The sequence below is a fragment of the Streptomyces sp. NPDC006326 genome (genome assembly GCF_040612915.1).
GTDB lineage: Bacteria > Actinomycetota > Actinomycetes > Streptomycetales > Streptomycetaceae > Streptomyces.
In genome coordinates this window covers 1-55,778 of sequence record NZ_JBEXRC010000034.1, presented here as the reverse complement: position 1 = coordinate 55,778, position 55,778 = coordinate 1, and the positions used below count along the sequence as shown (strand labels likewise).

The 55,778-nt window shown below is 73.0% G+C and carries 54 protein-coding genes and 1 riboswitch (1 of these 55 running past the window's edge); of the genes, 37 read left to right on the top strand and 17 right to left on the bottom strand.

The features are described from left to right. The 8 genes from ABZ128_RS24410 to ABZ128_RS24375 all read left to right on the top strand — a co-directional run. Window positions 1-114, top strand: the end of a protein-coding gene (locus ABZ128_RS24410) for a xanthine dehydrogenase family protein molybdopterin-binding subunit (RefSeq protein WP_356850921.1). Its footprint begins 2,292 nt before the window's first position; only the last 114 of its 2,406 coding nucleotides appear in the window; the start codon falls outside the window, past its left edge; its stop codon occupies window positions 112-114. After that, window positions 111-950 carry an FAD binding domain-containing protein gene (locus ABZ128_RS24405; RefSeq protein WP_356850920.1) on the top strand — a complete coding sequence of 280 codons (840 nt, stop codon included), beginning with the start codon at window positions 111-113 and terminating at the stop codon, window positions 948-950. The genes ABZ128_RS24410 and ABZ128_RS24405 overlap by 4 nt, the downstream gene beginning before the upstream one ends. Window positions 951-985: 35 nt before the next feature. After that, window positions 986-2,245, top strand: coding sequence for an MFS transporter (locus tag ABZ128_RS24400; protein ID WP_356850919.1), 1,260 nt, complete (start codon window positions 986-988; stop codon window positions 2,243-2,245). Continuing rightward, a complete protein-coding gene (locus ABZ128_RS24395) occupies window positions 2,242-3,738 on the top strand; it encodes an ATP-binding protein (protein ID WP_356850918.1) in 1,497 nt (498 codons plus the stop codon). The genes ABZ128_RS24400 and ABZ128_RS24395 overlap by 4 nt, the downstream gene beginning before the upstream one ends. Window positions 3,739-3,749: 11 nt before the next feature. Beyond that, window positions 3,750-4,091: a nuclear transport factor 2 family protein gene (locus ABZ128_RS24390; RefSeq protein ID WP_356850917.1), complete on the top strand. Its 342-nt coding sequence runs from the start codon at window positions 3,750-3,752 to the stop codon at window positions 4,089-4,091. Between the two features lie 83 nt (window positions 4,092-4,174). Beyond that, window positions 4,175-4,822: a TMEM175 family protein gene (locus ABZ128_RS24385; RefSeq protein ID WP_356850916.1), complete on the top strand. Its 648-nt coding sequence runs from the start codon at window positions 4,175-4,177 to the stop codon at window positions 4,820-4,822. Between the two features lie 71 nt (window positions 4,823-4,893). After that, window positions 4,894-6,189: a transposase gene (locus tag ABZ128_RS24380; RefSeq protein WP_356850915.1), complete on the top strand. Its 1,296-nt coding sequence runs from the start codon at window positions 4,894-4,896 to the stop codon at window positions 6,187-6,189. A 198-nt stretch (window positions 6,190-6,387) separates the two neighbouring features. Next, window positions 6,388-7,896, top strand: coding sequence for a GuaB1 family IMP dehydrogenase-related protein (locus ABZ128_RS24375; RefSeq protein WP_356850914.1), 1,509 nt, complete (start codon window positions 6,388-6,390; stop codon window positions 7,894-7,896). Window positions 7,897-8,039: 143 nt separating this feature from the next. Here the strand turns inward: ABZ128_RS24375 and ABZ128_RS24370 are convergent, their stop codons facing one another. After that, complete coding sequence (locus ABZ128_RS24370; RefSeq protein WP_356850913.1) at window positions 8,040-9,275, bottom strand: histidine kinase; 1,236 nt, start codon at window positions 9,273-9,275, stop codon at window positions 8,040-8,042. Then, window positions 9,272-11,038, bottom strand: a complete 1,767-nt coding sequence (locus tag ABZ128_RS24365; protein ID WP_356850912.1) for a cation acetate symporter — start codon at window positions 11,036-11,038, stop codon at window positions 9,272-9,274. The genes ABZ128_RS24370 and ABZ128_RS24365 overlap by 4 nt, the downstream gene beginning before the upstream one ends. Window positions 11,039-11,316: 278 nt before the next feature. On the opposite strand from ABZ128_RS24365, the gene ABZ128_RS24360 reads away from it, so the two are divergent. Beyond that, the gene (locus ABZ128_RS24360; protein ID WP_356850911.1) at window positions 11,317-12,039 is read left to right on the top strand and encodes a hypothetical protein; all 723 of its coding nucleotides are present in this window, start codon (window positions 11,317-11,319) and stop codon (window positions 12,037-12,039) included. Window positions 12,040-12,066: 27 nt separating this feature from the next. On the opposite strand, the gene ABZ128_RS24355 is transcribed toward ABZ128_RS24360, so the two are convergent. From ABZ128_RS24355 to ABZ128_RS24340, 4 genes are all read right to left on the bottom strand, one after another. Further along, window positions 12,067-12,342, bottom strand: a complete 276-nt coding sequence (locus ABZ128_RS24355; protein ID WP_356850910.1) for a hypothetical protein — start codon at window positions 12,340-12,342, stop codon at window positions 12,067-12,069. 160 nt (window positions 12,343-12,502) lie between these two features. Then, window positions 12,503-13,318 carry a LytTR family DNA-binding domain-containing protein gene (locus ABZ128_RS24350; protein ID WP_356850909.1) on the bottom strand — a complete coding sequence of 272 codons (816 nt, stop codon included), beginning with the start codon at window positions 13,316-13,318 and terminating at the stop codon, window positions 12,503-12,505. Window positions 13,319-13,452: 134 nt separating this feature from the next. Then, window positions 13,453-14,415, bottom strand: coding sequence for an SCO0930 family lipoprotein (locus tag ABZ128_RS24345; protein ID WP_356850951.1), 963 nt, complete (start codon window positions 14,413-14,415; stop codon window positions 13,453-13,455). 127 nt (window positions 14,416-14,542) lie between these two features. Next, window positions 14,543-15,574, bottom strand: coding sequence for a GDSL-type esterase/lipase family protein (locus ABZ128_RS24340; protein ID WP_356850908.1), 1,032 nt, complete (start codon window positions 15,572-15,574; stop codon window positions 14,543-14,545). 443 nt (window positions 15,575-16,017) lie between these two features. Between ABZ128_RS24340 and ABZ128_RS24335 the strand changes: the two genes are divergently transcribed. Then, complete coding sequence (locus tag ABZ128_RS24335; RefSeq protein ID WP_356850907.1) at window positions 16,018-17,490, top strand: amino acid permease; 1,473 nt, start codon at window positions 16,018-16,020, stop codon at window positions 17,488-17,490. Between the two features lie 10 nt (window positions 17,491-17,500). Continuing rightward, window positions 17,501-17,956, top strand: coding sequence for an Lrp/AsnC family transcriptional regulator (locus tag ABZ128_RS24330; protein WP_007262967.1), 456 nt, complete (start codon window positions 17,501-17,503; stop codon window positions 17,954-17,956). Here the strand turns inward: ABZ128_RS24330 and ABZ128_RS24325 are convergent. From ABZ128_RS24325 to ABZ128_RS24315, 3 genes are all read right to left on the bottom strand, one after another. Further along, window positions 17,953-18,306 carry a WhiB family transcriptional regulator gene (locus ABZ128_RS24325; RefSeq protein ID WP_356850906.1) on the bottom strand — a complete coding sequence of 118 codons (354 nt, stop codon included), beginning with the start codon at window positions 18,304-18,306 and terminating at the stop codon, window positions 17,953-17,955. The genes ABZ128_RS24330 and ABZ128_RS24325 overlap by 4 nt on opposite strands. A gap of 131 nt (window positions 18,307-18,437) precedes the next feature. Further along, window positions 18,438-19,619: an acyltransferase gene (locus ABZ128_RS24320; protein WP_356850905.1), complete on the bottom strand. Its 1,182-nt coding sequence runs from the start codon at window positions 19,617-19,619 to the stop codon at window positions 18,438-18,440. A gap of 208 nt (window positions 19,620-19,827) precedes the next feature. Then, the gene (locus ABZ128_RS24315) at window positions 19,828-20,589 is read right to left on the bottom strand and encodes a GNAT family N-acetyltransferase (RefSeq protein WP_356850904.1); all 762 of its coding nucleotides are present in this window, start codon (window positions 20,587-20,589) and stop codon (window positions 19,828-19,830) included. A 31-nt stretch (window positions 20,590-20,620) separates the two neighbouring features. Between ABZ128_RS24315 and ABZ128_RS24310 the strand changes: the two genes are divergently transcribed. The 4 genes from ABZ128_RS24310 to ABZ128_RS24295 all read left to right on the top strand — a co-directional run bounded on the left by ABZ128_RS24310 (window position 20,621) and on the right by ABZ128_RS24295 (window position 24,103). After that, a complete protein-coding gene (locus ABZ128_RS24310; RefSeq protein ID WP_356850903.1) occupies window positions 20,621-20,869 on the top strand; it encodes a hypothetical protein in 249 nt (82 codons plus the stop codon). 117 nt (window positions 20,870-20,986) lie between these two features. After that, window positions 20,987-21,379: a hypothetical protein gene (locus ABZ128_RS24305; protein WP_356850902.1), complete on the top strand. Its 393-nt coding sequence runs from the start codon at window positions 20,987-20,989 to the stop codon at window positions 21,377-21,379. A gap of 172 nt (window positions 21,380-21,551) precedes the next feature. Then, entirely contained in the window at window positions 21,552-22,352 is an 801-nt protein-coding gene (locus tag ABZ128_RS24300) for a carbon-nitrogen hydrolase family protein (protein WP_356850901.1), read from the top strand. A 53-nt stretch (window positions 22,353-22,405) separates the two neighbouring features. Continuing rightward, the gene (locus ABZ128_RS24295) at window positions 22,406-24,103 is read left to right on the top strand and encodes an NAD(P)/FAD-dependent oxidoreductase (protein ID WP_356850900.1); all 1,698 of its coding nucleotides are present in this window, start codon (window positions 22,406-22,408) and stop codon (window positions 24,101-24,103) included. A gap of 127 nt (window positions 24,104-24,230) precedes the next feature. Here ABZ128_RS24295 and ABZ128_RS24290 read toward each other — a convergent pair whose 3' ends face one another. Both ABZ128_RS24290 and ABZ128_RS24285 read right to left on the bottom strand, forming a co-directional pair. Next, the gene (locus ABZ128_RS24290; RefSeq protein ID WP_356850899.1) at window positions 24,231-24,872 is read right to left on the bottom strand and encodes a DUF5995 family protein; all 642 of its coding nucleotides are present in this window, start codon (window positions 24,870-24,872) and stop codon (window positions 24,231-24,233) included. A 146-nt stretch (window positions 24,873-25,018) separates the two neighbouring features. Further along, entirely contained in the window at window positions 25,019-26,233 is a 1,215-nt protein-coding gene (locus ABZ128_RS24285; RefSeq protein ID WP_356850898.1) for an MFS transporter, read from the bottom strand. A 55-nt stretch (window positions 26,234-26,288) separates the two neighbouring features. Here ABZ128_RS24285 and ABZ128_RS24280 point away from each other — a divergent pair, with 55 nt between their 5' ends. Then, the gene (locus ABZ128_RS24280; protein ID WP_356850897.1) at window positions 26,289-27,467 is read left to right on the top strand and encodes an ROK family transcriptional regulator; all 1,179 of its coding nucleotides are present in this window, start codon (window positions 26,289-26,291) and stop codon (window positions 27,465-27,467) included. A 61-nt stretch (window positions 27,468-27,528) separates the two neighbouring features. Here the strand turns inward: ABZ128_RS24280 and ABZ128_RS24275 are convergent, their stop codons facing one another. The 3 genes from ABZ128_RS24275 to ABZ128_RS24265 form a co-directional block, all read right to left on the bottom strand. Then, window positions 27,529-28,272 carry an NAD(P)H-binding protein gene (locus ABZ128_RS24275; protein ID WP_356850896.1) on the bottom strand — a complete coding sequence of 248 codons (744 nt, stop codon included), beginning with the start codon at window positions 28,270-28,272 and terminating at the stop codon, window positions 27,529-27,531. A 55-nt stretch (window positions 28,273-28,327) separates the two neighbouring features. Next, window positions 28,328-29,212 (bottom strand): RNA polymerase sigma-70 factor, encoded by an 885-nt coding sequence (locus ABZ128_RS24270; protein ID WP_356850895.1) that lies wholly within the window; start codon window positions 29,210-29,212, stop codon window positions 28,328-28,330. Between the two features lie 73 nt (window positions 29,213-29,285). Continuing rightward, window positions 29,286-31,658 carry a chitinase C-terminal domain-containing protein gene (locus ABZ128_RS24265; RefSeq protein ID WP_356850894.1) on the bottom strand — a complete coding sequence of 791 codons (2,373 nt, stop codon included), beginning with the start codon at window positions 31,656-31,658 and terminating at the stop codon, window positions 29,286-29,288. 279 nt (window positions 31,659-31,937) lie between these two features. Further along, window positions 31,938-32,067, top strand: a riboswitch (FMN riboswitch). A gap of 222 nt (window positions 32,068-32,289) precedes the next feature. Here ABZ128_RS24265 and ribD point away from each other — a divergent pair. The 10 genes from ribD (at window position 32,290) to ABZ128_RS24215 (ending at window position 41,051) form a co-directional block, all read left to right on the top strand. Further along, window positions 32,290-33,354, top strand: a complete 1,065-nt coding sequence (gene ribD / locus ABZ128_RS24260) for a bifunctional diaminohydroxyphosphoribosylaminopyrimidine deaminase/5-amino-6-(5-phosphoribosylamino)uracil reductase RibD (RefSeq protein WP_356850950.1) — start codon at window positions 32,290-32,292, stop codon at window positions 33,352-33,354. Beyond that, window positions 33,355-33,978, top strand: coding sequence for a riboflavin synthase (locus ABZ128_RS24255; RefSeq protein WP_356850893.1), 624 nt, complete (start codon window positions 33,355-33,357; stop codon window positions 33,976-33,978). Further along, the gene (locus ABZ128_RS24250) at window positions 33,975-34,628 is read left to right on the top strand and encodes a nicotinamide mononucleotide transporter family protein (RefSeq protein WP_356850892.1); all 654 of its coding nucleotides are present in this window, start codon (window positions 33,975-33,977) and stop codon (window positions 34,626-34,628) included. The genes ABZ128_RS24255 and ABZ128_RS24250 overlap by 4 nt, the downstream gene beginning before the upstream one ends. Beyond that, window positions 34,625-35,929: a bifunctional 3,4-dihydroxy-2-butanone-4-phosphate synthase/GTP cyclohydrolase II gene (locus ABZ128_RS24245; RefSeq protein WP_356850891.1), complete on the top strand. Its 1,305-nt coding sequence runs from the start codon at window positions 34,625-34,627 to the stop codon at window positions 35,927-35,929. The genes ABZ128_RS24250 and ABZ128_RS24245 overlap by 4 nt, the downstream gene beginning before the upstream one ends. 75 nt (window positions 35,930-36,004) lie before the next feature. Further along, window positions 36,005-36,490 carry a 6,7-dimethyl-8-ribityllumazine synthase gene (gene ribH, locus ABZ128_RS24240; protein WP_215031692.1) on the top strand — a complete coding sequence of 162 codons (486 nt, stop codon included), beginning with the start codon at window positions 36,005-36,007 and terminating at the stop codon, window positions 36,488-36,490. Between the two features lie 35 nt (window positions 36,491-36,525). Beyond that, window positions 36,526-36,807, top strand: a complete 282-nt coding sequence (locus tag ABZ128_RS24235) for a phosphoribosyl-ATP diphosphatase (protein WP_356850890.1) — start codon at window positions 36,526-36,528, stop codon at window positions 36,805-36,807. 66 nt (window positions 36,808-36,873) lie between these two features. Then, window positions 36,874-37,722: an ATP phosphoribosyltransferase gene (gene hisG / locus ABZ128_RS24230; protein WP_356850889.1), complete on the top strand. Its 849-nt coding sequence runs from the start codon at window positions 36,874-36,876 to the stop codon at window positions 37,720-37,722. Window positions 37,723-37,813: 91 nt separating this feature from the next. Continuing rightward, window positions 37,814-38,278, top strand: a complete 465-nt coding sequence (locus ABZ128_RS24225; RefSeq protein WP_356850888.1) for a PH domain-containing protein — start codon at window positions 37,814-37,816, stop codon at window positions 38,276-38,278. Window positions 38,279-38,541: 263 nt separating this feature from the next. After that, window positions 38,542-39,975: a hemolysin family protein gene (locus ABZ128_RS24220; protein WP_356850887.1), complete on the top strand. Its 1,434-nt coding sequence runs from the start codon at window positions 38,542-38,544 to the stop codon at window positions 39,973-39,975. Continuing rightward, window positions 39,972-41,051, top strand: coding sequence for a hemolysin family protein (locus ABZ128_RS24215; protein WP_356850886.1), 1,080 nt, complete (start codon window positions 39,972-39,974; stop codon window positions 41,049-41,051). Before ABZ128_RS24220 ends, ABZ128_RS24215 begins: the two co-directional genes overlap by 4 nt. Before the next feature lie 36 nt (window positions 41,052-41,087). On the opposite strand, the gene ABZ128_RS24210 is transcribed toward ABZ128_RS24215, so the two are convergent. Next, entirely contained in the window at window positions 41,088-43,028 is a 1,941-nt protein-coding gene (locus ABZ128_RS24210; RefSeq protein ID WP_356850885.1) for an AAA family ATPase, read from the bottom strand. A gap of 377 nt (window positions 43,029-43,405) precedes the next feature. After that, entirely contained in the window at window positions 43,406-44,023 is a 618-nt protein-coding gene (locus tag ABZ128_RS24205) for a hypothetical protein (protein WP_356850949.1), read from the bottom strand. 169 nt (window positions 44,024-44,192) lie between these two features. Between ABZ128_RS24205 and ABZ128_RS24200 the strand changes: the two genes are divergently transcribed. From ABZ128_RS24200 to ABZ128_RS24170, 7 genes are all read left to right on the top strand, one after another. Continuing rightward, window positions 44,193-45,647, top strand: coding sequence for a peptidase C39 family protein (locus ABZ128_RS24200; protein ID WP_356850884.1), 1,455 nt, complete (start codon window positions 44,193-44,195; stop codon window positions 45,645-45,647). A 90-nt stretch (window positions 45,648-45,737) separates the two neighbouring features. Continuing rightward, window positions 45,738-46,175, top strand: a complete 438-nt coding sequence (locus ABZ128_RS24195; RefSeq protein ID WP_356850883.1) for an SPW repeat protein — start codon at window positions 45,738-45,740, stop codon at window positions 46,173-46,175. Between the two features lie 128 nt (window positions 46,176-46,303). Further along, window positions 46,304-46,456, top strand: a complete 153-nt coding sequence (locus tag ABZ128_RS24190; RefSeq protein WP_356850882.1) for an SCO1431 family membrane protein — start codon at window positions 46,304-46,306, stop codon at window positions 46,454-46,456. Window positions 46,457-46,730: 274 nt separating this feature from the next. Continuing rightward, on the top strand, window positions 46,731-47,903 hold the full coding sequence (locus tag ABZ128_RS24185) for an acyl-CoA dehydrogenase family protein (RefSeq protein ID WP_356850881.1): 1,173 nt from the start codon (window positions 46,731-46,733) through the stop codon (window positions 47,901-47,903). Between the two features lie 11 nt (window positions 47,904-47,914). Continuing rightward, complete coding sequence (locus tag ABZ128_RS24180) at window positions 47,915-48,241, top strand: GNAT family N-acetyltransferase (RefSeq protein ID WP_356850880.1); 327 nt, start codon at window positions 47,915-47,917, stop codon at window positions 48,239-48,241. Between the two features lie 507 nt (window positions 48,242-48,748). Then, on the top strand, window positions 48,749-49,882 hold the full coding sequence (locus tag ABZ128_RS24175; RefSeq protein WP_356850879.1) for a hypothetical protein: 1,134 nt from the start codon (window positions 48,749-48,751) through the stop codon (window positions 49,880-49,882). A 30-nt stretch (window positions 49,883-49,912) separates the two neighbouring features. Continuing rightward, on the top strand, window positions 49,913-51,010 hold the full coding sequence (locus ABZ128_RS24170) for a phosphotransferase family protein (protein WP_356850878.1): 1,098 nt from the start codon (window positions 49,913-49,915) through the stop codon (window positions 51,008-51,010). 21 nt (window positions 51,011-51,031) lie between these two features. Here ABZ128_RS24170 and ABZ128_RS24165 read toward each other — a convergent pair whose 3' ends face one another. Beyond that, window positions 51,032-51,478 carry a hypothetical protein gene (locus ABZ128_RS24165; RefSeq protein WP_356850877.1) on the bottom strand — a complete coding sequence of 149 codons (447 nt, stop codon included), beginning with the start codon at window positions 51,476-51,478 and terminating at the stop codon, window positions 51,032-51,034. 216 nt (window positions 51,479-51,694) lie between these two features. Here ABZ128_RS24165 and ABZ128_RS24160 point away from each other — a divergent pair, with 216 nt between their 5' ends. The 4 genes from ABZ128_RS24160 (at window position 51,695) to fxsA (ending at window position 55,681) form a co-directional block, all read left to right on the top strand. Continuing rightward, complete coding sequence (locus tag ABZ128_RS24160; protein WP_030240692.1) at window positions 51,695-52,135, top strand: Lrp/AsnC family transcriptional regulator; 441 nt, start codon at window positions 51,695-51,697, stop codon at window positions 52,133-52,135. A 135-nt stretch (window positions 52,136-52,270) separates the two neighbouring features. Next, window positions 52,271-53,893, top strand: a complete 1,623-nt coding sequence (locus tag ABZ128_RS24155; protein ID WP_356850876.1) for an amidohydrolase — start codon at window positions 52,271-52,273, stop codon at window positions 53,891-53,893. A gap of 343 nt (window positions 53,894-54,236) precedes the next feature. Next, the gene (locus ABZ128_RS24150; protein ID WP_356850875.1) at window positions 54,237-55,037 is read left to right on the top strand and encodes a polyprenol monophosphomannose synthase; all 801 of its coding nucleotides are present in this window, start codon (window positions 54,237-54,239) and stop codon (window positions 55,035-55,037) included. 59 nt (window positions 55,038-55,096) lie between these two features. Further along, window positions 55,097-55,681: an FxsA family membrane protein gene (gene fxsA, locus ABZ128_RS24145; protein ID WP_356850874.1), complete on the top strand. Its 585-nt coding sequence runs from the start codon at window positions 55,097-55,099 to the stop codon at window positions 55,679-55,681. The last annotated feature ends 97 nt before the right edge of the window (window positions 55,682-55,778 follow it).

Genomic DNA, 55,778 nt, shown 5'->3' with positions numbered 1-55,778 from the left:
GCGGCCGTCGTCAACGCCGTCGTCGACGCCCTCTCCGACCTCGGGGTCCGGCACATCGACATGCCGCTCACCCCCGAGAAGGTCTGGCGCCGCATGCGAGGAGAGGCCCAGTGATCCTCACCGACTTCGACTACGTCCGGCCGGTCGGCCTCGAAGAGGCGCTGACCCTGCTGTCCGGCAGCCGGGGCGCCCGGGTGCTGGCCGGCGGCCAGAGCCTGCTGCCCGGCCTGCGCACCGGGGAGACCGTGTTCGACGGGGAGGACGCGCCGCTGCTGGTCGACGTACGCCACCTGGAGGAGCTGCGGGGGGTCGAGCGGACCCCCGACGGGCTCCGGATCGGCGCCCTCACCACCCTCGCCGAACTGGCCGCCCACCCGCTGGTGCTGGCCGAGGCCCCGGAGCTGGCCGCGGCGGCCCGGGCCAACGGCGACCCCCAGGTCCGCAACCTCGGCACCGCCGGCGGCAACCTGGCCGTCGCGGGCCGCGCCACCGACCTGCCCGTGGCGGCCATCGCCGCCGACGGCCTGGTCGAACTGGCCGGCCCCGGCGGGCGCTCCACCGTCACCGCCGAGGACCTCGCCACCACCGGGGTGCCCGCCAAGGCCGTGATCACCGCCCTGCTGGTGCCGGCCGCGGGGCGGGCCGCCGCCTTCGAGAAGACCGCCGACCGGGCCACCCGCTACCCGGTGTGCGCCGCGGCCGTACGGATCACCCCCGGCGGGCCGCGCATCGCCGTCACCGGGGCCACCGCCCGTGCGCTGCGGCTGCGCGGCGTCGAGGACCGGCTGCGCGGGGGCCCGTACACGACGGAGGCCGTGCTCGCGGCCTTCCGAGCCGAGCCGCGGGAGCTGTTCGTCCCGGGGCGCGGCACCTCGGCCGAGTACCTCGGCCATCTCGCGGGGGTGCTGACCGCCCGCGCGCTGCAGAGGGCAGACCAGGCCCTCGCCTGACCGCCCACGAGGGGGAGTTGACGTCAGTGGCCGACATGTCCAGGACGACCACGGGGGTACCGCCGCACCCGGCCGCCCGGCCGGCCGCCACCCCCAGAGGCTCCGGCTTCTGGGTGGTGGGGGCGGTCCTCGTCCTGCTGATGCTCTCCTCCTCCGTACCGTCCGCCCTCTACGTGCTCTACCAGCAGAGATGGGGTCTGTCCTCCGGTACCGTCACGGTGGTCTTCGCCCTGTACGCCGTCACCGTGCTCCTCGGGCTGCTGCTGTTCGGCTCCCTGTCGGACACCCTGGGCCGGCGCCCCGTCCTCGGCACCGGCCTCATCCTGGCCATCGTCTCCATGGGGCTGTTCGCCGGGGCCGGGGGGCTCGGCCTGCTGCTCGCCGCCCGGGCCGTGCAGGGCCTCGCGGTGGGCCTCGCCACCGGGGCGATGGGGGCCGCGCTGCTCGAACTGTCACCCCGCTCCCGGCCCGCGCTGGGCGCCCAGGTCAACAGCGCGGGACCCACCGTGGGGATCGGGCTCGGCGGGATCGGAGCCGGGCTGCTCGTCCAGTACGCCCCCGCCCCGACCGTACTCAGCTACCTGCTGCTGGTCGCGGCCTTCGCGGTCGCACTGGTGGGGGTGGTCCGGATGCCGGAGAGCGCTCCCGTCGGCGCCCCCGACGGCCGCCGGCGGATGCGGATCGCCGTCCACCGGATCAGCGTGCCGGCCGCCGTCCGCGGCCGGTTCGCCGTCCTCGTCCTGACCATCGTGGCCGTCTGGTCCGTCGGCGGCTTCTACCTCTCGCTCGGACCGCACCTGGCCCTGTCCCTGCTCCGGAGCACCAACTACCTGGTCGGCGGGGCCACCGTCGCCCTGCTCGCGGGCGCCGCCACCGCCGCCCAGCTGCTGCTGGGCCGTACCGCGCCGCTGCGCACCGCCGTACTCGGGCTGTGCGGGCTGCTGGCCGGCCTCGGGCTGGTGCTGCTCGCCCTGGGCCTGGGGTCGGCCGCCGTGTTCCTGGCGGGCACCGCCGTCCTCGGCGGCGGCTGGGGCGCGGCCTTCCTGGGCTCCTTCCGGGCGCTGAGCGCGCTCGCCGAACCGGCGCACCGCGGGGAACTGACCGCCGCCGTCTACGTGTTCGCGTACCTCGCCATGAGCGTGCCGGCGGTGCTCGCCGGAATGCTCACCAACATCCACGGGCTGCACCGCACCTCGGTCGGCTTCATGGCCGCCGTCGCCGCCGTCTGCGCGCTGGCCCTGCTGGTCACGCTGCGGCTGGCCGCCCGCACCCGGTCCGAAGGGAGTACGGCATGAACGCTGGGGATGCGGGCCTCGACCTGCGGTCGGCGCTGCGCGGTCTGGAGATCTTCGCCGGGCTCACCGAGGACCAGCTCGACTGGCTGGTCTCGGTCTCCGAGCCCCGGGTGCTTGCCGACGGGGAGGTCCTCTTCCGCGACGGGGAGGAGGCCACCGGCTTCCACGTCCTGCTCTCGGGCGGGCTGGTCGTCACCAAGGTCGTCGACGGCCGGGAGGAGGTGCTCACCCGGCACTCCACCGAGGAGGAGAGCGCGGCCGCCGAGGACCACGACGGCAAGCCCTCCGCCGCCCACCGGTTCACCGGCGAGCTGCCCCTGCTGACGGACGGGTCCTACGTGGCCACCGCCGCGGCCAGCGGCCCCGCGACCACCGTCGTGGCCTACCCGAAGCCGGTGTTCTTCGAGATGCTGACCCGCTGCCACGGGGTGGCGGCCGTGCTGATCCCGGTGCTGGCCTGGCGGATCAAGTCCTCGGAGGTCCAGGCTCGCAAGCGGGCCACCGTCGAGGCGCTCGGCACCCTGGCGGCGGGCCTGGCCCACGAGCTGAACAACCCGGCGGCGGCCGTCGCCCGGGCGGCCCAGGAACTGGCGCCCGCCCTGGACCGGCTGACCCGGACCGCCCACGCCTGGGGCGCCGCCGCGACGGGCGCGGAGCGCTCCGTACTCGACCGGCTGGGCGAGGAACTGGACAAGCTGCCGCCGCCGGCGACCACGGACCCGCTGGCCCAGGCCGACGCCGAGGAGGAGATCACCGACTGGGCCGAGGAGGCGGGCACCGAACGGCCCGGACTGCTCGGCTCGGGGATCTCGGACCTCGGGCTGGAGCTGGGCTGGCTGCAGGAGCGGCTGGAAGGGATCGGCGAGGCGGCCCTGCCCGCCGCCCTGGACCACCTGGCGGCCCTGCTGGAGGTCCGCTCGCTGGCGGCGGAGCTGCGCGCGGCCGGGCCCAGGATCTCCCAACTGGTCGCCGCCACCCGGGATTACGCCAATCTCGACCGCGCGCCCGAACAGCGCTTCCCGGTGACCGACGGACTGGAGAACACGCTGGTCGTGCTGCGTGCCAAGCTCTCCGGCATCACCATCGTCCGTGCGTACGAGCCCGGCCTGCCCGAACTGACGGGCTACCCGAGCGAGTTGAACCAGGTGTGGACCAACCTGGTCGACAACGCCGCCGAGGCCATGGAAGGCGCCGGCACGCTCACCCTGCGCGTCCGCGCCGAGGGGGCCTGCCTGGTCGTGGAGATCACCGACACCGGGCGGGGCATCCCCGAGGAGTCCCTGCCGCGGATCTTCGAACCGTTCTACACCACCAAGGACGTCGGGAAGGGCACGGGTCTCGGGCTGCACCTCAGCTACCGCATCGTGACCCAGCGCCACCACGGGTCGATCACGGCCCGCTCGCGTCCCGGGGAGACCCGGATGGTGGTCCGGCTGCCGCTCTCCGCGGCCGCCGCCTGCGCCGAACCACCCGCCGAACCCACCACCCGTTGAGAGGGAGTCAGATGGCCACGTACGACATCTCCACGCTGCACCCGGTCTTCGTCCGCCAGATGGAGGCGCTGGCCGCCCTGGACATCGAGGCGGTCATGAAGAACTACACCGACGACGCCGTGCTCCTGCGCTTCGAGGGGGCCTCGGTCGGGATCGACGCCGTCCGCGAGACCTTCACCGGCTACCTGACGCTGAAGCCGGCCCTGGTGGAGCTCCAGGAGTACATCGAGACCGAGGACACGATCTTCTACCGGGCGATCATGAATCTGAACGGTGAACCGGAGCACGCGTTCGGGACACTCGTGGTCCGCGATGGCCGGATCTGGCGCCAGACCGCCGGGTTCGGCAGCTGATCAAGAATATCTGGGTAGCGTGTGCGGGGAGGGCGGAGTCAGCGCCCTCCCTGCTCGTGCAAGTGGAATCCGAAGGGGAGGTCATGGAACGGGAAACCGGGCGGATCGAAGCATTCAGTGACGGTGTATTCGCCATCGTCATCACGATTCTCGTCCTGGAACTGAAGGTTCCGGAGGAAACGGGATCGGACTTCTGGCACGGGGTCCGGGAACAGTGGCCGCACTACGCGGCGTACGTGGTCAGTTTCCTCATCATCGGTGTGATGTGGGTGAACCACCACACCATCTTCAGTCACCTCAAGCGGGTGGACCGCCCGCTGTTGTTCCTGAATCTCCTGGTGCTGATGGTGGTTTCCGTGATTCCGTACACCACCACCGTGCTCGCGGAGCACCTCGTGGAGGAGGGCGGCTCCGCCAACGCCGCGGCGGTCCTCTACAGTTCCATCACCGTCCTCTACGCCTTGGCGTTCCTGGCCTTCTGGTGGTACGTCACCCGGGTCGGCCACCTGTTCCACGAACGGGTGGACCGGGAGGGCGCCCGCGCCACCCGGGTACGCTTCGGCCTGGGCGCCGTCGCCTACCCGCTGACGGTCGTCCTGTCCTTCTTCTCAGCGCCCCTCACGCTCGCCGCGCACTTCCTCATCGCGCTCTACTATGCGGCGAACCAGATCCCGATCCCCCTCGTGGTAGAGGAAGAGCGGCTCGAAACTGCGAGCGACCTCAGGAAGTAGCTGCGGGGCCCTACGGCCGTTTCGCGCGGTCAAGTAGGGTATTGGATCTAGTGGTCGCGGGGGAGGCCCGGATGGTGCGCGTAGTTCTGCCGGAGGAATCCACCAAGGAAATCTCCGAATTGATCGACATGCTGATCTCTCTCTTCTTCGAGTCCTTACCCAGGCGGGACCAGCGAAACTGGGCCCGCGTATATCTCAACGGCCTGGTGAGGACCAACGGGAAGAAAACAATCCGTAACATCGCCGGAACAGGCGCCAGCTCGGTCGAACAGAGTCTGCAGCAGTTCATCAGCAAGTCCCCGTGGGACTGGACGCCCGTACGCCGCTCGCTCGCCCAGTACCTCGAACGCACCGCCCAGCGCCCGCTGGCCTGGGTCGTCCAGCCCATGGTCATCGAGAAGGCGGGAGACCGCTCCGTCGGCGTCGGCCGCCAGTTCGTCCCCCAGCTCGGCCGGACCGCCAACTGCCAGCAGTCCAGCGGGATCTGGCTCGCCTCCAGCGAAGCCAGCTTCCCCGTCGAATGGACCCTCACCCTGCCCGGGCCGTGGACCAGTGAACTGCTGCGCCGCCGGCGGGCCGGCATCCCGGACACCGCCCGCTCGCTGACCCCCGTCCAGGACGCCGTGCACGCCGTCCAGCGCATGGCGGCCTCCTGGCAGCTCCAGCGCCGGCCGGTGGTCATGGAGGTCGCCAACACCGACATCGCCCAGAGCATCGAGTCCTTCGCCTTCCAGGACATCCCCTTCGTCTTCAAGGTCGACGGCTCGCTGCCCGTCGCCTTCGGCGGAGCAGGCCGGCAACGTCCCGGACCGCACATCGCACCCGCCCGCGAGCTGATCGACTCCCTGCGCTCGCAGCGCCGGGTCGTCGAATGGACCCGGCACGGCCGAGCCGAGGGAGCAGTGACCCTGCTGACCTCGGCCGCCATCCTCGCCACCCCCACCGAGGACCGGCCCGCCCCCGTTCCGCCGACCCCGCTGCTGCTCATGGGTGCCTGGACCGAAGCGGCCCTGCTGCCCTCCGAGTTCTGGATCACCAACATCGGCGACCGGCCCCTGGCCCAGCTGTTCCTGCTCGCCAAACTCACCGACCGGGTGTCCCTCGACTTCACCGAGACCTGCGAACCCGTAGGCATCCGTGATTTCGAGGGCCGCTCCTTCCGTGGCTGGCACCACCACGCCACGCTCGCGAGCGTCGCCCACGCGTCGATGCTGCTGACCGCCCGCGGCCGGGCCCCCGAGGGCTACCCCGGTCCCGCCCGCCCCACCACCGCGGCAGCGCCCATGACCCGGCCCGCCACCCCGCCGCGGCTGCCGCCGCGCCCGCTGATCCCCGGGCAGAGCCCGAGACGCGAGTACATCCGCTGACCAGCCGGCGGAACGGACGGGCCTCGCCGCGCCGGGGAGCAGACGGCCCCGGTGCCGGCACGGGTGCCGGCGCGGCGCCTCCACCGCCGGTCTGCTCCTCCCGTCCTCCCGCTCCCGGCCATCCGTAGGAACAGACCACCGGGCCCGGTATGTCCTGGACGATCAGCCGGGGCGGCATTGATGCCGGGCCGTGGGAGAATGAAGTACGTGCGTTTCCTCGGCTGCCCTGTCCGAGGCACTCCGATCGACTGGGAAGTTCTGCACGTGCGTTTCCTCAATGACCAGAAGCCGCCGTACGACCTGACGTACGACGATGTGTTCATGGTGCCGAGCCGCTCCGCGGTGGGTTCCCGCCAGGGCGTCGACCTCTCCTCGCCCGACGGCACCGGCACCACCATTCCGCTCGTCGTGGCGAACATGACCGCCATCGCGGGACGCCGGATGGCCGAGACCGTCGCCCGCCGCGGCGGCATCGTGGTCATCCCGCAGGACATCCCGATCGATGTCGTCACCGACGTCATCTCCTGGGTGAAGACCCGCCACCTCGTGCTCGACACCCCGATCACGCTGGCGCCCACCCAGACCGTCGCCGACGCCCTGTCCCTGCTGCCCAAGCGGGCCCACGGCGCCGGTGTCGTCGTCGACGGCGACGGCCGCCCGGTCGGCGTCGTCACCGACCACGACCTGACCGGCGTGGACCGCTTCACCCAGCTCTCCGAGGTCATGTCGAAGGAGCTCCTGCTCATCGACGCCGACATCGACCCCCGCGAGGCCTTCAACAAGCTCGACGCCGGCCACCGCAAGCTGGCCCCGGCCGTCGACAAGGACGGCAAGCTCGTCGGCATCCTGACCCGCAAGGGCGCCCTGCGCGCGACCCTCTACACCCCGGCCACCGATGCGGGGGGCAAGCTGCGCATCGCCGCCGCCGTCGGCATCAACGGCGACTTCGTGGGCAAGGCCAAGCAGCTGCTGGACGCCGGCGTGGACACGCTCGTCATCGACACGGCCCACGGCCACCAGGAGTCGATGATCAACGCGATCAAGGCCGTCCGCGCGCTGGACCCGCAGGTCCCGATCGTCGCCGGCAACATCGTCGCCGCCGAGGGCGTCAAGGACCTGATCGACGCCGGCGCCGACATCATCAAGGTCGGTGTGGGCCCGGGCGCCATGTGCACCACCCGCATGATGACCGGCGTGGGCCGCCCGCAGTTCTCCGCGGTGCTGGAGTGCGCCGCCGAGGCGAAGAAGTACGGCAAGCACGTGTGGGCCGACGGCGGTGTCCGCCACCCGCGCGACGTGGCGATGGCGCTGGCCGCCGGCGCGTCGAACGTGATGATCGGCTCCTGGTTCGCCGGGACCTACGAGTCCCCGGGCGACCTCCAGCAGTCCGCCGACGGCCGGTTCTACAAGGAGTCCTTCGGCATGGCGTCCGCGCGCGCCGTGCAGAACCGCACGTCGGAGGAGTCCGCGTACGACCGGGCCCGCAAGGGGCTCTTCGAGGAGGGCATCTCCACCTCGCGGATGTTCCTGGACCCGGCCCGTCCCGGCGTCGAGGACCTGATCGACTCGATCATCGCCGGTGTCCGCTCCTCCTGCACCTACGCGGGTGCCGGCTCCCTCGCGGAGTTCGAGGAGAAGGCCGTGGTCGGCGTCCAGTCGGCAGCCGGCTACGCCGAGGGCAAGCCGCTGCACGCCAGCTGGAGCTAGTCCCCGTCCGAAGCCCTTCCCGTGGCCCCCGGCCGTCCCCCGCGGACGGCCGGGGGCCACGGGCGTACCGGGGGCCACGGGCGTACCGGGGCCACGGGCCGCACCCGGACTGCCCGTGTCCGGCCCCTCACGCTCGGTTCGGCTCAGTGCGGGGGCACTCCTTCACCCGGCGGTGCGCTGTGGACACCCGCACGGTACTTGGGGATCCGCAGGGTGACCTTCATGCCCGCGCCGACCCCCGTCTCGATCACCGGGCCGTACGCGTCCCCGTACACCTGCCGGATCCGCTCGTCGACGTTCGTCAGCCCTATCCCGGAGGACGAACCGGCGCGTTCCCCCGCCAGGATCCGGCGCAGCAGGCCCGGGTCCATCCCGACCCCGTTGTCCTCGACGGTGATCACCGCCTCCGCGCCCGCGTCCCGGGCGGCGATGGTGACCCGGCACTCCTCCGTGGAGTCCTCCAGTCCGTGCTTGACGGCGTTCTCGACCAGCGGCTGCAGGCACAGGAACGGCAGCGCCACCGGCAGCACCTCGGGAGCCACCTGCAAGGTCACCTTCAGCCGGTCCCCGAACCGCGCCCCGGCCAGGGCGAGGTACTGCTCGACGGAGCGCAGCTCCTCGGCGAGGGTGGTGAAGTCGCCGTGCCGCCGGAAGGAGTAGCGGGTGAAATCGGCGAACTCCAGCAGCAGATCGCGCGCCCGCTCCGGATCGGTGCGCACGAACGAGGCGATCGCGGCCAGCGAGTTGAAGATGAAGTGCGGGGAGATCTGCGCCCGCAACGCCTTGATCTCCGCCTCCATCAGCCGGGTCCGCGAGCGGTCCAGCTCGGACAGCTCCAACTGGACGGAGACCCAGCGGGCCACCTCCGTGGCGGCCCGCACCAGCACGGCCGACTCCCGCGAGCCGTAGGCGACCAGGGCGCCCAGCACCCCGTCCTCGCCGGTGAGCGGGGCCACCACCGCCCACTTCAGCGGGCAGTCGGGCCGGTGGCACTCGGTCCGGACGCTCTGGCTGCGTCCCGAGTCCAGCATCACGGCGACCCGGGCCATCGCCCGGCGCTGGTGGTGATCGGCGCCGGGCCCGTCCCAGGCCAGCACCGACTGCCGGTCGGTGAGGCACAGGGCCTCGGTGCCCAGCAGGGAGCGCAGCCGCCGGGCGGCCTTGCGGGCGGCGTCCTCGGTGAGCCCGGCGCGCAGCGGGGGAGCGGCCAGCGAGGCGGTGTGCAGGGTGTGGAAGGTGGCGCGCTCCACCGGGGTCCCCAGGTCCATGCCGGTCGCCCGTTCGCCGCTGCGGGCCTGCCACCGGCCGCCCGCCCAGCCCAGGCCCAGCAACAGGACCGCACCCGCCACCGCAAGGACCGCGAGCACCGCTCCGGTCATGGAGCACCGCCCGCGCCCCGGGCTGCGGCCCCGGTCTCCCGCAGCCGCAGGGCCTCCGGCAGATGCAGCCGGGCCAGCGTCGCCGCCGTCCCCGCCGGGATCCGCGACCGGGTGGCCAGCGACACCAGCACCATGGTCAGGAACCCCAGCGGCACCGACCAGGCCGCGGGCCAGGCCAGCAGCGTGTGCGCCCACCCCGCCGGGGCCAGCCCGGCCCGGGTCGCCAGCACCGCTCCCAGCGCCGCCCCGCCGCCCGTCACCAGCCCGGCCACCGCGCCCGGCGGGGTCAGCCCGCGCCACCAGATGCCCAGCACCAGCAGCGGGCAGAACGACGAGGCCGACACGGCGAAGGCCAGCCCCACCGCGTCCGCCACCGGCACGTCCGTCAGCGCCACGCTCCCGGCCAGCGGCACCAGCATCGCCACCAGCACCGCGAAGCGGAACGTCCGCAGCCCGCGGGTCCGCGGCCCGCGCCTCGGCAGCACGTCCTGGTGCAGCACGCCCGCCACCGCCATGGTCAGCCCCGAGGCCGTCGACAGGAACGCGGCGAACGCGCCCCCCGCCAGCAGCGCCCCCAGCAGCTCGCCGAGCACCCCGCCCAGCATCCGCTCCGGCAGCACCAGCACCGCCGCGTCCGCGTCCCCGGTCAGGGCGAGCTCCGGCGCGTACGTCCGCCCGAGCACCCCGTACACCGGCGGCAGCAGGTAGAAGAAGCCGAGCAGGCCGAGCACCACCAGCGTGGTGCGCCGCGCGGCCGGACCGTTCGGGCTCGTGTAGAAGCGCACCGCGACATGGGGCAGGCCCATCGTGCCGAGGAAGGTGGCCAGAACCAGCCCGTACGTCGCGTACAGCCCGAGCGCCGGGCGGTTCCCGTCCAGCGGCTCGGACCAGCTGGACACCCCCGGCGCGGTCGCCGGCCGGGTCTCGGGGACCCGGGTGGCGGGGGCGAACTCCAGCCGCGCACGCGCCCGTACGAGGTGCTGGCCGGACTCCAGCCTCACCGGGGCCCCCGCATACGTCCGCCCGTCCACCTGGCCCGTCACGGTCATGGTCAGCGGTGCGTCCAGCGAGAGCCGTACGTCCTCGGCGAGCGTGACGGCGGTGTGCTCGCGGAACACCGCGGGGGCGTCGAAGGAGGCGCGCGGCGCGCCGTCCCCGGCCCAGGCCGCCAGCAGGAAGAAGGCCGGCACCAGCAGGGCGGTGAGCTTGAGCCAGTACTGGAAGGCCTGCACGAAGGTGATGCTCCGCATGCCGCCGGCCGCCACGGCCGCGGTCACCACGAAGGCGACGACCACCCCGCCGGCCCAGTGCGGGGCCCCGGTCAGGATCTCCAGCGTCAGCCCCGCGCCCTGCAACTGCGGGAGCAGGTACAGCCAGCCGACGCCGACCACGAACAGCACCGCGATCCGCCGCACCGCCTGCGACTCCAGGCGGGCCTCGGCGAAATCGGGCAGCGTGTACGCCCCCGAGCGCCGCAGCGGGGCGGCGACCAGGGCCAGCAGCACCAGGTATCCGGCGGTGTACCCGACGGGGTACCAGAGCATCCCGGGCCCCTGGAGCAGCACCAGTCCGGCCACCCCCAGGAAGGAGGCGGCGGACAGGTACTCCCCGCTGATCGCCGCCGCGTTGAGCCGCGGGCCGACGGTGCGGGAGGCGACGTAGAAGTCGGAGGTGGTCCGCGATATCCGCAGTCCCAGCGCCCCCACCAGCACCGTGACCAGGACGACGACGGTGACCGCGGTCAGCGCGTACGTCTGGTTCACCGGAGGGTCCTTCGGCAGGGGAGAGGAGGTACCGGAGTCTAAGCGCGCCCGCGGGCCGGCAACAGGCGTGATCCGGCGTGATCCGGCGAGGCGCGGGGCGGGATACGGCGTGCTCCGGCGGGATGCGGGACGCTCCGGCGGGATGGGGCGTGCTCCGGCGAATGCGGCGGGATGCGGGCGGGGATGCGGCGGAACCCCTGCGTCACCCCGCGGGCCCGCGGCAGACTCGTGAGGATCCGTCAGGCCGTGTCCGCGCCACCCCACCCCTGGAGCAGCCGGTGTCCTCGCAGGAGATCCCCATCACGCTCACCCCCCAGCAGGCCGCCTCCGGTGTGGTCATCACCCTGCCCCTGTCCACCGGCCCCGCCCACCTGCGCATACCGCCGGCCCGGGACGGCGACCTCGTCCGCGCCCGCATCGGCGACACGGAGGTCCTGCTGCGGGTCACGGTGTCCGCGGGCGCGGGCGCGGGCGCGGCGCGGCCCGCCGGGCCGGGGGCCTCCGGTGCCAAGGGGTGCCTGTTGGTGCTCGGCATCGCCGCGGCCGTCATCGTCGGGCTGGTCCTCTTCAACAGCGGGGACGACGACAAGAGCACCGCCACCCCGAAGCCCAGTCCCTCGGCCCGCTCCTGGTCGCCCGCCCCGGCCCCGGCCGGCACGGCGGCGCACACCCCGGCCGACACGGCGACCGGCCCGGGCACCGAGCCCGCTGCCGGTCCGTCCGAAGCCGCCCCCAGCCCCTTCGACCGGGGCACCTGCCTCAACGGACAGCTGCCCGACTCGACGACCGCGCAGCGCGTCACGGGAGTGCGCGAGGTCTCCTGCTCGGCGGACGACGCGCACTACCGGGTGATCGAGAGCATCCCGCTGACCTCCGACCTCAACCGCTGCGAGGACAACCCCAAGACGCAGTACGCCTTCTCGTACCGCTACACCCGGGGCGGGATCACGCTCAACGAGTACGTCTACTGCCTGGTCGGCCTCGGCTCCTACGCCCGCTGAGGACCGCCCGCCCGTCCGGCCGGAGCCTCACCGGGCCGGGTCGCGGTGCTCCGCGCAGTCCCTGAGGGCGATCTCCAGCTCCACGTACGAGTCCTCCGCCCGCCGGAACGCCAGCGTCAGCGCCGCCTCCGCCCGGGGCGGCAGCTGCCGCCGGGCGCCCTCGTTCGCCTCGTACAGGACCTCCGCCCAGCGTGCGGCCGCACTGCGCAGCCGGGCGAGCAGCGCCTCGGCCTCGGCGGGACCGGCCGGCCGGCTCCGTGGCAGTGCGGCCAGCGCGTCGAGCAGCGCCTGGATCTCGGCCATCTCGTGCTCCTCCCGCCCCTGCCGCTCCACGATAGGCGCGGCCCGCGGCCTCCGCGGGCCCTGCGGGAGCCCCTGCGACCGGCGGCGCCGGGAGATCGCCGTACGCCCCGTGCTGTGCGACGAACGGTGTCTGCGCACGCCGGACGGTCGGCGGATCCGGTCAGCCGGTGGCCTGGCGCATCAGCAGCTCCCGCAGCTGCCGTGCGTGGCGTCGGCTGACCTGGAGCTCCGCCGGACCCACCCGGACGCTCGTGGTGCCGGCGTCGAGGCGGAGCTCGTCGATCCGGCCGAGCGCCACCAGGTGGCGGCGGTGGATCCGGACGAAGCCGCGCGCCGCCCAGCGTTCCTCCAGCGTGGACAGAGGGATGCGGACCAGGTGGCTGCCCCCGTCGGTGTGCAGCCGGGCGTAGTCCCCCTGGGCCTCGACGTACGCGATGTCGGCGATCGCCACGAAGCGGGTCACCCCGCCCAGCTCCACGGCGATCTGGTCCGGCGCCCGCTCGGCGGCGGCCGGCTCGGGGGCGGCGGGCCGCCGCTGCACCGGCACGGCGGGGCCGGCGGGCTCCGGGGCCCGCTCCGCGGCCCGCCCGAGCTGGGCGCACGCCCGCCGGACGGCCTCCGCCAGCCGCTCGGGGCGGACCGGCTTGAGCACGTAGTCCACGGCCTTCAGGTCGAAGGCCTGCACGGCGAAGCCCTCGTGGGCGGTGACGAACACGATCAGCGGCGGCAGCGCGAACCCCGCCAGCAGCCGGGCGATGTCCAGGCCGGTCAGTCCGGCCATGTGGATGTCGAGGAAGACCACGTCGATGCCGTCGGGGCCGTCCGGGCCGCTCTCCAGGGCCCGGGTGATGCGGCGCAGGGCCTCGGTCGCGTCCGAGGCGCCCTCCGCGCTGAGCACCCGGGGGTCGGAGCGCAGCAGGTAGAGGAGTTCCTCAAGGAGCGGCTTCTCGTCGTCGACGGCCAGTACGCGCAGCATGCGAGGGAGTCTAGGGAGGACAGGCGCCCGGGGGAACGGTGCGCGGCCCCTGCCCGGGGGGAGGGGGAGGCAGGGGCCGCGCGGTTCGGAAGCGGGGGGAGGACGGGCGGGGGAGGCGGACGGGGGAGGGCGGATCAGGAGGTGGTGATCAGCTTGCCGTCGGGGGAGACGGCGTACCAGGTGCCGCCGACGCCCTGCCCGTTGATGTCGCCGGCCTTCTTGTCACCGGTGAAGGTGTAGACGGGCCAGCAGTCGATCGCCTGCTGCTTCTTGCCGTCGGGGCGGTCCAGGACGGAGAAGCCCTTCTCCACGATGCCCTTGGCGTCGGCCTTGTCCACCGGGGGCACCACCGGCCACTTGGCCACGCAGTCGCCGGTGCAGTTGGAGGCCATCGGCCAGGCGGTGTCCTTCTTGAACCGGTAGACGGTCATCCCGTTGCCGTCGACGATGTGATCGCCGAGCTTGGGGTCCTTGGCCACGGTCAGGGCGCCCGTGGCCTGGCCCGCACCGGCGGGCGCGGCCGCCGCCTTCGCCGCCTTCTTCCCGTCGGCCCCGAAGGCGAACCAGGTGCCGCCCACGCCCTGCCCGTTCACATCGCCCGCCTTGGTGTCCTTGGCGAAGCGGTACACCGGCCAGCCCGCCACGGTCAGCTGCTTGCTGCCGTCGCCGCGGACCACCTCGCCCAGCAGCGCCGGGTCCATCCCCGCGGCGGCGGTCGCGTCACCTGCGGCCACCACCGGCCAGGCGGTGGCGCAGTCCCCTTCGCAGTTCGACTTCGGCGGCTTGGCGGTGTCCTTGTCGAAGCGGTAGAGGGTGAGGCCGGCGCTGTCGGTGAGCACCGGGCCGACCGTGTCGTTCTGGGCGACGGCCAGCTGTCCGGCGGGCTTCGCACCGGAGCCTGCGGGGTTCGCACCGGAGCCCGAGGCGGAGCCCGCGCCGTAGTCGGACCCGTAGCCGGAGCCGGAGGCGGGAGCCGGGGCGGCGGCGCCGGCCGGCTTGGCGGCGCCGGCCCCGGTGTCGTCCCCGCCGCAGGCCGTCGCGGTCAGTGCGACGGCAACGGCCACGGCTGCCAGGGTGGTTCCGCGCTTGATGCCCATCTTGATCTCTCCCACGTGTGGTGTCCTTCGTCTCCGCCGCCCCGCCGGAGCGGTGCGCCGGCAGCTTGCGAAGGACACGGTGTGTGTGGGGCGTTGTGTTCACGAAGGGCGGTGTGGGCTGTTTCACTCACCCCGCGGCGAACCCGGCCCGCCGCAGAGCCGTGGCCACAGCGAGGCCGAGGACCTGGTGTCCGCTGTCGTTGGGGTGCAGGCCGTCCGCCAGGTGCTCGGGGCCCAGCAGGTCGTGGCCGGGCAGCAGGACCAGCCGGCCGTCCCCGGCGGCGATCCGGTCCCGGGCCGCCCGCTCCATGGCGTCGCGCAGGGCGCCCAGGGTGGCGCCCAGCCGGTTCGGGGTGCGCTCGGCGTCCGGCCGCAGGACGGGGGAGAGGAGCAGCAGCGGGGTGCGCGGGTGGCCGTGGCGGACCAGGTCGAGGAAGGCGCGGGTGGTCTCGTACATCAGCGGCGCCGAAAACGGCACGCGCGACCAGCAGTTGGTGCCGAAGGCGAGGGTGAGGACGTCGGCGGGCAGGGCCGCGAGCTGCTCGGCGGTGGCGAGTTCGCCGCGCGCGGCGCCGGCGTAGCCGAGGTTGACCGTGTCCCAGCCGAGCGCCCGGCCGGTGACCGCGGGCCAGCCGTGGGCCGGCCGGGTGGACCACCAGCCCTCGGTGATCGAGTCGCCGTGCACCACCCAGCGCGGGGCGGGCGGGGCGGGGACGAGGGCGCCGCCGACCGCGCGCAGGCCGAGGATCAGCGGGGACTGGGCCTCGGGCGGGTGGAGGGTGAAGGGTCCGGGGCCCCCGGGGAGCTCGATGCGTACGACAGCCTCCTCGGCCGGCTCGGTCCACACCTCCCGGACCACCCCGTGGCGGTCCCACAGCGCGAAGCCGTGCGCCAGGTCACGCAGGGCGTCGGTGGGCCCGGGAACGGTCGCCCGGTAGCGGACCTCCACCGCGTGCGCCCCCTCGGCCCTGAACTCCAGCCGGACCCCGATGGGCAGCGTGGCCCGCTCGCCGGTGTCCCAGGGCAGCCGCATGGTGTCCGCCGGGTCGGCCCGTACCGGGCGTCCCCGGTCCAGCCAGGCGACCCCGCGCAGGAACGGCGCCGGGTCCAGCCAGGGCGTGGTGTACGGCGCGTGCCGGGCGGTGTCCTCGGTGGTCACTGCTCGCCTCCGATCGTGGGATGGGGGGAACCTGACGCCTACCCCGCCGTCCGGCGACGGAGCACGGCCCGGGGCCACCGCGTTCACCCGTACCTCGCGCGGACGGGGAGCACGTCCGGATCCATGGCGGCACGCTGCGGCAGAACTGACGAGGTGTCAAGAAAGGGGGTGAGAGGCTCCTGCGCACTGATCGAACATCGGCGCGCAACAAACGGCCATCCCGGACAGATCCGTGCAACGATCGTGCGCCAATGTGCAAGGATGGTGCATTACGGGCAGTATCACTCAGCTCGTAGGCTCACCCCCTGTACGTGGAGTGGCGCAGACCGCCTGCTCGGCGGTCCCCCATGCCCAGACGGGCTCACCCCCGTCTGCCAACTGCTCCGGACCGCTGCGGTCGACGCCCGAACCGTCCCCATCCGCAGTGTCAAAGGAGTCCCCTCGTGCTCGATCAGGGCCAGGCACCCCCGCTCTCCCCGGAGACGCGCAAGCCCGTGAACCCGCTGCTGCGCCGCAAGCCCGTCGAGCGGCTCGTCGCCGAGGGCGGCCAGGGCGAGGGCGGCACCCTGCGCCGCTCGCTCACCATGTGGCAGCTGACGATGATCAGCATCGGTGCCACCCTGGGCACCGGCATCTTCGTCGTCCTCGGCACCGCCGCTCCCAAGGCCGGCCCGGCCGTGACGATCTCCTTCGTGATCGCGGGCCTGACCGCCCTGTTCTCGGCCCTCTCCTACGCCGAGCTGGCCGGCTCCGTCCCGGTCTCGGGCTCCTCGTACTCGTACGCGTACGCCACCATGGGCGAGCTCATCGCCTGGGTCTGCGGCTGGTGCCTGGTCCTGGAGTACGCCGTCTCCGTCGCGGCCGTCGCCGTCGGCTGGGGCCAGTACCTCAACGAGTTCCTCGACGGGACCATCGGCGTCACCGTCCCCGAGTCGGTCTCCGCGCCGCTGGGTGAGGGCGGGTTCATCAACCTGCCGGCCCTGATCGTGGTCCTGCTCTCGATGGTCTTCCTGATGCGCGGCGCCAAGGAGAGCGCCACCGTCAACTCGATCATGGTCGGCGTGAAGATCGTCACCCTGCTGCTCTTCATCGGCATCGGCGTCATGGGCATCAAGGCCGGCAACTACACCCCGCTGGCCCCGCTCGGCGTCACCGGCATCAGCGCCGCCGCCTCCACCCTCTTCTTCTCGTACATCGGCTTCGACGCCGCCTCCACCGCCGGTGAGGAGGCCAAGGACCCGAAGAAGGACCTGCCGCGCGCGATCATGCTGTCGCTGGCCATCGTCACCGTCCTCTACGTGCTCGTCGCCTTCGTCGCCGTCGGCGCCATGCCCTGGCAGGACTTCGAGGGCACCGAGGCCGCGCTCGCCCAGATCATGACCGACGTCACCGGCACCAGCGTCTGGGGCGTCGTCCTCGCCGCCGGCGCCATCGTCGCGATCTTCTCCGTCGTCTTCGCCGTCCTCTACGGCCAGACCCGCATCCTCTTCGCGATGTCCCGCGACGGCCTCGTCCCCAAGGTCTTCGCCAAGGTCGACGAGAAGACCGGCGCCCCCCGCGCCAACGTGGTGATCGTCTCCCTCTTCTGCGGCGTCCTCGCCGCCTTCATCCCGCTGGGCAAGCTCGCCGACGCCACCAGCATCGGCACCCTCTTCGCCTTCGGCCTGGTCAACGTCGCCGTCGTCATCCTGCGCCGCACCAAGCCCGACATGCCGCGCACCTTCAAGGTGGCGCTCTTCCCGGTCACCCCGATCCTGGGCGCCCTCGCCTGCGGCTACATGATGTTCGAGCTCGATACCGCCACGTGGATGGTCTTCGGTGGCTGGATGATCGTGGGCCTCGTGTTCTACTTCCTGTACGGCATCCGCCGCTCCCGTCTGGCCACGGAAGAAGAAGTGGCCACAGCAGAGAAGTGATCCACCCGCAGTGCGACTGAACGATCTCGACGAACGCATCGTGCACGCCCTCGCCGAGGACGCCCGCCGCTCCTATGCGGACATCGGCTCCGAGGTCGGCCTCTCGGCGCCCGCCGTGAAGCGGCGCGTGGACCGGCTGCGGGCGGAGGGAGCCATCACCGGCTTCACCGTCCGGGTCGACCCTGCCGCCATGGGCTGGGAGACCGAGGGCTTCATCGAGATCTACTGCCGCCACAACACCTCGCCCGACGACATCCGGCGAGGTCTGGAGCGCTACCCCGAGGTGGTGTCCGCGTCGACCGTCACCGGCGACGCGGACGCCCTCGTCCAGGTCTTCGCCTCCGACATGCGGCACTTCGAGCGGGTACTGGAACGCATCGCGGGCGAGCCGTTCGTGGAGCGCACCAAATCGGTGCTCGTCCTCTCCCCCCTCCTCCGCCGCTTCACCTCGGGCGCCCCGGCCTAGCCCCGCGCCCCCGCAGTGACGTGCGCGGCCTCGGCGGAGGCGCGGCTTATCAGGGTGCGGCGCTCCTGCTCGGTGCAGGTGCGGCTGAGCAGCGTACGGCGCTCCTCCTCCGTCAGCCCGCCCCACACCCCGAAGGGCTCCCGGGTCCGCAGGGCGTGCTCCAGGCACGCGGCGCGGACCGGGCAGACCGCGCAGACCCGCTTCGCGGCCTGGTCCCGGTCCTCCCGCTCCTCACCCCGCTCCCCGGCCGGATGGTAGAATCGCCCCGGCCCCAGTTCCCGGCAGGCCGCACGCAGCTGCCACTGCCAGTGATGGGCCGCGGAGCCGGGCAGGCGAGAGACATCGGTCATGGCAGTTCCCTTCTGTGTCAACGGGGGGACGCCCCGCGTGTGACCGCTCCACGCGCCGCCAAACGTCAGCCTGACCCGACCCATGACCGAGGGGGGTGAGGCGCAATGCCTCACCCCCCTCAGTCGCTTGCTCAGAGGGCCGTGGTGACCTTGTTCCGCTCAGGTGAGTGGGACACCCCGACGGAAACCGCCGGTGGCCGCCCCGAGGGGGAAGCTCGCCGGGATCGCGGGCGGCCTCTGCCCAGGTCCTTCAGGCGCATGGCGGGACGTTCGACGCAGTGCCACGACCCCACCGCCAACATGACGGTCACGGCGAGGCTCAGGCCGAGATAGGGCAACAGCCCCCAACGCCCGAAGCCGAATACGGCCAATACCTGCTCGACGACGAAGCCGTAGATGTAGATGCCGTACGAGTAGTCGTGTCGCGCGCCGACCCGGCGGAAGGGTGCCGGAAGCCGGATCGCCAGCCACACCAGAAGGTAGGCGAAAGCGGGTATGCCCACCACGAAGAGAAACCCGTAGCGGGCACTGCCGAGCACTACCAGGAGCGAACCGATTCCGAGCGCGTCGCTGACCGGAACGCGATGGCCGTACAGCTCGATGACCGCGCCCAGCGCGAACGCGAAGCCGAGGTAGATGACGAGAACCGGGTTCGTGTAGCCCACCACCGGCAGGTCGAGCGGGTGGAAGTAGGAGGCCTCGAAGGCACCCGCCCAGAACCGGTCGCCCACGGCTTGCCGTATGACCAGCCAGCCCAGGAAGCAGGTGATCAGCAGTACGGCGCGCCGGGCGCGTGCGAGTACACCGGTCAGGGCCAGAACTGCCACGCCCACGTAGCAGAGGACCTCGTAATACAGCGACCACAGTGCGCCGTCGATGCTGCGGTCGTGTGCGAGGCCCTTGCCCATGGCATCGGCCATGACGTCGGACACGTCGTTCTGGTTGAGCTGGATCGCCCCGTTGGACCGCAGGTATTCCAGCGGCCCCCAGGCACGCCCCGTGAAACCCGCCAGGGTCCCGTGTACTCGCCAGTACAGGAGCGGAGCGGCGACGAACGCCGTCAAGAACAGACACACCCACAGTCCAGGCAGCAGGCGCAGCGCCCGGTGCCACAGGAAGCGCCCCAACCCCAGGCGTACCCCGCTGCGGGTGACGAGGATCCCCGAGAGAATGAAGAACCCGTAGACCGCCCACTTGCCGAGGTCGACCTGGCCATGGGTGAAGGAGTGGCCGAACTCGGTCCTGCCGAAACCCAGCACTCTCGCATGGGAGACGACCACGGCTGTCGCAAGAATCAGCCGGATGAAACCCATGCTGTTGTTCCGGCCGGTCAGGAGGTCTGCAACGGTGCCATGAGACCACCGCAGCTGCCACCGAGACGTACGGGTATCCACCTACAACGCCCATCCCTGGTTATGGTCAACTGCCAAAGGCTGCCGGGCGCGACGCTCGATGTCCAATTCCTCATTCTCTGTGTGGTGTACCTCACCCGAGCCGGCTGCCCGTGCGGGTCGGGCCCCCTCAGACCTGCTCCTCCGGGGTGCGCAGGCCGAGGAAGAGGGGGTTGCGGCGGAGGGTGAAGCCCATCGACTCGTACAGGGCGATGGCCGGGGTGTTGTCCGCCGCCGCGTGGAGGAAGGGGTGGTCGCCGCGTGCGGTGACCGCCGCCGCCACCGCGCGGATCAGGCGGCCCGCCAGGCCCTGGCCGCGGTGGTCGGGGTGGGTGCAGACCGCGCTGATCTCCGACCAGCCCTGCGGCCGCATCCGCTCGCCCGCCATCGCGACGAGCCGCCCCTCGTGCCGGATCCCGAGGTACGTGCCCAGTTCGACGGTGCGGTCCAGGAACGGGCCCGGCCTCGTCAGTGCCACCAGCTCCAGCATCTCCGGCACGTCGGCCGGGCCCAGCCGGACCGCCTCGGGCGCGGCTTCGGGCCGTACCGCCCGGCCGTCCAGCTGTACGCCCGCGATCGAAGCCACCGTGGTCCACCCCTCGGGCGGGGTCAGCAGCCCGGTGACCCAGACCGGAGCCCCCGGGCCGGCCAGCGCGGCCAGGTCCGCCCAGGCGGCCGGGTCCTCCGGGTCGGCGAGCGCCGCGAAGGGCGAGGCGTCCCCGACGTAGCGGGCGGCCAGGCCCGCGGGGCCCGTCTCGGCGAAGCCGCGGGCGGGCCCGGTCAGCGCGGACCAGACGGGGTTGTCCAGAACGGCGGCGACATCGCCGGCATCGCGAGCGGGGGCGGGGGCGGGGGCGGTGGCGGGGGAAACCGTGCCGGTGTCGGGCGACATGAGGGGGAGGGCTCCTTCCCTCGGGCGGTCCGTGCCCGGCGCCACCACCTTCTTGACGGCCCCGCGCACCGCCACGAGACTGCTGGGGACGACGGTCACGAGGATCAGCGTCCGGCGCGGGCGAATTTATGCCCCCCGGGGCGCCGAGGGCAGGGCGGAGCCGGTGGAGATGGCCTGGACGGCGCAAGCGGGGGCGCAGACCCTCCGCCGCTGGTGGCTGACCCGGCGCCTGCACATCGACCTCCTGCGCGTCTGCAGCGCGTTCCGCGCCGCCGCCTGAGCTCCCGCCGCCTGAGCTTCCCGCCTCCGTACGCACGTCCCGCGTACGTCTCCCGCACGGCCCCGTGACCCGGCGCGCAGCATGCCGCCGGGCGTCCCGCCACGCCCCAGGAGAGTCATGCTTCAGATGGTCCTGCCCCGCACCGGCCCGGCCCCCGTCCTGCGGGGCCGCATCGGCGCCGGGTTCTCCCCCGTCCCGCACCGCTACCGCCTCTACCTCTCCGCCGACTGTCCGCTGTCCCGGCGCGTCGCGGACACCCTGGCCCTGCTCGGGCTGGAACGCGGCGTCGCCGCCACCGTGCTCGGGACGCAGGCCTCGTACACCGCGCTGCGCCGGGCCTACGAGGCGGCCGGGCACCACTACGACGGCACCCTCGCCGTCCCCGCCCTGTGCGACACCTGGAGCGGCCGCATCGTCAGCAACGACACCCCCGATATCCTGGACGACCTGCGGCGCATGAGCGCCCACCCCGCCTTCCACGGGGACCCCCGGGGCGCCGGGACGGCCTGAGCCCCGCCCCTCCCGCGAGGGACCGAAGGCCGCCGCGCAACGAATCGCCGCCCGGCTGTCGAAACACGCAACGATTCGATGCGCGGAGCGCAACGGTCACGGCTTGTCGGGGTCGAACGCGCAAACGTACCTTCGTAGGACACCCCACCCCTCCTGCCACAGAGGTACGCCCATGCCCCCGCTGCGCACCGCACTCCTCCAGAGCTCCGGACGGCTCGGCGACACCGCCGAGAACCTGAAGGCGCTCGACGAGGCCGCGGCGCGCGCCGCACAGGCGGGGGCCGGGCTCCTCGTGACCTCGGAGATGTACCTCACCGGCTACGCCCTGCCGGTGGAGGACATCGCCGGTCTCGCCGAGCCGGCCGACGGCGAATCCGCCCACGCCATCGGCTCCATCGCCCGCCGCCACGGCGTCGCCGTCCTGTACGGCTACCCCGAGCGGGACGGCGAGACCGTCTACAACGCGGCGCAGCTCATCGGCCCCGACGGGACGCGGCTCGCGAACTACCGCAAGACCCACCTCTTCGGCCGCTTCGAGCAGGAGGCGTTCACGCCCGGCGACACCCCCGTCGTCCAGGCCGACCTGGGCGGCCTCCGCATCGGCGTCATGATCTGCTACGACGTGGAGTTCCCGGAGAACGTCCGGGCGCACGCACTGGCCGGCACCGACCTCCTCCTGGTGCCGACCGCACAGATGCACCCGTTCCAGTTCGTCGCCGAACAGCTCGTCCCCGTCCGGGCCTTCGAGAACCAGATGTACATCGCGTACGTCAACCGCACCGGTCCCGAAGGCGAGTTCGAGTTCGTCGGACTCAGCTGCCTGGCGAGCCCCGACGGGGCCACCCGCACCCGGGCCGGCCGCGGCGAGGAGCTGGTGTTCGGCGAGGCCGACCCCGAGCTGCTGCGCGCCTCCCGCGAGACCAACCCCTACCTGCGCGACCGCCGCCCCGGGCTCTACGCCTCCCTCGTCTGAGCCACGCCCGCGCCGCCCTCCCCCCTGCCCCACCCTGCAAGGAGCCGTACCCCATGACGTCCACGGTGCCCACCACCGCCGTCCCGCACAGCGACGGACAGCCGCCGATCACCATGTTCGGCCCGGACTTCCCGTACGCGTACGACGACTTCCTCGCCCACCCGGCGGGGCTGGGCCAGATACCGGCGACCGAGCACGGCACCGAGGTCGCCGTCATCGGCGGTGGCCTGTCCGGGATCATCTCCGCGTACGAGCTGATGAAGATGGGCCTCAAGCCCGTCGTCTACGAGGCCGACCAGATCGGCGGCCGGCTGCGGACCGTGGGCTTCGAGGGCACCGGCACCGAGGGTCTGACCGCGGAGATGGGCGCCATGCGCTTCCCGCCCTCCTCCACGGCGCTCCAGCACTACATCGACCTGGTCGGCCTGGTCACCGAGCCCTTCCCGAACCCGCTCGCCGAGGCCACCCCCTCGACGGTCGTGGACCTCAAGGGCGAGACCCACTACGCCGAGACCATCGCCGACCTGCCGCAGATTTACCGCGACGTCGCCGACGCGTGGAACGCGTGCCTCGACGAGGGCGCCGACTTCTCCGACATGAACCGGGCGATGCGCGAGCGCGACGTCCCGCGCATCCGCGAGATCTGGGCCAAGCTCGTCGAGAAGCTCGACAACGAGACCTTCTACGGGTTCCTCTGCAAGTCCGAGGCGTTCCAGTCCTTCCGCAAGCGCGAGATCTTCGGCCAGGTCGGCTTCGGCACGGGCGGCTGGGACACCGACTTCCCGAACTCCATCCTGGAGATCCTGCGCGTCGTCTACACCGAGGCGGACGACCACCACCGCGGCATCGTCGGCGGCTCGCAGCAGCTGCCGCTGCGCCTGTGGGAGCGCGAGCCCGAGAAGATCGTCCACTGGGCCCAGGGCACCTCGCTGTCCTCCCTGCACGAGGGCACCCCGCGCCCGGCGGTGACCCGCCTGCACCGCACGGCCGGCAACCGCATCACGGTCACCGACGCCTCCGGCGACATCCGCACGTACCGCGCGGCGATCTTCACCGCGCAGTCCTGGATGCTGCTGTCCAAGATCGCGTGTGACGACTCGCTGTTCCCGATCGACCACTGGACGGCGATGGAGCGCACCCACTACATGGAGAGCTCCAAGCTCTTCATCCCGGTGGACCGCCCGTTCTGGCTGGACAAGGACGAGGAGACGGGCCGCGACGTCATGTCGATGACCCTCACGGACCGCATGACGCGCGGCACGTACCTCCTGGACAACGGTCCCGACCAGCCGGCCGTCATCTGCCTGTCGTACACCTGGTGCGACGACAGCCTGAAGTGGCTGCCGCTGTCCGCGAACGAGCGGATGGAGGTCATGCTGAAGTCCCTCGGCGAGATCTACCCGAAGGTCGACATCCGCCGCCACATCATCGGCAACCCGGTGACGGTGTCGTGGGAGAACGAGCCCTACTTCATGGGCGCGTTCAAGGCCAACCTCCCGGGCCACTACCGCTACCAGCGGCGCCTGTTCACCCACTTCATGCAGGACCGCCTCCCCGAGGACAAGCGCGGCATCTTCCTCGCGGGCGACGACATCTCCTGGACGGCCGGCTGGGCCGAGGGTGCGGTCCAGACCGCCCTGAACGCCGTCTGGGGCGTCATGCACCACCTCGGCGGCTCGACCGACGCCACCAACCCCGGCCCGGGCGACGTCTACGACGAGATCGCCCCGGTCGAACTCCCGGAGGACTGACCCACCCGGCCCCTCCGGCCCCGTGACCACGGGCCGCCCCCGCGCACAGGCGCGGCGGCGGCCCGTTTTCACGTGCGGGCCGTACGCGGCAGCGGCCGTTCGGGGCCGGTCGCGGCCGGCCGGCGGTTCAGCCGGTCGGGGTCAGCAGGCAGCGGCCCACCAGGCCCACGCCCGCGTCCAGGGATTCCGTGAACTCCTCCGCCAGTTCGGGCGTACGGCGCAGGGTCCACAGCAGGCGGGCCGCCGACCAGGCGGCGCCGCGGGCGCGGTCCAGGCTCCAGGAGCCGAGCAGGTGCGTCAGCGGGTCGGCGATCTCCAGCAGGTCCGGGCCCGGCATCAGGTCCTCCCGGATGTGCTCCTCCAGACAGACCAGGGTGTCGCCGACCCGGTCGAAGTCGGCTTCCAGCGCCCGGGGTTCGCAGTCCAGCGCCCGGCAGGTGGACACCACCGCCAGGGCCAGGTCGTGCCCGATGTGCGCGTTGATCCCGGCCAGCGCGTGCTGCAGCGGCCGTACCCCGGGGTGGCGGCGGTACTGGAGCAGCGGCCGCCAGCAGGCCGGGGCGCGGTCCGCCTCCACCGCCGTCAGGTACCGCTCGGCGAAGCGGACGCTCAGGGTCTGCGCCCGCCGCGGCGAGGGGAACTCCCCGCGGCCGATGCCCTCGTACAGGGCCTGCGTGACCGTCAGGTACACCCGGTTGAAGACGGCGACACCGTCCTGCGCGGGGAGCCGCTCGTCCAGGGCGCGCATCCGCGCGAGCACCGCTTCCATGGGAGGCAGCGTCCCAGCCGCGGGCCCGGATCCGGGGAACTTGGCCGTGCGCTTCGCCGGTTCGGGCGAACCGGGTGGGGAAGAACGCCGCGAACGAGGACCAACGGCCCGCGTACGAGGGGGCCGTGCGGGCGGCAGGCCCTGCACTACGGACGGATACGGGCCGGTTCGTCCCGATCGGCGGCCTCCGTCGTACGGGCGGCGGGCCGCTGCCGCAGTACGGCCGCCCCCGCCACCAGCGCGAACGCCAGCAGGGTGACCAGCCCGAAGGAGACCACGAGGGAACTGGCGTCCGCCACGGCGCCGATCGCCGACGGGGCGATCAGGCCCGAGGTGTACGTGATCGTGGCGACGCCGGCGATCGCCTGCGCCGGGGCGGGCCCGCTGCGGGCAGCCGCCGCGAAGGCCAGCGGGACCACGACCGAGATGCCGAGCCCGATCAGCGCGAAGCCCGCCAGGGCGGCGGCCGGATGGCCGGCCGTCACCACGAGCAGCCCGCCCGCGGTGGCCAGGACACCGCCCGCCCGGACCGTGCGCACCGGCCCGAACCGGTCCACCACCCGGTCGCCGGCCAGCCGGGCGGCGGCCATCGTGAGCGCGAAGGCGGTGGTCGAGGCGGCGGCGAGGCCCGCGTCCGTGTCGAGCACGTCCCGCAGGTAGACCGCCGACCAGTCCAGGCTCGCCCCCTCGGCGAAGACCGCGCAGAAGCCGATCGCGCCGATGAGCAGCGCGGACCGCGGCGGCAGCGCGAAGTGCGCCGGAGCCTCGGCCCCGGCGGCACTGCGCAGATCGAGCACGCCCCGTACGCAGAGCAGCCCGGCCGCGGTGAGGGCCAGTGCGGCGAGCAGGTGGTGCAGCCGGGCGTCGGCCCTGGTGTGGGCGGCGACGGTGCCGGCCGCCGAGCCGAGCAGCGCGCCCACGCTCCACATGCCGTGCAGGGAGGACATGACCGAGCGGCCGAGCCGGTTCTCGGTCTCCACCCCGAGCGCGTTCATCGCCACGTCCGACATCCCCGAGGTGGCCCCGTAGACGAAGAGGGCGAAGCACAGGGTCACCAGGTTGGGGGCGAGGGCCGGCAGGAGGAGGGAGAGCGTCCACAGGGCCAGCAGGCCGCGCAGGGCGGTCCGGGCCCCGAAACGGTGGTTGATCCGCCCGGCCAGCGGCATCGCGAGCGCCGCACCGAGGGCCGGGAAGGCCAGCGCCAGCCCCAGGGTGCCCGCGCCGAGGTGTGCGTGCTCCTGGATCCACGGGATGCGGGTGGCGAAGGAGCCGGTGACGGCTCCGTGCGTGCAGAAGACGCCGGCTATGGCAAGGCGGGCGTGGCGCAGGCGCGCAGAGCTGAGGTCGGTTTCCCCGGTCATGGGATTTAAACTATCAGGGAACCTGCCTGATAGTGAGGGCCGGAAGCTGCCTAGGATGGGCGCCGTGACTCCTGCCAATGCCCTGACCGCCGCCGCCGTGTCGCCCGCACCGCCCGCGACACCCGCGTCACCGAGCACGGCCCGGGCCATCAACGACCGGCTCGCCCTGCAACTCCTCCAGGAGGAGGGGCCCCTGACGGCCACCCAGCTCAAGGCGAAGACGGGCCTCTCCCGCCCGTCGGTCGCCGACCTGGTCGAACGGCTCGCCGACGCCGGACTGATCGAGGTCGTGGGGCAGTCCGGGGAACAGCGCCGCGGCCCGAACGCCCGGCTGTACGGGATCGTCGCCCGCCGGGCCCATCTGGCGGCCCTGGACGTACGGACGGACAGGGCGACGGCGGTCGTCACGGACCTGCTGGGCCGCCCGCTCGCCGAGGCCGCACTGCCGGTGGACGCCGTCGACGAGGCGGTGGACGTCCTGGAGGCCCTCGCCCGGGAGGCGGGCGCCGATCCGCTGCACACGGTGGTGGTCGGAGCCCCGGGCCTGGTCGCCCCGGCCAGCGGGGAACTGCGCGGCACGGCCGGACTGCCGTCCTGGCACCGCGACCTCGTGGCGGCGCTCGGGCGGCGGCTGCCGGCCGCGGTGGTGGTGGAGAACGAGACCAACCTCGCCGCCCTGGCGGAGCAGCGGGTGGGCGCCGCCCGGGACCTGGACTCCTTCGTGCTGCTGTGGCTCGGCGCGGGCGTCGGCGCGGCGGTGGTCCTGGACGGGCGGCTGCGCCGGGGGGCCTCCGGCGGGGCGGGCGAGATCGGCTTCCTGCCGGTGCCGGGGACGGCCGGGCTGCCCTCCGCCACGGACTGCGGGGGCGGCTTCCACGCGCTGGCGGGCCGTGCGGCGGTGGCCGCGCTGGCCGCGGAGCACGGCTTCACCGGGCCGGTGGAGGAGGCGGTGGCCGGCGCCGCCGGGACCGCCTTCCTGGAGGCCCTCGCGGCACGGCTCGCCCTCGGGGCGGCGGCCGTCGCGGCCGTCCTGGACCCGGGCTGCGTGGTCCTGGCGGGGGAGCTCGGCCGGGCGGGCGGGGACGCACTGGCGGCCGCGGTCGCCGCCCGGCTGGCCACGCTGACCCCGGTCCCCACCGAGGTCCGCGCCACCGCACTGGGAGACCCGGCGGTCCTCACGGGCGCCCGCCTGGCAGCCCGGGAAGCCGCCCAGAGCACCCTCTTCACCCCCTGACGCCCAAGCCGCGGCGTCCACGTCGCCGGGGTCGCCGCGGCCATGCCCCCGCCCGGAGCCGTCAACCGCGGCGCGCCAGGAACTCCGTGAAGGTGGTGCGGCCCACCGCGTGCGCCGGCGTCAGGTTGCCGCCGCGGCGGAACGCCGCGTACGCCTTGCCCGCCAGCGGGAGCGGGACGACCGGCCGCCTGCGCCCCGTCGCCGCCAGGTAGGCGCGGCCCAGGTCCACCAGGGTGCGGATCTCCGGGCCGCCCATGTCCGGGACCCGGCCCGCCGGGGTCGGGACCGCCAGCTCCGCCATCCGGTCGGCGACCTCCTCGACGGAGATCGGCTGCACCCGCACCCCCTTCGGCAGCGGGACCGGCAGCACCGGCACCTTCGCCAGCGTCTCCGTCACGGTCGCCACCAGGTCGTGGAACTGGGTCGTGCGCAGGATCGTCACTCCCAGCCCCGACTCCTCCAGCAGCCGCTCCACCTTGTACTTCACCTCGTAGTACGCGAAGGGCACCACATCCACCCCGACGATCGAGATGTAGACGATGTTCGTGACCGTCCCGGCCCGCCGGGCGGCATCGACCAGATGCCCGGCGGCCACCTCGTCACCGCCCCGCGGCGTGCTCGCGCAGTGCACGACCACCTCCGCGCCCGCCATCGCCGCGTCCAGCCCGCTGCCGTCGCGCAGATCGACCGGGTGGTCCTTCGCGTGCCGGCTCAGGACGCGTACGTCGTGGCCCGCCGCGCGCAGCCGCGCGACGACCGGCCTGCCGAGGGTTCCGGTGCCTCCGGTGACGAGGATGGTGCTCATGGTGTCCGTTCCTTCCCTGAAGGGCTTGCGTTCACCAGCCGGGACCGGACAGCCCTCAGGAATGTGACAGCTGCCGCTGGAGGAATTCCAGCTTCTGCGGGTTCATCACACTGCGCATACCGCTGACCAGCCCGTCCTCGAAGTCCACCAGCAGGACCCCGGCCCCGTCGAACACCAGCGCCGGCTCCCCGTTGACCTCCGCGAAGGTGAGCGAGAAGCCGCCCGTCCACTTGCGCAGCACGCCCACCAGGAACCGGGCCACCTTGTCCCGGCCCAGGACGGGCCGCCGGGCCGCGTTCACGACCCCGCCGCCGTCGCCCACGTACCGCGCGTCGGCGGTCAGCAGGCTCTCCAGCCGGGTCAGGTCGCCGTCCCGCGCCGCCGTCAGGAAGGTCTCCACCAGGCTCCGCCACTGCTCGGGGTCCGGCGCGAAGCGCGGCTTCGGGGCGGACACCCGGCCGGCGGCCCGCCGGTAGAGCTGGCGGCAGTTGGCCTCGGACAGGTCGAGGAGCCCGGCGATCTCGCGGTGGCCGTACGCGAAGGCCTCGCGCAGCACGTACACCGCCCGCTCCACCGGCGTGAGCTGCTCCAGCAGCACCAGCAGGGCCATCGAGACGCTGTCCCGCTGCTCCGCCGACTCCAGCGGGCCGAGCGTTCCGTCCCCGGTGAGCACCGGCTCCGGGAGCCAGGGGCCGACGTACTCCTCGCGCCGGGCCCGCGCCGAGGTGAGGCGGTTCAGGCACAGGTGCGTGACGACCTTGGCGAGCCAGGCCCCCGGGTGTTCGATCTGCCCGCGATCGGCGGAGCTCCAGCGCAGGTAGGCGTCCTGCACGGTGTCCTCGGCTTCGGCGGCGGAGCCGAGCATGCGGTAGGCGATGCCGAACATCCGGCCCCGGTGCTCCTCGAATTCCGCGGCGCAGGCGGCTGTCTGTGTGCTCACCGCAGCAGCGTACGTGCGAGGACCCGGCGGCCGCCGGGCCACCGGGTCCTCGCGCTTCCTCATCCGCAGCGGGTCAGCAGGAGCCCTGGTCCTTCCAGACGCCCCACTCGCCCGTGGTGCCCGGCTCCTCGTTCTGCGTCCACCACTGCGCCTTCCAGCCGTGCCCCTTGTGGGAGACGACCTGGCCGGCGGTGTAGACCGTGCCCGCCGCGTACGCCGGGCCGGTGCACGTGCCGCCCGTGGGCGGGCCGGTCGGCGGCGGCGTGGTCGGCGGTGTGGTCGTGGGCGGGGGAGTGGCCGGCGGGGTGGCCGGCGGGGTGGTCGTACCGCCGGGCTCGACGACCGTCGTACCGCGGGCCAGGTCGCCGGCCAGGCCGTACGTGCTCCCGCCGAAGCTCACGGTCCAGTTGGACGGGGTCGAGGTCGGCAGGTAGTAGACGAAGTCGATCTCCGCGGAGGCGCCCGGTGCCAGCGACTGCCAGGAGGGCAGCTTGAGGGAGACCCGGTTGTAGTCGCCCTTGAGACCGCCGACGTTGCTGCCCGTGTGGTCGCTGCGGATGACCGTGGTGCCCCAACCCGACTGGTCCTTGGCGTTGTTCGGGGCCGAGGAGGAGTAGTCGAACTGGAACTCCGTGCCGCCGGGGAGGGTCGCCTTCGTGTTGTTGGTGATCTTCAGCTTGGGGCTGATCGGGTAGTTGGAGTCGCCCAGCGGGAACTGCCCGAAGTCCACGTCCACCTTGATCGCCTGGCTCGGCACGGCGGTGGTGGCGCGCTTGGCCCCGTAGGGGGACGCCGACTTGAACTTCTCGTACATCGTCGTGGTGAGCGTGTCGCCCATCTCGTACTGGCCCTTGGCGGAGTTGTACGCGTAGTCGCCCGCCAGCTCCCAGACCATGGTGCCGCCGATGCCCTTGTTCACGACGTAGTCGGCCTTGGCGGCCACCGACTGCTCGTCCTCCGTCGACAGGAAGACCTTCTTCTGCTCGTTCCACAGCCACGGAGCCACCAGCGTGGAGCTGTACTTGCGCACGTAGGTGCCGGTCAGGGGGGTGTTCGCCGGGAAGCCGTAGCGGGTGGCGTAGTCGCCGACGACCCCCTTCTCCAGGTTCTTGGCGTGCCACATCGGGTTGGAGCCGGCCGGGGACTCCACCCCGTTGGCGTCCAGGTCGTGCCACAGGTTGTCGATGCCGACCGCGCCGTCACCGCACTTGGTCAGGCCCGCGCCGGCCGGGCAGGCGGTGGCCGGGGCCCTGCCCCACAGGCCGTCCGTGCCGCCCTGCACGTTCTTGAAGCCGCGGGTGTAGTACGGCAGGCCCATGTTGATGCGGCCCGGGGGCATGGAGCCGCGGAAGTAGTGGTAGGCCCAGTCGGAGTTGAGGTAGCCGATGCCGCCGTACTGGGAGGTGGAGTAGACGCCCGCGGCGGCGAGTTCGGCGTCCTTGCCGTCGTCGAACAGCGAGGCGTTCGGGCCGACGTACTCGTTCCAGGCGCCGTGCAGGTCGTAGGACATGATGTTGACGTAGTCCAGGTACTTCTGCATCTGGAAGGTCTCCATGCCCCGCAGCAGGTAGCCGGAGGAGGGGGCGGCGACGGAGAGCAGGTAGTGCCTGCCGTCGGCGGCGCCCGCGCGGTCGAGCTTCTCGCGCAGCGACTTCATGAGGGCGGCGTAGCCCTTGACGAGCCCGGCCCGGCGCGCATTGGAGAGCTGCCAGTCCAGGGGGTTGCCCGCGTCCTTCATCGTGGTCGGGTACTCGTAGTCGATGTCGACGCCGTTGAAGCCGTACCTGCGGACGAACTCGACCGAGGAGTCGGCGAAGGTGTCGATGCCGGCCTGGTTGACGGATCCGTCGGCGTTGGTGGCCATCGAGTAGAAGCCGCCGGAGGCGACCCGGTTGCCGTCGTCCCCGAAGTAGCCGCCGGTCTCCGCCCACCCGCCGACCGAGATCAGCGTCTTGACGTTCGGATACTGCTTCTTGAATTTGTTCAGCAGGTTGAAGTGGCCCTTGTAGGGGAGGGCCGGGTCCATCTCGGCGCCCGCGACGCCCGGCCAGGTCATCCCGGTGGCGGCGTTGTCCGCGTTGTCCGCGCCGACGGAGATCTTGTTGTCGGCGCCGACGTGGGCGAAGGCGTAGTTCAGGTGGGTGACCTTGGACCAGGGGACGTTGCCGGCGAGGTAGGCGGGGGTGCCGTCCTTGCCGGTGCGCCAGCCGGTGAAGTATCCGATCACGCGTCGCTGGTGGTCGGCGCCCATCTTCTCGCGGCCCTCGGAGTCGTAGACCGAGCAGTAGGGGACGTCGACGCCGGCCGTCTTGTAGAGCCCGTCCGGGCGACAGCCTTCGTTGTCGGCGGCCTGGGAGACGCCCGCCGAGAGCCCGCCCACCAGCAGTCCGGCGATCGCGGCGCCGGATGCCAGGAGCATCGCTCTCGTACGTGTGGGGGACGGCATGGTGCCTCCTGGGGAGGGGAGGATGGGGGGCACGAAAAGGGCACAACAGGCGTACGTGTGGTGCGTGCCGGCCCGAGACGTGCGCACATCTGACGGGCCGTCTCCCGGGGAAGATGAAGGGAACGTTAAGAGGACTAGACCACATCGTCAATAGGTCTGGACCAACCCCGGCCGGACCTGACGGACTCCGGCCGGAAGGCCGTCCTGTGACCCAGGCCACAGCTCCTCACCCGCATGGCCGCCGATCACCCGTGGCAGACTGGCTCCAGTACCAGTAAGCAGCGCACTCCGGGGTCGGTGTAATTCCGAACCGGCGGTATAGTCCGCGACCCGTCCGCAGCCAGCGGCCGGTTGACCAGGTGAAATTCCTGGACCGACGGTGAAAGTCCGGATGGGAGGCAGTGCGCGGCGGGCCAGTGACCGGTACGCCGCCGTCGGCGGTCCATCGGCGTATCCCTGCGGATACGTCCGGGCGGACCGTTTCTCCGGCCTCGGCGTCCCCGTGCGCGCTGGACCGCTCCATCTGTCGTATCCCGACAGGCCCCGGAGTCCGTGCCCGATGAGGCAGGAGGACCCGGTGGCGAACCACGCCGCGTACGCAGCGCACAGCGCCGACGCCGACGTATCCGCCATGCGCCGCGCCATCGCACTCGCAGCCCGCGGACTCGGCTCCACCAGCCCCAACCCCGTCGTCGGCTGCGTCATCACCGATGCCGCAGGCGTCCCCGTGGGCGAAGGCTGGCACCAGCAGGCCGGCGGCCCCCACGCCGAGGTGCACGCCCTGCGCGCCGCAGGCGGAGCCGCCCGCGGCGGCACCGCCTACGTCACCCTGGAGCCCTGCAACCACACCGGCCGTACGGGACCCTGCGCGCAGGCCCTCGCCGAGGCCGGCATCGCCCGCGTCGTCTACGCCGTCGCCGACCCGAACCCGCAGGCCAGCGGAGGCGCCGCCACGCTGCGCGCCGCCGGCGTCCAGACCGAGGGCGGGCTCCTGGAGGCCGAGGCCGAGGCCGGCAACACCGCCTGGCTCACCTCCGTACGCCTGGGCCGCCCGCACGTGACCTGGAAGTACGCCGCCACCCTCGACGGCCGCAGCGCCGCCTCGGACGGCAGCAGCCGCTGGATCACCTGCCCGGAATCCCGCGCCGACGTCCACCGGCTGCGCGCCGAGGCCGACGCCGTCCTCGTGGGCGGCGGCACCCTGCGCGCCGACGATCCGCACCTGGCCGTCCGCGGCATCGAAGGCGCCACCCAGCCGCTGCGCGTCGCCCTCGACACCCGCGCCGCCCTCCTGCCCACCGCCCGCATCCTCGACGGGGCGGCGCCCACCCTGCTCGTCGTCGGCGAGGAGGCCGACACCCGGCACCTGCCGGGCGTCGACCTGCTGCGGCTGCCCCTGCACGACGGCCGCATCGCCGTCCACGACCTGCTCACCCGCCTGCACGCCCGCGGCGTGCGCTCCGTCCTCCTGGAAGGCGGCCCCACCCTCGCGGGCACCCTCCTGCGGGCCGGGGCCGTCGACCGGGTCATCGGCTACCTCGCGCCCGCCCTCCTGGGCGCGGGACCCGCCGCCCTCGCCGACGCCGGCATCCACACCATCACCCGCGCGGTACGCCTCGACCTCACCGAGACCGTCCGCATCGGCACCGATCTGCGCATCACCGCCGTTCCCGCCACCGCCCCCAAGGAGCACTGAGTGTTCACCGGAATCGTCGAAGAACTGGGCGAGGTCACCGCCGTCGAGCAGCTCTCGGAGGCCTCCCGCTTCCGCCTGCGCGGCCCCGTCGTCACCGAGGGCGCCAAGCACGGCGACTCCATCGCCGTCAACGGCGTCTGCCTGACCGTCGTGGAGACCGCCGACGGCGAGTTCACCGCCGACGTCATGCAGGAGACCCTCAACCGCTCCAGCCTGGGCGCCCTCACCGAAGGCTCCCGCGTCAACCTGGAGCGTCCGATGGCCCTCGGCGGACGGCTCGGCGGCCACCTGGTCCAGGGGCACGTGGACGGCACCGGCGAGATCCTGTCCCGGACGCCCTCCGAGCACTGGGAGATCGTCCGGATCTCCCTCCCGCAGAACCTCGCGCGCTACGTCGTCGAGAAGGGCTCCATCACGGTGGACGGCGTCAGCCTCACCGTGGTCGAGGCCGGCGCCGACCACTTCAGCATCAGCCTCATCCCCACCACCCTCGCGCTGACCACCCTCGGCATCAAGCAGCCGGGCGACCCGGTCAACCTGGAGGTCGACGTCCTCGCCAAGTACGTCGAGCGCCTGCTCGCCGCCGGCGTGAACCCGCTGCACGCCCAGGAGGACCACCGGTGAGCGCCCTGACCTGGCTCAACGCGGAAGCCTTCACCGTCTTCGGACAGAAGGTCATCTGGTCCGACATGATCGGCAACCTGATGGGCCTGGCCGCCCTCGCCCTCGGCTGGCGCCGCTCCATATGGACCTGGCCCGCCCAGCTCCTGTCCGGCCTGATCCTCATCGCCGCCTACGCCTCCGCCCACCTCTCCGGGGGCGTCGGCAAGCAGCTCCTCGTCATCGGCGTGGCCCTGTGGGGCTGGCGCGCCTGGCAGCGCGGCAAGCAGCAGGCCCAGGACGGCTCCATCGCCGTCCGCACCGCCACCTGGGCCGAGCGCGGACTGCTCCTCGCGGGGGCGGCCCTCGGGACCCTCGCCGTCGGCGGCCTGTTCACCCTCTTCCCGAACCTGTCGTGGAGCCCGTGGGCCGACGCCTACATCTTCGTCGGCACCATCGTCGCGATGGTCGCCCAGGCCCGCGGCCTGGTCGAGTTCTGGTTCGCCTGGCTCCTGGTCGACCTGGTCGGCGTCCCGCTCGCCTTCACCAACGGACTGGCCTTCTCCGGCCTCGTCTACGTCGTCTACTTCGCGCTCGTCCTCTGGGGCGCCTACGACTGGTACCAGCGCTCGCGCACCGCCCCCGCCCCGGCCATGGAAGGAGCAACGGCATGAACACCCTCGACCCCGTGCCCGCGATCGATCTCGACCTGGACCTCGAATCGGCCTTCCGGCTCGACCCCGTCGAGCAGGCCATCCGCGACATCGCCGTCGGCCGGCCCGTCGTCGTGGTCGACGACGAGGACCGCGAGAACGAGGGCGACCTCGTCATCGCCGCCGAGAAGGCCACCCCCGAGATCGTCGCGTTCATGATGAGCGAGTGCCGGGGCCTGATCTGCGCCCCGATGGAGGGCCCGGAGCTGGAGCGCCTGGAACTGCCCCAGATGGTGCAGCACAACACCGAGTCGATGAAGACCGCCTTCACCGTCTCCGTCGACGCGAGCGCCGCCCACGGCGTCACCACCGGAATCTCGGCCGCCGACCGCTCCACCACCCTGCGGATGCTGGCCGACGGCGTCTCCCAGCCCTCCGACTTCGTCCGCCCCGGCCACATCTTCCCGCTGCGCGCCAAGCCCGGCGGGGTCCTGGTCCGCAACGGCCACACCGAGGCCGCCGTCGACCTCGCCCGGCTCGCGGGCCTGCGCCCCGTCGGCGCGATCGTGGAGATCGCCGGCGAGGACGGCGTGATGCTGCGCCTGCCCGAGCTGATCCCCTTCGCGCGCAAGCACGGCCTGACGATCATCTCCATCGAGGACCTGATCGCCTACCGCCGCTCCGCCGAGCCGACCGTGCGGCGCGAGGCCGAGGTCAGCCTGCCGACGGCCTTCGGCGAGTTCACCGCGTACGGCTACCGCTCCACCGTCGACGGGGTCGAGCACGTCGCCCTCGTCCACGGCGAGATCGGCGACGGCGCCGACATCCTGGTCCGGGTCCACTCCGAGTGCCTGACCGGCGACATCTTCCAGTCCCTGCGCTGCGACTGCGGCCCCCAGCTGCACGCCTCCATGGCCCGGATCAAGGACGAGGGCCGCGGCGTCGTCGTCTACCTGCGCGGCCACGAGGGCCGCGGCATCGGACTGATGTCCAAGCTGCGCGCGTACGAGCTCCAGGAGCGCGGCCGCGACACACTCGACGCCAACCTGGAACTCGGCCTGCCGGCCGACGCCCGCGACTACGCCGCCGGCGCCCAGATCCTGGCCGACCTCGGCGTCAAGAGCGTCAGGCTGCTGACCAACAACCCCGAGAAGGCCGACGCCCTCGTGCACCACGGCATCGCGGTCGCGCAGCGGGAGCCCATGCCGACGGAGGCCGGGGAGCACAATCTGCGCTACCTGCGCACCAAGCGGGACCGGATGGGCCACGACCTGCCCTGGCTGGACCAGGCCCAGACCGTCTCCACCTGCAACAACCAGTAATCCGTACCAAGAACCGGTAACCGACGACCGGTAACCGGCAACCAGCCACCACCAGACGTACCGAGGAGCAGAGCTGTGAGCGGCAAGGGCGCACCCGAACTGAGTGTGAAGAACTGCGGCGACCTGCGGGTCGCCGTGATCGCGGCCCAGTGGCACGAGAAGGTCATGGACGGGCTCGTCGACGGCGCCCTGCGCGCCCTGCACGAACTGGGCATCGACGAGCCCACCGTGCTGCGCGTCCCCGGCAGCTTCGAGCTCCCGGTCGTGGCGAAGGTACTGGCCGGTCGCGGTTACGATGCCATCGTCGCCCTCGGAGTGGTCATCCGCGGCGGCACCCCGCACTTCGACTACGTCTGCCAGGGCGTCACCCAAGGCCTGGTACAGGTGTCGATCGACACCGGAGTCCCCGTCGGCTTCGGCGTCCTGACCTGCGACAACGACGAGCAGGCGCTGGACCGCGCCGGGCTCGAAGGGTCGAACGAGGACAAGGGGCACGAAGCGGTCACCGCCGCCGTCTCCACCGCCATGACCCTGCGCACCGTCAGCGAACCCTGGCGCTGAGTGGCGGCGCGGGACCCCTTATTCTGAGGACCATCATGGCGAACAAACCCTCCAAGACCTTCGAAGAGCTCTTCACCGAGCTCCAGCTCAAGGCCGCCAACGGCGACCCCAGCACCTCCCGTACCGCCGAGCTCGTGGGCAAGGGCGTCCACGCCATCGGCAAGAAGGTCGTCGAGGAGGCCGCAGAGGTCTGGATGGCCGCCGAGTACGAGGGCAAGGAAGCCGCCGCCGAAGAGATCTCCCAGCTGCTGTACCACGTTCAGGTGATGATGGTGGCGCGCGGGATCTCCCTCGACGACGTCTACGCGCACCTCTAGGCCGGAGCCCGTCCACGGGCCCCCGCCCGCACCCACCCATCGCACCTACGCACCCGAGGAATCCCCATGCTGCGCATCGCCGTCCCCAACAAGGGTTCACTTTCCGGACCGGCGTCGGCGATGCTCCATGAGGCCGGCTACCGCCAGCGCAAGGAGTCCAAGGAACTCGTGGTCGTCGACCCCGAGAACGAGGTGGAGTTCTTCTACCTCCGCCCCAAGGACATCGCGATCTACGTCTCCTCGGGCAAGCTCGACATCGGCATCACCGGCCGCGACCTGCTGCTCGACTCCGGTGCCAGCGCCGAGGAGATCCTGCCGCTGAACTTCGGCCGCTCCACCTTCCGCTACGCCACCAAGCCCGGCACCGCGAAGGGCCCCCAGGACTTCCACGGCATGACGATCGCCACCTCGTACGAGGGAATCGTCGCCAAGCACCTCGCCGACCTCGGCATCGACGCCTCCGTCGTGCACCTGGACGGCGCCGTGGAGACCGCCATCCAGCTCGGCGTCGCCCAGATCATCGCGGACGTCGTCGAGACCGGCACCAGCCTGCGCAACGCCGGCCTGGAGGTCATCGGCGAGCCGATCATCACCTCGGAGGCCGTGGTCATCCGCGGCAACGGCACCGACGCCGACAACCCGCAGGCCCAGCAGTTCCTGCGCCGCCTCCAGGGCGTCCTGGTGGCCCGCAGCTACGTGATGATGGACTACGACTGCCGCGCCGAGCACCTGGAGCGCGCGGTCGCCCTCACCCCGGGCCTGGAGTCGCCCACCGTCTCCCCGCTGCACAACGAGGGCTGGGTCGCCGTCCGCGCGATGGTCCCCGCCAAGGAAGCACAGCGGATCATGGACGACCTGTACGAGCTCGGCGCGCGCGCGATCCTCACCACCTCGATCCACGCCTGCCGCCTCTGATCCGCAGGAGCTCGGTGCCGGGCAGCCCACAACCGGCCCGCCCGGCCCCCGAGCCACCCGTCCGCCGCACACCCCCAGAAGGCACCGCACCATGGCCGAGTCCACCGCCCCGCCCGCACTGCCCGCCCTGCCGGTCACCTTCCGGCCGACCCGCACGCGGGCCGTCCTGCTGGGCACCGGACTCGCCGTGTTCGCCACCATCACGGCGATCGCCTTCCTCCTGGAGAACCTCAGCCCCGGCGAACGCATCAGCTTCGTCTTCACCGCCGCCCTGCTGAGCTCCGTACTCGTCCTGCTCAGCCGCCCCAAAGTGGTCGCGGACGAGACGGGCGTCACCGTCGTCAACCTCACCACCACCCGCCGCCTGGAGTGGGCGCAGATCCTGCGCGTCAACCTCCGCCCCGGCGACCCCTGGGTGTTCCTGGACCTGAGCGACGGCACCAGCCTGCCCGCCCTCGGCATCCAGCCCGGGGTGGCCCGGCAGCAGGCCATCGGCGACGCCCGCGCCCTGCGCGCGCTCGCCGAGGCCCGGGGCACCGGCCCCCACGACCGCTGAGCCGCCGCCGCGCCGGCCTCGTACCGGCTTCGAACCCGTCTTGAGCGGGCTTCGGGTCGGCCGCCGGGCCGACGGAACACCGCTGCGTCCCATTGCGGCGGCGATCTCAATGACTACCCTGGTGGCGGGGCGCAGCCGTGCGCCCTCCACCGGCCCCGGGACCTCGTGGCCCGTGGGCACCTGCGACCAGAGGAGTGACTCCTTCCAGCAATGGACGGATCGTCCGGTAGTACCCGCGCCGCCCTCCCCACGGAGGCGGCGGCATGACCATCCCGCTACTCCTGCTCGTGGCGGCCTTCGCCCTGATCCTCGCCAACGGTTTCTTCGTGGCAGCCGAATTCGGCCTCGTCACCGTCGAGAGACCCGAGGCCGAGCGCGCCGCAGCCGAGGGTGACCGCCGTGCCCGCACGGTGGTCGAGGCCCTGCGGGAGCTGTCCTTCCAGCTCTCGGGCACCCAGCTCGGCATCACCATCACCTCGCTCGTCGTCGGCATGCTCGCCGAACCGGCCCTCGCCGCCCTGCTGACCGGGCCGCTCACCGCGACCGGCCTGCCCGCGGGAGCCGTCTCCGGCATCGCCGTGTTCATCGGCATGCTGCTCGCCTCCGCCGTCCAGATGGTCGTCGGCGAACTCGTCCCGAAGAACTGGGCGGTCTCCCGGCCCCTCCAGGTGGCCCGGGTCGTGGCCGGACCGCAGCAGGTCTTCTCCCGCGCCTTCCGGCCCGTCATCGCCGCGCTCAACGCCGTCGCCAACCGGCTCGTGCGGGCGCTCGGCGTGGAACCGGCCGACGAGATGGCCTCCGCCCGCACCCCGGGCGAACTGGTCTCCCTGGTCCGCCATTCGGCCCAGGCCGGTGCCCTCGAACAGGACACCGCCGACCTCTTCGTCCGCACCCTGTCGCTGGGTGAGCTCACGGCACAGCACGTCATGACCCCCCGGGTGAAGGTCAGCGCCCTCCAGCACACGGCCACCGCGGCCGACGTGCTGAACCTGACCCGCGCCACCGGCCTGTCCCGCTTCCCGGTCTACCGCGAGCGCATCGACGAGATCACCGGAGTCGTCCACCTCAAGGACGCCCTCGCCGTGCCCGAGTCCGAACGCGCCCGCACCACCGTCAGCCAGATCTGCGTCGCCCCGCTGCTGGTGCCCGGCTCCCTGCCGGTGCAGCCGCTGCTGGAGAGGCTGCGCAGCGAACAGCCCATGGCCGTGGTCGTCGACGAGTACGGCGGCACCGCCGGCGTGGTCACCCTTGAGGACATCGTCGAGGAGCTCGTCGGCGAGGTCCGCGACGAGCACGATTTCGCCGAGAACGACACCCCGGAACTGGCCGCCGTCCCCGCCGAGGACGGCCGGCCCTCCTGGGAGGCCGACGGCAGCTGCCGGGTGCACACCCTGCGCCGGATAGGCCTGGAGGTCCCCGAAGGCCCGTACGAGACCGTCGCCGGTCTCGTCGCCGATCTGCTCGGCCGCATCCCCGCCCCCGGGGACCGGGCCGAACTCCCCGGCTGGAAGCTCTCCGTCCGCCAGGTCCGCCGCTACCGGGCCGAACGGGTCCGGCTGGTCCGGCTCGTCCCCGCCCCGCACCCCGGACCCGCCGTACCCCCGGTCACCCGCCCTGCCGCACATCCGCAGGACGGCCCCGGCGCCGCGCAGCCGGCCGCCGCGCTCCGCAGCGACGTGGAGGCGGCCGTCCGATGAACGCCCTGCAACTGCTGTTCGCCCTGCTGCTGGTCCTCGCGAACGGCTTCTTCGTCGGCGCCGAGTTCGCCCTCGTCTCCGTCCGGCGCAGCCAGATCGAACCGCTGGCCGCCACCTCCAAGCGGGCCCGCCAGGTGCTGTACGGCCTGGAGAACCTGCCCCGGATGATGGCCGCGGCCCAGTTCGGCATCACCGTGTGCTCGCTGACCCTCGGCGCGGTCGCCGAGCCGACCGTGGCCCGCCTGCTGGAGCCCCTCTTCCACGCCGTCCACGTCCCGCCGGGGCTGATCCACCCCCTCGGCTACGCGTTCGCCCTCGCCGCCGTGGTGTTCCTGCACCTGGTCATCGGCGAGATGGTGCCCAAGAACCTGGCCATGGCGGCCCCGGAGCGCACCGCGCTCTGGTTCAGCCCCGGCCTGGTCGCGTTCGCCCGGCTGTGCGGGCCCGTCACCACCGCGCTCGGCGCGTGCGCGCACTTCGTGCTCCGCCTGTTCAAGGTCGAGCCGAAGGACGAGGTCGAGGCCGTCTACACCAGCGCCCAGCTCGGCCGGCTCGTCGAGGACTCCCGGCAGGCCGGGCTCCTGGAGCCGGGCGAGCAGGAACGGCTGGAGGACGCCCTGGAGCTCGGCAGCCGGCCGGTCACCGACGTGCTGCTCGCACGGGACCGGCTCGTCACGGTCGGGCCCTCGGCCACCCCGCGCCAGATCGAGCAGCTCACCGTCCGCACGGGCTACTCCCGCTTCCCCGTCCGGTCCGAGAACGGCGCCTTCATGGGCTACCTGCACGTCAAGGACGTGCTGGACCTGGAGGAGCGGGAACGGGCCGTGCCCCAGCGGGTCTGGCGCCGGATGACCACCCTGTCCTCCACCCTCCCCCTCGACGACGCCCTCAGCGTCATGCGGCGCGACGCCACCCATCTGGCCCAGGTCGCCGACCCGGCCGGGCGGGTGCTGGGCCTGGTCGCCCTGGAGGACGTCCTGGAGATGCTCGTCGGCGAGGTACGCGACCCCGCGCACCGCAGGGCCGTCGCGGCGGCCCTGCGCCCGCCCCGCCGGGACGGGGCGATGGCGGGCTGACCCCGCCCGGCCGGTCCGCCGGAGCCTGCGCCGCCCTCACAGCGGCGGGGGCTCCGGGCGGCCCCGGTCCTGCGGGCCCCGGCCCGACAGGACCTCCCCGTACGCCTGCATCAGGTCCGGCAGCCGCAGCGTCGCCAGGTCGTCGCGGGACGGCTCACCGGCGAAGCCCGCCAGCCGCAGGTCCCGGTAGGCGCAGCTCTTCTCGTACAGGGTGCGCAGGAAGCGGCCGTTGCCCAGCTCGTCGATCCAGCCCTGCTCCACCACGTGCCCGCTGATGCTGCGCAGCTCCTCCAAGGCCTCCTCGTCCCAGCGGTCCCCGTTCGCCTCCGCCAGCACCCCGCCGATCGCGGTCAGCTCGGGCGGCCGGTAGCTCGGGAAGTCCACCCGCGTGGTGAACCGCGAGGAGAGCCCCGGATTGGTGGCGAGCAGCCGGTCCATCCCGGCCGGATAGCCCGCCAGGATCACCACCAGGCGGTCCCGGTTGTCCTCCGCCCGCTTCAGCAGCACCTGCAGGGCCTCGTCCCCGTACGCGTCGCCCTTGCTGTACCCGGAGTTGGACAGGCTGTACGCCTCGTCCACGAACAGCACCCCGCCGATCGCGGAATCGATCAGCTCATTGGCCTTGACGGCGGTCTGGCCCAGGAACTCGCCCACCAGATCGGCCCGCTGGGCCTCCACCAGGTGGTCCCCGCCCAGCAGCCCGAGCGCGTAGAAGACCCGGCCCAGGATCCGCGCCACGGTCGTCTTGCCGGTACCCGACGGCCCGGAGAACACGAAATGCCGCTTCGGCGGCTGCACCGGCAGCCCCTGACCGGCCCGCAGCCGCGCCATGTGCAACTGCGCGGACAGGGCCTTCACCTGACGCTTCACCGGCTCCAGGCCCACCATCCGCTCCAGCTCGGACAGCGCCCGGGCGAGCAGCGCGGGGTCGGACGGTCCGGCCGGCAGCCCCCCGGGCGCCGTCTGCGGCGGGACGGGCGCCTTCCGCCGGACTCCCTCCACCCGGCCCGTGGCGGGCGCCCCGAACCGCGGGTCCGGCGCCTCCGGCGGCAGCAGCGGCTCCGGCTCCGCCTGCCCGTCGGCCGCGATGTCCTGGACCGGGGCCCCGCCCAGCGCCACCGCCGCGAAGTCCCCGCCGAGCGAGGACAGGCCGTGGCCGGCGTAGCCGGCGTCCGCCGCATGCCCCGCGTACCCGGCGTACCCGTCGGCGTCCTCGCTGTCCTCGATCGCCGTCAGCCGCGCGGCCGTGTCCATGAAGGCCGGGTCCACCCGGTGCACCGCCCGGTACAGCGGCAGCGCCGCCGCGCTGCGCCCGGTCCCCTCGTGCGCCCGCGCCAGCCAGTACCGCAGCTCCTTGCGCTGCGGCTGTTCGCTGCGGCAGCGCATCAGCGCCGCCGACAGCATCGGCTCGGCCTGCCCGTACATCTCCAGCCGGACCCGGGCCATCCCGCCGAACAGGCCCGCCTCGATGCCCAGCAGCGGATCGTCCACCAGCGGTTCGGTGTGCCGGACCAGCTGCTCCCAGTCCTTGACCAGATAGGCCCGGCAGGCGTGCAGGAAACGTACCTGCGCGTCGGCGTCCACCGGCGGCAGGGCGGCCAGCGCCTGGTCCAGCTCCGGCACGTGGCGGCCGTCCAGCCAGTGCGAGGCGTGGGCCAGCAGCAGGTCGCGGCGGCTCTCCAGTACGGGCTGGACCCACCAGCCCAGCCAGTACCAGGAGTTCAGCGTGCGGCGGTGGCGGGCCCGCTGCTCCCCGAAGCGGTCGCGGTGGGCGTACATGCGCAATAACGCGTTCGTGGTGTCCACCCGGAGGGCGTGCAGGCCCAGCCAGGCGTCGGCCATCGCGGGATCCAGTCGTACGGCCGTCCGGAACTCCTCCTCGGCCTGCGGATAGGCGCCCATCGTGCAGGCGTCCACCCCGCGCAGCCAGGCGAGTTCGGCCGGGGCGTGCGTACTGCCCGGCGCGGCGAAATCCATCACATCCCCCACAAGCCTGCCCCGTGGTGCCCGGCAACCCCCGCATCGAGCCCGCGAGTTGTCCACCGCGCCGATGAAACCAGGGGTGCATCGTACCTGCGGGGACGCACCTTACCCAGGGTGCGGGAGGCGCGGACCCGCCGAGGCCCGGGCGGAGGCGGGGTCACGCAGGGTGAAGATCCGGGGGAGGCGGGCCGGGCGCGGCGGCCGCGCGGAAGGGGGCCCGGGCAGAACGAAGCCCCCGATCACGGGGGAACAATCGGGGGCTTCGCGTCTGCGGCGGCCTGGAAAGACCGCGCATTGAGAACGTAAGGCCGGTGCGGGGCCCAGGTCAAGCACACCGGTGAAGGCCCGCGCCGCCTGATTCCGGCGGCCGATCAGGCCCGGGGGAGTCCGTTACGTTCGGTGACGGAAGTCGCCCGTCCCGTCGTCCCGGGCGCCCCGGAAGTCCACTCGTATCCCGTACCGCTCTGGCGTACCAGGGTGTCGGCGAAGGGGCGCGAAGGATCATCCGAGAAGTGCGCGAGCTCCGCGCGCTCCCACCCGTCCCAGAAGTCGGAAAGTTCACGCCCGTCCCGGTGCCGTCCGCGCCCCCAGGACTGCGCGCGCGGAGTCTCCATCCACAGCAGCCGCGCCAGGTGCGGGCGCAGCAGCCGCCGCCCCGCCCCGACCCCCTCGACGAGCAGCACCGGCGCGGGCTCCAGGACCCGTTCCGGGCCGAAGCGGCGCTCCACCCAGTCGTACGGGGCCCAGTGGGCGGGCCGCCCGGCGGCGAGCGGCTCCAGCACCTGCGCGCGCAGCCGCTCCGGCCAGTCGAAGAGCTCCTCGTGGGTGGCGACGTCGTCCAGGTGCAGCACGGGCGCCCCGCCCAGGGCCGCGGCGAGGTGCCCGGCGAAGGTGCTCTTGCCCGAGCCCGCGTGGCCGTCGATGCCGATCAGCCGGACCGGGCCGAGCGAGGGCGGCAGGCCGCCGAGCTCGCGGGCGAGCCGCTCCAGGGGCTGCGGCCGGCCGGGGGGACCGGAGGGTGCAGGTGACTGCTGTGACTCCACCCGGTCAGGGTATGACCCCGACACGCACGCGGCTTCACCGCCCGGCTGCCGGGAACTGTAAGGCTGGGGAAGCCGACCGGCACACCGCACCGACCGACTCCGGGGGACCGCCTCGATGACCGCACCCACGCCCCGCCGGGCCCTGCTCGCGATCGCCCTCGCGGCCGCCACCGCCGCCGCCGTCCCCGGCGGCAGGGCCGAGGCCCGCACCGCCACGTCCGGCACCGTCCCGGCCGGCAACGGCGTGCCCGGTACGGCGCCGTCCGGCACCGGCCCGGCCCCCGCCGGCCCGGATTCCGCGCACCCGGCCGCAGCGGGAGCCCCCGCCCGGAGGATCGACAACCGGTTCTGGTTCACGGCCCCGCACTGGCGGGCCGGCACCCACCGGGGGACCGCCGCCGTCTCCGGCACCCGTCCCGGCGTGCAGATCGCGACGCCGGCCGGCCGCGTCCAGTACGCCGACCCGCACACCGGGAGGAAGGGCACCTGGGAGTACGCGACCTGGACCTCTCCGGTGCACCACTCGACCGTCCCCGCCTCCGAGCTCATCGCCTCCTGGAACGCGCACACCCCGGCGGGCAGCTGGATCCAGACCGAGCTGCGCGGCACCTACACCGACGGCACGGCCACGCCGTGGTACGTGATGGGCCGCTGGGCCTCCGGCGACGGCGACATCCGGCGCACCTCCGTGAACGGCCAGACCGACGGCCGCTCCACCGTCTGGACCGACACCCTGGCCGTCGACGCCCCCGCCAAGGCGGGCGGCCTGCGGATCAAGGACTGGCAGCTGCGCCTGACCCTGTACCGCACCCCGGGCAGTGCGGTCGGGGGACCCACGGTCTGGCTGGCCGGGGCCATGGCCTCCGACGTCCCGGACCGTTTCACCGTCCCGGCCTCCATCCCCTCCCGCCCGGCCCGCGAGCTGAAGGTCCCGCGGTACTCGCAGGAGCTCCACGTCGGCCAGTACCCGGAGTACGACAACGGCGGCGAGGCGTGGTGCAGCCCCACCTCCTCCCAGATGATCATCGAGTCCTGGGGCCTGCGGCCCGCCGCCCGGGACCTCGCCTGGGTCAACCCCGGCTACGCCGACCCCCAGGTCTGCCACGCGGCCCGCTCCACCTACGACTGGGCGTTCAAGGGCTGCGGCAACTGGCCCTTCAACGCCGCCTACGCCGCGACCTACCCCGGGTTCGCGGGCGTGGTCACCCGGCTCGGCTCCCTCAACGACCTGGAGGCCCTGATCGCCGCCGGAATCCCGGTGATCACCTCCCAGTCCTTCCGGTCCGAGGAGCTCACCGGCGCGGGCTACGGCACCTCCGGCCACCTGATGACCGTCATCGGTTTCACCGCGGCCGGGGACGTGATCGCGAACGACCCGAACTCGCCCGACAACCCCTCCGTCCGCCGCGTCTACCGGCGACGGGAGTGGGAGAACGTGTGGTTGCGCACCAAGCGGCACGACGCGGCGGGCAAGACCCTCTCGGGCTCCGGCGGCATCTGCTACCTCTACGCCCCGGCCCGTCCGAGCGAGGCCCAGATCCGGGCGCTGCGGTCGGCCGGCGTGCTCTGAGGACGGCCGGACCTGCATTGACCGCATAGAGGGATAAGGCGAACATAAGGGGGTAAAGGGCTTATAAGTCTTCTACAGGAGGCGGCCCCCATGACCACCCACAGCAGCATCGAACACCACCCCGACCTCGCCGAGATGCGCTCGCGGTTCGAGCGGGTCACCAGCACACCGGCCGCCCAGGCCGTGGAGGCGCTGGCTCTCATCACCGGCCTGTACCTGGCGGCCTCGCCGTGGATCGCCGGGTTCAGCGTGCTGACCGCGCTGACCGTCAACAACCTGATCGCAGGTCTGGCGTACTGCCTGTGCATGAGCGGTCTCGGCTCGGCCTACGAACGCACCCACGCGATGGCCTGGACAGCACTGGCCATCGGCGCCTGGACGATCGTGGCTCCCTGGGTCATCGCGGGCAACGTCGACACGACCCGCACCGTGGTGAACAACATCATCACGGGCATCGTCGCATGCCTGCTCGCCCTGGCCATGGCAGCCATGGCGGGCCGCAACCGCGTCGGCCGCACCGCCCGCTGACACCGCGCACGACACCCCGGAACACCGGGCCCCGACCGCGAGCCGGCCGGGGCCCGGCCACGTGATGCGCGCCACCCGTGAGCCTCGTCTCTACCGCGAAAGCCGCATTCGCTGTCACATTGGTCCGCATGACCGCATACACCGCCGCCCTCACCGCCCGTGCCCGCACCCTCGTCGGGACCGGCGGCCCCAAGGACTCCTCCGCCTGGGTCGAGCACGTGCTCGGCTGGACGCTCGTGGTCGTCGTGGCCATGTTCATCACGCAGGTCGGCTGGCTCTGAACCCAGGTCGGCCGGCTCTGACCCGCTCTGCGCGATGCGGTTCGTGCCGGTGTGTCCGGCCCCGTCCGCTCCCGAAAGGCCGTTCGGTCGGGCGGGTGATCTTGCCCCGGTGACGGGACGGCCCTGATCGGGCATACTCAAGCCGCCGCAGCCCCTGAACTGCTCCTTCCGCGACCCGGGAGGGCAGTATCGGCTGTGAGAGCACCGAGATCCGGCGGCGCGTCCCACACCTCACGCGTCGCCGCCGTGCCCGACGAGGGAGGAGAGCGCCGCCATGAACGACCGCGCCCCGCAGCCGGTGGACCGACAGCTGCCCACCGAGGAGTCCCGGGACCTCCTCGCACTTGTGCGCGAGATCGCGCAGAGGGAGATCCGCCCCGCGGCCGCCGAGGAGGAGGACGCCGGGAAGTTCCCCCGCGCGATCTTCACCCTGTTGTCCGAGGCCGGTCTGCTGGGTCTTCCGTACGCGGGCGAGTTCGGCGGCGGCGAGCAGCCGTACGAGGTCTACCTCCAGGTCCTGGAGGAGCTCGCCGCGGCCCGCCTGACCGTCGGCCTCGGCGTCAGCGTCCACTCCCTCGCCTGCCACGGCCTGGCCGGCTACGGCACCAAGGAGCAGCGCAGCGCCCACCTGCCCGACATGCTCGGCGGCGGCCTGCTCGGTGCCTACTGCCTCTCCGAACCCGCTTCGGGCTCCGACGCCGCCTCGCTGACCACCAAGGCGGTGCGGGACGGCGACGACTGGATCATCACCGGCACCAAGGCCTGGATCACCCACGGCGGCGTCGCCGACTTCTACACCGTCCTCGCCCGCACCGGCGGCGACGGCGCCAAGGGCATCACGGCCTTCCTGGTGCCGGGCGACGCCGAGGGCCTGACGGCGGCCGCCCCCGAGAAGAAGATGGGCATGAAGGGCTCGCCCACCGCCCAGCTGCACTTCGACGGCGTCCGCGTCCCGGACAGCCGGCGCATCGGCGAGGAGGGCCAGGGCTTCACCATCGCGCTGGCCGCGCTGGACGCGGGCCGCCTCGGCATCGCGGCCTGCGCCATCGGTGTCGCGCAGGCCGCCCTCGACGAGGCGCTCTCGTACGCCCTGGACCGCAAGCAGTTCGGCCACCCCATCGCGGACTTCCAGGGCCTGCGCTTCATGCTGGCCGACATGGCGACCAAGATCGAGGCGGGCCGGGCGCTGTACCTCGCGGCGGCGCGGCTGCGGGACGCGGGCAAGCCGTTCTCCCGGCAGGCCGCGATGGCCAAGCTGTTCTGCACGGACGCGGCGATGGCCGTCACCACGGACGCCGTCCAGGTCCTCGGCGGCTACGGCTACACCGCGGACTTCCCGGTGGAGCGCCTGATGCGCGAGGCGAAGGTGCTCCAGATCGTGGAGGGCACCAACCAGATCCAGCGCATGGTCATCGCCCGCCACCTCGCGGGACCCGAGTCGCGCTGACCTCCCCGTCGTTGGAGGTCCGCCCGCCCCTGTCCGACGCGGAGCTGAACGAGCTGTTCGCCGCCGCGTGGCCGGGGCACCGGGCGGCCTCCTTCGCGGCCGTCCTGGAGCGCAGCACGGCCTGGATCGCCGCCCGCCGCGCAGGCCGCCTGGTCGGCTGCGTCCACGTGGCGGGCGACGGCGGTGCACACGCCTTCATCCCGGACACCACGGTCCACCCGGACGAACGCCGCCGCGGTCCGGGAGTCCGCCCGGTCAGGGCCGCCGCCGAGGCCGCGCGGGCCTCGGGCGCGCAGTGGCTGCACGTGGATGACGAGCCGCACCTCGCGGCCTTCTAGGCCCGCTGCGGCTTCCGCACGACGGCGGCGGGCCTGCTCTCGCTCCGGGAGTCGGGGGCCTGATCGCCGAAGAGGGGCCCGCTCGGCCAGATGGGGGCGCGGGCGACCCGGGACCACTCCGGGTCCCTGCTCCCGGGCAGGGTGCGCCCGTCGTCGGCCCAGCGGGCCAGCAGCGCACGGTAGATCGGTGGATCCGGCTGTTTCTGCTGAACCGATTCTTCGTAGCCGGGCGGCATCGGCCTGCGGCGACGTCCCGTCCGAGGCGTGGAAGTCTGAGGCGTGGTCATGCAGGGCCAACGCGCCACCGGCCGCGCGGGTAACCGCCCCTCCCCTGCGGGTTTCCGTTCGATCCCTCCCCGGCTGTCCGGCCGGGCGTGCCGCCGTGTCAGAACGTGCCAGAACTCTGGTCGCCAAGACGGTTTCTGACGTACCGTCATATCCGCCGAGCCGTCGCACTCCACCATGCCACCGCGCCACCATGCCACCGCGCCGCCCAGGAGGTTTGCCATGCCCGCGGACCGACCCGTACCCCTCGACGAATACCCCGTCCACCAGGCCCCGCTGTCGATGAAGCACCTCGTCACCGGCGACCGCAACGCCTACGACCGGTGCATCTTCCACGTCTTCGACCACGCCGGCCGCGCCGTCCTCATCCTCGGCCTCGGCGTCTACCCCAACGCCGGCGTGATCGACGCGTACGCCACCCTGCGCCTCGGCGACGAACTCCTCGCCGTCCGCGCCTCCGACGCCCTCACCGACGACCGGATGAACCTTTCCGTCGGCCCGCTGCGGATCATCGTCGACCAACCGCTCAAGCAGATCACTCTCCAGTGCGACGCCGACCCCGCCGACCCGCAGGGGCTCTCCTACGACCTCACCTGGACCGCCGAGTTCCCCGCCGTCTGGGAACCCCACCACGTCCAGCGCCGCGGCGACCGCCTCATGCTCGAAGGCCGACGCTTCGTCCAGGCCGGCCACGTCACCGGCACCCTGCGCGCCCGCGGCGAGCAGTTCGCCCTCACCCCCGGCGCCTGGACCGGAACCCGCGACCGCAGCTGGGGCGTCCGCCCCATCCCCGGCGAGGACGGCGGCCGCGCCGCCGAAGAGCACCGCCCCGAGGGCTTCCACTGGCTCTGGATCCCCGTCCGCTTCGAGGACCGCTTCCTCATGGTCATCACCCAGGAGGACGCCGACGGACACCGCACCCTCAGCGAAGCCGTCCAGGTCTTCCCCGAAGGCAGCGGCCGGGGCGACGTCCAGCTCGGCTGGCCGCACACCGACATCCGCTACCGCCCCGGCACCCGCCACCCCGAGAGCGCGGTCGTCCACCTCACCGACCCCGCCCGCAAACCCCTCGAACTCGGCGTCGAGATCCTGGCCTCCTCCCCGCTCGCCGTGGGCGCCGGCTACCCGCCCGCCGCCGACTGGCAGCACGGCAGCTGGCAGGGCCGCGGCTGGACCGACCGCCGCGCCTACGACCTCTCCGACCCGGCCGCCCACCCCATGGCCGCCTTCGGCGTCACCGACCACGCCGCCCGCTTCACCCTCGACGGGCAGACCGGTCACGGCATCTTCGAACACGGCAGCTTCGGCCGCCACGACCCGAGCGGCTTCACCGACTACGGCTCCGTGGCCCAGTAGCACAGAACCGGCAGCAGCAAAGGGGCAGTCATGGCAGCAGCACCGGCACCACGTCCCCGCACCTCCACCCGGGAACCGGAAGAACTCGGCCGGCGCCTCGCCGGCTGGCTGGACACCCGGCTTCCCGGGGCACAGGTGACCCACGTCCGCGTCCCCGCCTCCAACGGCATGTCCAGCGAAACCCTGCTCTTCGACATCGAACACCCCGACACCCCGGTACGGGCCTGCGCCCTGCGGCTCGCCGCCGACCCGGCCGCGTACACCGTCTTCCCCACCTACGACATGGCCCGCCAGCACCGGGTGATGAGCCTGGTCGCCACCCACACCGACCTGCCCGTCCCGCGCGTGCTCTGGCTGGAGGAGGACCCCGGACCGCTCGGAGCACCCTTCTTCGTCATGGCCCGCGCCGAGGGCCGGGTACCGCCCGACGTCATGCCCTACACCTACGAGGGCAACTGGCTGCACGCCGCGAGCGACGCCGAACGCGCCGCGCTCCAGGAGGCCAGCATCTCGCTGCTGGCCCGCCTGCACGACCAGTTCCCGGCGAAGGAGGCCGAGTTCCTCCTCCCCGACGGGACGGGCAGCCCGCTGCGTCGCCATGTGGACGCCCAACGCGCCTACTACGCCTGGGTGGTGCGCGGACTGGCACCCTCGCCGCTCCTGGAACGGGCCTTCGACCGCCTGGAGGAGCTGTGGCCCGCCGACGAGGGCCCCGCGGTCCTCAACTGGGGCGACGCCCGCATCGGCAACGTCGTCTACGAAGGCTTCGAACCCGTCGCCGTCCTCGACTGGGAGATGGCGGCCTGCGCCCCCCGCGAGGTCGACCTCGGCTGGACCGTCTACCTGCACCGCTTCTTCCAGGACCTCACGGTGGGCTTCGGCCAGCCCGGCCTGCCGGACTTCCTGCGCCGCACGGACCTGGAACGCCGGTACGCCGAACTCACCGGTCACACCCCGCGGGACATGGAGTTCCACACCCTGTACGCCGCCCTGCGGCACGGGATCGTCATGCTGCGCATCGCCTACCGGCAGGCGCACTTCGGCGAGGTCGAGATCCCGGCGGATCCGGACGGCCTGATCCTGCACCACGCCAGCCTCGCGGCGATGGTGCAGGGAACGTACTGGTAGCTCCGGCTGCCGGTGCTCCGGTCAGGCGGCCTGCGCGTGCTGCCGCATCTGCGGCAGCAGCGTCGGCGCCGGCATCCGCACCGGCCGCGAGCCGGGGCCGCCCACGTGCGAGAACGGCTGCGTCCGCCAGTCCAGCCCCTGCGGCAGGGTCAGCAGCACGACCTCCAGGTCCTGCGCCTCCTCACCGCCGCCCGCGCCCGCGGTCGGCAGCGCCTCGGCGGCCGGCCGGCCCGTACCCGCGCACACCGTGAGCCCGAAGGGGTTCCACGGGGTCAGGCAGAGTGCGTGCTCCGGCAGGTACTCCTCGTCCGCCACCAGGGCGATCGACTGACCGCAGTCCGGGCAGATCGCGTGGTGGATCTCGAAACCCTCGCCGTCGTCGAGGTACTCCGCGTCGTCCGCGTACGCGGAACCGCCCGGTTCCAGAGGCTCCGGTTCCGTACGACCGGCGCGCTGGGTGTTCTGCATGGATGTACTCCCCCTTGAGTGGGCCGGGCGGGCATTCCCACGGCCTCGGCCACAGCAAGCACTTCCCGTCGCGCGGCACGAGTAACCACGACACCCCGGCGTACGCGTACATACCCCTGTGGCTTTGGTCACATGCCTGCCGCAGGTGCCACTTGTGGGCGGACAGCACTGGGCCTGGAGGGGTATTGGGCCGTAGGTTGTGCGGCTATGAGCGCAATGGAGGAGCTGGACCGCCAGATCGTGGATCTGCTCGTACGGGACGGGCGGATGAGCTACACGGACCTGGGCAAGGCCACCGGACTGTCCACGTCGGCGGTCCACCAGCGGGTACGCCGCCTGGAACAGCGCGGGGTGATCCGCGGGTACGCGGCGGTCGTCGACCCCGAGGCCGTCGGGCTGCCGCTGACGGCCTTCATCTCGGTGAAGCCCTTCGACCCGAGCGCGCCCGACGACATCGCGGAGCGGCTGGCCGGCGTACCGGAGATCGAGGCCTGCCACAGCGTCGCCGGCGACGAGAACTACATCCTCAAGGTCCGGGTGGCCACGCCGCTCGAACTGGAGGACCTCCTGGGCCGGCTGCGCGCCCTGGCCCACGTCTCGACCCGCACCACGGTGGTCCTCTCCACCCCGTACGAGGCCCGCCCGCCCCGCGTGTGATCCCCTCCCGGCGCACGCCCCGCGCCGGCCCGGCGCGGGGCGCCGCCGGCCCGGACCGGAGCAGGCCGGGCGACGCGCGGGCCCGGGGGAGGGGGCGCGTCCGGGCACGGCCCCGCGACCCGCGAAACTGGGGGCATGACCGACCGCACTGCCTCCGCCACCGCCGCCGGAACCGACCGCACCGTCCTCCTGCGCGGGGGCGAGGTCCACAGCCCCGCCGACCCCTTCGCCACCGCGATGGTCGTCGAGCGCGGCCACATCGCCTGGGTCGGCTCCGAGGGCGCCGCCGACGCCTTCGCGCAGGGCGTCGACGAGGTGGTCGACCTCGACGGGGCCCTGGTCACCCCCGCCTTCACCGACGCCCACGTCCACACCACCGCCGCCGGCCTCGCCCTCACCGGGCTGGACCTCTCCGGGGCCGCCTCCCTCGCCGACGCCCTCCGCCTCGTCCGCGCGTACGCCGACCGCCGCCCCGCGGACCGGGTCCTCCTCGGCCACGGCTGGGACGCCGCCCGGTGGCCCGAGCGCCGCGCCCCCCGCCGCGCGGAGCTCGACGAGGCCGTCGGGGGCCGCCCGCTCTACCTCAGCCGCATCGACGTGCACTCCGCCGTCGTCACCACCGCCCTGCTGGACCTGGTGCCCGGACTCGTCGTCCGCGGCGACGAGCCGCTGGTCCGCGACGACCACCACGCCGTCCGCACCGCCGCCCTCGCCGCCGTCACCGCCTCCCAGCGCGCCGAGGCCCAGCAGGCCGCCCTCGACCGGGCCGCCTCCCTCGGCATCGGCTCCGTCCACGAGTGCGGCGGCCCCGGGATCTCCTCCGCCGAGGACTTCAGCGACCTGCTCAACCTCGCCCGGGAACGCCCCGGGCCCCGCGTCTTCGGCTACTGGGCCGACCGCGACCTGGAGCAGGCGGCCGCACTCGGTGCGATCGGCGCCGCCGGCGACCTCTTCGTCGACGGCGCCCTCGGCTCCCACACCGCCTGCCTGCACGCCCCGTACGCCGACGCCTCGCACACCGGCACCGGCTACCTCGACGCCGCCGACATCGCCGAGCACGTCGCCGCCTGCACCGAGGCCGGCCTGCAGGCCGGTTTCCACGCCATCGGCGACGCCGCCCTCACCGCCGTGGTCGAGGGGGTGCGCGCCGCCGCCGACAAGGTCGGCCTCGGCCGCGTCCGGGCCGCCCGGCACCGCGTCGAGCACGCCGAGATGATGACCCCCGCCACCATCGCCGCCTTCGCGGACCTCGGACTCACCGCGTCCGTGCAGCCCGCCTTCGACGCCGCCTGGGGCGGCGAGGACGGCATGTACGCCGACCGGCTCGGCGCCGAGCGCGCCCGTACCCTCAACCCGTTCGCCGCCCTCCTGAAAGCCGGCGTCCCGCTCGCCTTCGGCTCCGACGCCCCGGTCACCCCCTTCGACCCCTGGGGCACCGTCCGCGCGGCGGCCTTCCACCGCACCCCCGAGCACCGGATCTCCGTACGGGCCGCCTTCACCGCCCACACCCGCGGCGGCTGGCGGGCCCTGGGCCGGGACGGCGCGGGCGTGCTCGTACCCGGCGCCCCGGCCGACTACGCGGTGTGGGAGAACGCCGAACTGGTCGTCCAGGCCCCCGACGACCGGGTCGCCCGCTGGTCCACCGACCCCCGCTCCGGAACCCCCGGACTGCCCGACCTGACCCCCGGCGGGGACCTTCCGGTGTGCCTGGCCACCGTGGTCGGCGGGCGGGAGGTATTCGTACGGCCACAGGGGTGATCCGGCGGTCCTCGGCTCGGTACGGGCGGCCGTACCCGGATAGGTTCGGCCGGGTCCACCAAAGGACGTCCGTACCGGACGGATCCGTCCGCTCAGCGCGCCCGCGCCTCGGGGGCGAGGGAAGGTTTCGCCGGTGGGGGCACCCCTGGGGGTACCCCCGGACGGAGTCTGGGGGAGACAGCCGGGGGAGGTGGCCCCGTCGGGGCCCGGCGGTCCAGTAGACAACGGTGACGGCGATCCGCAGCCAGCGGGAACCGGACCGGCCCGAAGGACCGCGGGCCCCGACCACTGTTCTAGAGTCATCCTCTGTGACAGGACGTACCAGAACACGAAGGCGGAACCAGTGAGCGACGGCGGACAGCGAGGCCACGGACCGCTCGGCACGGCCTTGGTGATCATCCCCACCTTCAACGAGGCGGAGAACATCGGGCCGATCGTCGCGCGCGTGCGCGCGGCGGTGCCCGAGGCGCACATCCTGGTCGCGGACGACAACAGCCCCGACGGGACCGGCAAGCTCGCCGACGAGCTGGCGGCCGGCGACGACCACGTGCACGTCCTGCACCGCAAGGGCAAGGAGGGCCTCGGCGCCGCCTACCTGGCGGGCTTCGCCTGGGGCCTGGAGCGCGACTACGGCGTGCTCGTCGAGATGGACGCCGACGGCTCCCACCAGCCGGAAGAGCTGCCCCGGCTGCTCACCGCACTGGCCGGCGCCGACCTGGTCCTGGGCTCGCGCTGGGTCCCGGGCGGCCGCGTCGTCAACTGGCCCAAGAGCCGGGAGTTCCTCTCCCGGGGCGGCTCCACGTACTCCCGGCTGATGCTGGACGTGCCGATCCGCGACGTGACCGGCGGCTACCGGGCCTTCCGGCGCGAGACGCTGGAGGGGCTGGGCCTGGAGGAGGTGGCCTCGGCCGGGTACTGCTTCCAGGTCGACCTGGCCCGGCGGGCCGTGAAGGCCGGCTTCCGCGTCGTGGAGGTGCCCATCACCTTCGTCGAGCGCGAGTTCGGCGACAGCAAGATGAGCAAGGACATCGTGGTGGAGGCCCTGTGGCGGGTCACCCAGTGGGGGCTGAAGGCCCACGCGGCCAAGCTGACCGGGCAGGACAAGGCCAAGGGCCGGGACGGGGCCGGGGACCACGCCCCTTAGGGGACGTCCGCCACCTCCGGCTGAGGCCGCTCTTACGCCGCTCCCGGCACACTGGATCCATGATGAGCGGCGTTCCCACTTCCTCGGCCCCGCGGCGGCGCTCGCCCGCCCGTACGTTCCTGCCCCTGGCGGTCGCCGCCTGGCTGATCCTGGAGATCTGGCTGCTCAGCCTGGTCGCGGAGGCGGCCGGCGGGCCGGCCGTCGCCGCACTGGTCGCGGGCGGAATCGTCCTCGGCGCGGTGGTCATCAAACGCGCGGGACGGCGGGCCTTCAGGAACCTGACGAGCACCTTCCAGCAGGCCCAGCAGGGGGTCCGGCCCGCTCCGCAGCAGCCGGGCGGCGGCAACGGCCTGACCATGCTGGCCGGTCTGCTGCTGATCCTGCCGGGTCTGCTCTCCGACGTGGCGGGCCTGCTCCTCCTGGTCCCGCCGGTGCGGGCGGGGGTGGGGCGGCGCTTCGCCCGCTCGCTGGAGCGCAGGATGGCCTCGGCCTCCGCGGGCGGTTTCGGGGACGCCTTCCAGCAGGCGCGCATCCACTACCCGGACGGCAAGGTGGTCCAGGGCGAGGTCATCCGGGAGGACGGCGCGCAGCAGGCCGGCGCGGCCCGGCCCGACGCGGGGTACAGGCCTCCGCTGGCCCCCTGATGCCGGCCCCCTGAGGAAGGGCACGTTCGAACGGGACCACCTCGAAGCCGTCCGCCGGGTCCACCGACGTGATCGCTCCGGTCAGCGAACGGGGAGC

Excerpts from the sequence above, each read along its gene's own strand:
- ABZ128_RS24400 (WP_356850919.1), top strand. The coding sequence starts at position 986 with ATGTCCAGGACGACCACGGGGGTACCGCCGCACCCGGCCGCCCGGCCG.
- ABZ128_RS24395 (WP_356850918.1), top strand. The coding sequence starts at position 2,242 with ATGAACGCTGGGGATGCGGGCCTCGACCTGCGGTCGGCGCTGCGCGGT.
- ABZ128_RS24390 (WP_356850917.1), top strand. The coding sequence starts at position 3,750 with ATGGCCACGTACGACATCTCCACGCTGCACCCGGTCTTCGTCCGCCAG.
- ABZ128_RS24385 (WP_356850916.1), top strand. The coding sequence starts at position 4,175 with ATGGAACGGGAAACCGGGCGGATCGAAGCATTCAGTGACGGTGTATTC.
- ABZ128_RS24380 (WP_356850915.1), top strand. The coding sequence starts at position 4,894 with ATGGTGCGCGTAGTTCTGCCGGAGGAATCCACCAAGGAAATCTCCGAA.
- ABZ128_RS24375 (WP_356850914.1), top strand. The coding sequence starts at position 6,388 with ATGAAGTACGTGCGTTTCCTCGGCTGCCCTGTCCGAGGCACTCCGATC.
- ABZ128_RS24370 (WP_356850913.1), bottom strand. The coding sequence starts at position 9,275 with ATGACCGGAGCGGTGCTCGCGGTCCTTGCGGTGGCGGGTGCGGTCCTG.
- ABZ128_RS24355 (WP_356850910.1), bottom strand. The coding sequence starts at position 12,342 with ATGGCCGAGATCCAGGCGCTGCTCGACGCGCTGGCCGCACTGCCACGG.
- ABZ128_RS24350 (WP_356850909.1), bottom strand. The coding sequence starts at position 13,318 with ATGCTGCGCGTACTGGCCGTCGACGACGAGAAGCCGCTCCTTGAGGAA.
- ABZ128_RS24345 (WP_356850951.1), bottom strand. The coding sequence starts at position 14,415 with ATGGGCATCAAGCGCGGAACCACCCTGGCAGCCGTGGCCGTTGCCGTC.
- ABZ128_RS24325 (WP_356850906.1), bottom strand. The coding sequence starts at position 18,306 with ATGACCGATGTCTCTCGCCTGCCCGGCTCCGCGGCCCATCACTGGCAG.
- ABZ128_RS24320 (WP_356850905.1), bottom strand. The coding sequence starts at position 19,619 with ATGGGTTTCATCCGGCTGATTCTTGCGACAGCCGTGGTCGTCTCCCAT.
- ABZ128_RS24315 (WP_356850904.1), bottom strand. The coding sequence starts at position 20,589 with ATGTCGCCCGACACCGGCACGGTTTCCCCCGCCACCGCCCCCGCCCCC.
- ABZ128_RS24305 (WP_356850902.1), top strand. The coding sequence starts at position 20,987 with ATGCTTCAGATGGTCCTGCCCCGCACCGGCCCGGCCCCCGTCCTGCGG.
- ABZ128_RS24300 (WP_356850901.1), top strand. The coding sequence starts at position 21,552 with ATGCCCCCGCTGCGCACCGCACTCCTCCAGAGCTCCGGACGGCTCGGC.
- ABZ128_RS24295 (WP_356850900.1), top strand. The coding sequence starts at position 22,406 with ATGACGTCCACGGTGCCCACCACCGCCGTCCCGCACAGCGACGGACAG.
- ABZ128_RS24290 (WP_356850899.1), bottom strand. The coding sequence starts at position 24,872 with ATGGAAGCGGTGCTCGCGCGGATGCGCGCCCTGGACGAGCGGCTCCCC.
- ABZ128_RS24285 (WP_356850898.1), bottom strand. The coding sequence starts at position 26,233 with ATGACCGGGGAAACCGACCTCAGCTCTGCGCGCCTGCGCCACGCCCGC.
- ABZ128_RS24280 (WP_356850897.1), top strand. The coding sequence starts at position 26,289 with ATGGGCGCCGTGACTCCTGCCAATGCCCTGACCGCCGCCGCCGTGTCG.
- ABZ128_RS24275 (WP_356850896.1), bottom strand. The coding sequence starts at position 28,272 with ATGAGCACCATCCTCGTCACCGGAGGCACCGGAACCCTCGGCAGGCCG.
- ABZ128_RS24265 (WP_356850894.1), bottom strand. The coding sequence starts at position 31,658 with ATGCCGTCCCCCACACGTACGAGAGCGATGCTCCTGGCATCCGGCGCC.
- ribD (WP_356850950.1), top strand. The coding sequence starts at position 32,290 with ATGCGCCGCGCCATCGCACTCGCAGCCCGCGGACTCGGCTCCACCAGC.
- ABZ128_RS24245 (WP_356850891.1), top strand. The coding sequence starts at position 34,625 with ATGAACACCCTCGACCCCGTGCCCGCGATCGATCTCGACCTGGACCTC.
- ABZ128_RS24235 (WP_356850890.1), top strand. The coding sequence starts at position 36,526 with ATGGCGAACAAACCCTCCAAGACCTTCGAAGAGCTCTTCACCGAGCTC.
- hisG (WP_356850889.1), top strand. The coding sequence starts at position 36,874 with ATGCTGCGCATCGCCGTCCCCAACAAGGGTTCACTTTCCGGACCGGCG.
- ABZ128_RS24225 (WP_356850888.1), top strand. The coding sequence starts at position 37,814 with ATGGCCGAGTCCACCGCCCCGCCCGCACTGCCCGCCCTGCCGGTCACC.
- ABZ128_RS24220 (WP_356850887.1), top strand. The coding sequence starts at position 38,542 with ATGACCATCCCGCTACTCCTGCTCGTGGCGGCCTTCGCCCTGATCCTC.
- ABZ128_RS24215 (WP_356850886.1), top strand. The coding sequence starts at position 39,972 with ATGAACGCCCTGCAACTGCTGTTCGCCCTGCTGCTGGTCCTCGCGAAC.
- ABZ128_RS24210 (WP_356850885.1), bottom strand. The coding sequence starts at position 43,028 with ATGGATTTCGCCGCGCCGGGCAGTACGCACGCCCCGGCCGAACTCGCC.
- ABZ128_RS24200 (WP_356850884.1), top strand. The coding sequence starts at position 44,193 with ATGACCGCACCCACGCCCCGCCGGGCCCTGCTCGCGATCGCCCTCGCG.
- ABZ128_RS24195 (WP_356850883.1), top strand. The coding sequence starts at position 45,738 with ATGACCACCCACAGCAGCATCGAACACCACCCCGACCTCGCCGAGATG.
- ABZ128_RS24190 (WP_356850882.1), top strand. The coding sequence starts at position 46,304 with ATGACCGCATACACCGCCGCCCTCACCGCCCGTGCCCGCACCCTCGTC.
- ABZ128_RS24185 (WP_356850881.1), top strand. The coding sequence starts at position 46,731 with ATGAACGACCGCGCCCCGCAGCCGGTGGACCGACAGCTGCCCACCGAG.
- ABZ128_RS24175 (WP_356850879.1), top strand. The coding sequence starts at position 48,749 with ATGCCCGCGGACCGACCCGTACCCCTCGACGAATACCCCGTCCACCAG.
- ABZ128_RS24170 (WP_356850878.1), top strand. The coding sequence starts at position 49,913 with ATGGCAGCAGCACCGGCACCACGTCCCCGCACCTCCACCCGGGAACCG.
- ABZ128_RS24165 (WP_356850877.1), bottom strand. The coding sequence starts at position 51,478 with ATGCAGAACACCCAGCGCGCCGGTCGTACGGAACCGGAGCCTCTGGAA.
- ABZ128_RS24160 (WP_030240692.1), top strand. The coding sequence starts at position 51,695 with ATGGAGGAGCTGGACCGCCAGATCGTGGATCTGCTCGTACGGGACGGG.
- ABZ128_RS24155 (WP_356850876.1), top strand. The coding sequence starts at position 52,271 with ATGACCGACCGCACTGCCTCCGCCACCGCCGCCGGAACCGACCGCACC.
- fxsA (WP_356850874.1), top strand. The coding sequence starts at position 55,097 with ATGATGAGCGGCGTTCCCACTTCCTCGGCCCCGCGGCGGCGCTCGCCC.